This window comes from Geodermatophilus sp. SMS 5-13 (assembly GCF_059428245.1).
This window is the reverse complement of record NZ_CP165729.1, coordinates 1,016,323-1,072,440: the sequence shown is the minus strand read 5'-3', so window position 1 is coordinate 1,072,440 and position 56,118 is coordinate 1,016,323. Positions and strand designations below refer to the sequence as shown.

Genomic DNA, 56,118 nt, shown 5'->3' with positions numbered 1-56,118 from the left:
GCCCGGCGAGCAGGTAGAACGCCAGCAGCGTCCGGATCATGGTGACGACGCCGTAGCCGGTGCTCGCGGTGGTGTCGAGCAGCGAGAGGTCGAACACCGACCCGAGCCCCGACCCAGCGGCGTACGGACCCTGCAGCGCGAAGGTCGCCAGCGCACCGACGGCCACGGCGACCGCGCCGCCCTCGCTGAGCCGCCGCAGCCGCTCGGAGCGCCAGCCCGCCGGCCAGCACACCAGCAGCAGCACCGGGATGCCGATGGCCAGGGCGAGGCCGGCGAAGCCGAGCCAGCGGGCGATCGGCAGGGCGACGGCGATGCCCGGGTCGGTGGCGTCGCCGACGTCCCCCGCCCCCGCGCTGAGCAGCTCGCCCTCGCCGACGACGAACGAGTACGCACCGGCGACCGGGTGGGAGTCGGCCGAGATCACCCGGTAGGTGACCAGGTAGCCGCCGTCGGGCAGGTCGGCGCGCAGCGGGATGGTCAGGACGTCGCCGTCGACGGACGGCGCCCCGGTGTCGACCCGCGCCTGGCCGGAGTCGAGCACCCGCGCGTAGCCGGCGCCCAGCGAGACGCCCTCGGAGAACGTCAGCGTCACCTCGGCGGGCGCGGTGTCGAGCCGCGCGCCCGACTCCGGGCTGGTCGACTCCAGCTCCGCGTGCGCCGACGCCGGCCCCGCGACGACGACCCCGGTGAGCAGCCACCCGCCGAGCAGGGCGACGAGCAGCAGTGCCGCGCGGCGCCTCATGCCGCCACCCGGCCCCGGACGGGCGCGGTCGCCGCGCGCCGGCGCCTGCCGCGCCAGGCCATCCCCGCCACCAGCAGCACACCGACGACCAGCAGCAGGTGCAGCACGGCCCGGTCGGCGTGCACGTGGCCGGCGGCCAGGTCGCGCACCGTGACCACGGTGAGCAGCGTCGTGAACGTGCCGAGGAACGGCAGCGCCCCGGCGGCCAGCCGCGGCGCCGCGGCCACGGCGAGGAAGGCGGCGGCCAGCGCCAGGTTCCAGGCGCCGGTCTCGTGCGCCATGTGCACCGGCGCGCTCATCGCCCCGGATCCGGCGGCCAGCGCCGGCCAGGTGATGCCGGCCTGGGCCACCCCGACGGCCAGCAGCGCGAGCCGCAGCGCGGTCGTCACCAGCCTGGCCCGGGCGGCAGCGGCGGTGCCCGGCAGCTCGCGCGGCAGCGCGGCGAGCACCCGCGCGGTCAGGTCCGGGACCGGCGGGGCCGGCGCCAGCCGCGCCCGGCGGGTCACCGCCGCCGTGTCGTCGGCCCAGGCGGCGCACCGGGGGCAGCCGGCGAGGTGCTCGTCGAGCACCCGCTCGGGCATGCCCAGGACCTCTCCGTCGAGCCGGGCGGAGAGCGCCTCGCGGTAGACAGGACACTGCATGTGGGAATGGTCGCTCCCCAAAGCGCGGGAGTTCCCGTCCAATCGCCGTCCCTGTGACGAAGATGGGGACGTGGACGAACTCGAGCGGCTCGCGGCGGACACCGTCGACGGGGACCCGGTGGCCGCGGCCGCGCTGGTGCGCGCCACGCAGTCCGACGTCTGGCGGCTGTGCGCGGCGCTCGGCGACCGGCAGTCCGCCGACGACCTGACGCAGGAGACCTACCTGCGCGCCTTCGGCTCCCTGCACCGCTTCGAGGGCCGCTCCTCGCTGCGCACCTGGCTGCTGTCGATCGCCCGCCGGACCTGCGCCGACGCCGTCCGCTCGCGCCGCCGGCGGCGGCTCGTCCTGGTCCGGGAGGACGCCGACCTCGAGGCCCTGGCCGGCGGCCAGAGCGCCGACCGCGTGGGCGAGGGCGCCGTGGTCAGCGACCTGCTGACCCGGCTCGACGCCGACCGGCGCGAGGCCTTCGTCCTCACCCAGCTGCTCGGCCTGCCGTACGCGGAGGCGGCCGAGGTGGCCGGCTGCCCGGTGGGCACGATCCGCTCCCGCGTGGCCCGCGCCCGCGCCGACCTCGTGGACAGCCTGCGGGAGGAGGGTGACGCGGCCCACGGGTGAATGTCGGGCAGGTGAACAACGGGGGAAAGCTGGGCACCTATGCTCCCGACGGCCGCGTGACCGAAGGGTCGCCGACCGCATCTGCCCCCTTCTTCCGGAGCCACGCGTGCCCTTCAGCCTGTCGCCCAAGGACTCGAGCTTCTACCCGCTGTTCACCGCGTCGGCGGAGAACCTCGTCGCGGCGACCAACGTCCTCTCCGAGTTCATCCACGACCACGCCCGGCGCGAACAGCTCGCCAAGGAGCTGCGCGATCTCGAGCACGCCGGGGACCAGTCGACGCACGCGATCTTCCGGCAGCTGAACACCAGCTTCGTGACGCCGTTCGACCGCGAGGACATCTACAACCTGGCCAGCGATCTCGACGACGTCATGGACTTCGTCGAGGCCGCGGCCGACCTGGTGATCCTCACCGGCCTCGGCACCCTGCCGGCCGAGATGAGCCAGCAGACGGCGCTGCTGCAGCGGGCGGCGCAGACCACCGCGGAGGCGATGCCGAAGCTGCGGACGCTCAAGGACCTCTCCGACTACTGGATCGAGGTCAACCGCATCGAGAACGAGGCGGACAAGCTCTACCGGCGGCTGATCTCCCGGCTCTACAGCGGCGAGTTCGACGCGCTGGAGATCCTCAAGCTCAAGGAGGTGGCCGACCAGCTCGAGGAGGCCGCCGACGCGTTCGAGCACGTGGCCAACGTGGTCGAGACGATCGCGGTCAAGGAGTCCTGACCCCGCGATGGACCCGCTCCTGCTTGGGCTCATCGTCATCGTCGTCGTGGCGCTGGCGTTCGACTACACCAACGGCTTCCACGACGCGGCCAACGCGATCGCCGTCGCCGTCTCGACGAAGGCCCTGACCCCCAAGGTGGCCCTGGCCCTGGCCGCCGTGGCCAACCTGGTCGGCGCCGTGATCTCCACGAAGGTCGCGAAGACCGTCGGCGAGGGCATCATCGAGGCGCCCACGGGCAGCGAGGGCCTGCACATCGTCTTCGCCGCGCTGATCGGGGCGATCGCCTGGAACCTGATCACCTGGTACTTCGGGCTGCCCTCGTCGTCCTCGCACGCGCTGATCGGCGGGCTGGTCGGCGCGGCGCTGGCCGCGGCGCACACCGTGCTGTGGTCCGGGGTCTTCGACAAGGTCGTCGTCCCGATGGTGGTCTCGCCGCTGGTCGGCTTCGGCCTGGGGTACCTGTTCATGCTGGCGATCCTGTGGCTGTTCCGGCGCGCCAACGCCACCCGCGCGCACCGCAACTTCCGCTACGCGCAGATCGTCAGCTCGGCGACCATGGCGCTCGGTCACGGCATGCAGGACGCGCAGAAGACGATGGGCATCATCACCCTCGCCCTCGTCACCGCGGGCGTGATCAACGACTTCACCGTGCCGTTCTGGGTCATCGTCTCCGCGGCGCTGGCGATCAGCGCCGGCACCTACGCCGGCGGCTACCGGATCATGCGGACGCTGGGACGGCGGGTCATCCAGCTCACCCCGGCCGGCGGCTTCGCCGCGCAGACGGTGGCCTCCGGGGTCATGGTCGCGACCGCCACGGTGTTCGCCGTCCCGGTGTCGACCACGCACATCACGACCACGTCGATCATGGGCGTCGGCTCGACCCGGCGGCTCTCGGCGGTCCGCTGGGGCGTGGCCGGCAACATCGTGATCGCCTGGATCGTCACCCTGCCGGCCGCGGGGATCGTGGCCGCCGCCGTCTACTTCCTGACGAGCGCCCTGCTCGGCTGACACCATCAGCAGGGTGACCGGCAGCCAGCTCGAGCGGCCGGTGGCCCTGGGCACCGTGCGCGGCCGCTGGCTCATCGCCGTCACGGTGCTCGCCTCGGGGATGGCGTTCCTCGACGGCACCGCCGTGCAGGTCGCGCTGCCCTCGATCGGGCGCGACCTGGGCTCGACGCTGGCCGACCTGCAGTGGACGATCACCGGCTACACGCTGACCCTGGCGGCGCTGATCCTGCTGGGCGGCTCGCTGGGCGATCGGTACGGCCGGCGCCGGGTGTTCCTGCTCGGTGTCGCCTGGTTCGCCGCCGCCTCCCTGCTCTGCGGCCTGGCCCAGTCGCCCGGGCAGCTGGTCGCCGCCCGGGCGCTGCAGGGTGTGGGCGGCGCGCTGCTCACCCCGGGCAGCCTGTCGCTGATCCAGTCCTCGTTCCGGCACGGCGACCGCGGCAAGGCGATCGGCCTGTGGTCGTCGCTGGCCGGGATCGCCGGGCTGGTCGGCCCGTTCGTCGGCGGCGCGCTGGTCGATCTCGCCAGCTGGCGGCTGGTCTTCCTCGTCAACGTCCCGGTCGCGGTGGTGATCATCGTCATCGCGGGGCGGCACGTGCCCGAGAGCCGGGACAGCAGCCGCCACGGCCGCTTCGACGTCCTCGGGGCGGTGCTCGGCGCGCTCGGGCTCGGCGGGGTCACCTACGCGCTGATCGCCGCCGGTGAGGACCCGGGCCGGGTGGACGTCGTCGTCTCCGGTGCCCTCGGCGTGCTGGCCGGGATCGGCTTCGTCGTCCGCGAGCGGCGCGTCGCCGACCCGATGCTGCCGCCGCGGCTGTTCCGGGACCGGCAGTTCACCGGCGCCAACGCGTCCACCTTCGCCGTCTACGGGGCCCTGGGCGGCTTCTCCCTGTTCCTGGTCCTGCAACTGCAGGAGGTGCTGGGCTACAGCGCGACCGCGGCCGGCGCCGCGATGCTGCCGACCATCCTGCTGATCACCCTGCTCTCGCCGCAGGCCGGCGCGCTCGCCCAGCGGATCGGCCCGCGGCTGCCGATGACCGTGGGCCCGCTGGTCGCCGCGGCCGGCACGCTGTGGCTGACCGGCGTCGACGGCGGCCTGCCGTACTGGATCGAGGTGCTGCCCGGCTCGATCCTGCAGGGCCTGGGCATGGCGACGACGGTGGCGCCGCTGACGGCGACCGTGCTCGCCGCGGCGCCGGACACGATGGCCGGCGTGGCCAGCGGCGTGAACAACGCGGTCGCCCGGGCCGCCCAACTGCTCGCGGTGGCCGCGCTGCCGGTCGCCGTCGGGCTCTCGGGCACCGACTACGCGCGGCCCGACGCGTTCACCGGCGCGTTCCGCAGCGCGATGGTGATCTGCGCGGCGCTGTTCGCGGCCGGCGGGATCCTCGCGTGGCTCACCATCCGCAACGACGTCCTCGAGCCGGCCTGAGAGTTCCCGCTCACTGGGACGCAGGGGTGCGGCATTGTCGATCGGCCTGGTAGACATAGCCCGTGGCTTCGACGGCGGTGCTCCTGGTGGGGCGGATCCACGTCGACCTGCTGCGTGTCTGCACCGCGACCTGTCCGGGCTGCTGACTCCCCGCGCCTGACCGGCGCCCCGCCTTCCGCTCGCCCCGCGGCCGCTTGCGTCGCGCGCACCCCCGGAGCTCCAGCCTCGTGAAGTCCCTCGTCCTGATCGCCCTGGTCGGCCTGGGCGCCCAGCTCGTCGACGGCAGCCTCGGCATGGCCTACGGCGCCACCTCGACCACCCTGCTGCTCGCCCTCGCCGTCAACCCGGCGAGCGCCTCGGCCAGCGTGCACCTCGCCGAGATCGGCACCACGCTGGTCTCGGGGCTGTCGCACTGGAAGTTCGGCAACGTCGACTGGAAGGTCGTCGCGAAGGTCGGCGTCCCCGGTGCGGTCGGTGCGTTCGCCGGCGCCACGGTGCTGTCGCACCTCTCCACCGAGGTCGCCGCGCCGGTGATGTCGCTGATCCTGCTCGCGATCGGCGTCTACCTGCTCGTCCGGTTCACCCTGCGCGGCCTCGACCGGCGCAACCTGGGCAAGCCGGTGCGCAAGCGGTTCCTGGCCCCGCTGGGTCTGGTCGCCGGCTTCATCGACGCGACCGGCGGCGGTGGCTGGGGTCCGATCGGCACCCCCGCGCTGCTGGCCAGCGGGCGGATGGAGCCGCGGAAGGTGATCGGCTCGATCGACACCTCGGAGTTCCTCGTGGCGCTCGCCGCCAGCCTCGGCTTCCTGCTCTCGCTCGGCTCGCAGGGCATCGACCCGGTCTGGGTGCTGGGCCTGCTCGCCGGCGGCCTGGTCGCCGCCCCGATCGCCGCCTGGCTGGTGCGCCACCTGCCGCCGCGGCTGCTGGGTTCGCTGGTCGGCGGGATCATCGTGCTGACCAACACCCGCACGCTGCTGACCAGCGACTGGCTCGACGCGCCGGGCGGGGTCCGCGCCGTGGTCTACGCCGTCCTGGTCGCCGTCTGGGCCGCGGCGGTCGTCCACTCCTACCGGCAGTACCGGGCGGAGCGGGCCCTCGAGCTCGCCGAGGCGGTCGCTGTCGAGGAGAACGTGGCGGAGGAGCGGCCGGCCGAGGCCCCGCTGACCGCCGGGCGGCCGAGCGCGCCGCAGGACTGAGCGCGCGCGGCTCAGCGGTCGGCGAGCAGCTTCTCCTCGAGCTCCGGCGGCAGGCCGGGCAGCGAGCGGCCGGACGGCGGTTCCGGTCGCTCGCTGCGCTGCATCCAGGCCCAGCTGTCGGCGATCGACTCGCGCAGCGGCCGGCTGGGCAGGCCGAGCTCGCGGGCGCGCGCGGTGTCGACGTCCCACGCCGTGACCGCGACGTCGGCGGGCAGCCAGAAGGGCAGGTGCTGCCACGGCTCGACGCCGGCGGCCAGCAGGTCGGCCTCCGGCACACGCACCCACCGCGCGTCGCCGCCGGTGACCTCCCGGCAGAGCTCCAGCATCCCACCGACGGTGGTCATCCCGGCCGGGCCGGTGGCGTTCACCGCGCCGCCCTGCCCGCGCTCGGCCATCCGCACGAGCCAGCCGGCCAGGTCGCGGGCGTCGACGGCGGCCATCGGCTGGTCGAGGGTCTCGGGGACGACGACGCGCCCGCCGCGGGCGATGCGGTCCAGCCACCAGCCCAGCCGGTAGAGCGGGTCGTGCGGGCCGACGATCAGCCCGGCCCGGGCGGTGAGGAACCGCTCCCCCAGCGCCGCGCCGAGGATCCGCTCGGCCGCGGCCTTGTTCGCGCCGTACTCGTCCTCGTCGGTGTCCCAGGTGGGCTCGTCGTCCTCGGCGCCGATCGGGCCGGGGGGCCAGGTGCTGTAGGCGTTGAGGCTGCTCACGAACGCGTAGCCGCGGGCGTCGGCCAGGGCCGCGGCGGCGTTCTCGGCGGCGGCCCGGGTCTGGCACGAGGTGTCGACGACGAGCTCCGGCCGCCAGTCGCCGAGAGCGGCAGGCAGCGCGGCCGGGTCGCTCCGGTCGCCGTGAAGCGCCCGGGCGCCCTCGGGCGGCGCGCCGGACACCCCGCGGGTGAACGTCGCGACGTCGTGCCCGCGCTCGAGCGCCGCGGTCACGACGTGCCGGCCGAGGAAGTGGGTGCCGCCGAGGACGAGGAGCCGCATGCCCCCACCCCAGCCGAGCGGACGGCCCCCCGTCCAGCCGGTTCGCGGCCGGCATAACGGCCACCCTTCAGGGTCCCGCGCCGAGCTTGCGAGGCGTGGGGGGAAGGGTGGTCCTTCTATCAGCTCGCGGGCGTCAGCTCCGGCACCTGCGGGATCGGCGTGGCGCGGGCGGCGGCCAGCACCATCGACGGCGAGCGGGGCAGCCCGCGGCGGGTGCACAGCCGCAGCGCCCGGGCCCCGGTCACGACGTCGGTCTCCGGCGGGATGATGAGCAGGTCGGCCCGCCGCGCTCCGCCGTCCCAGCTGATGCAGACCACCTGCGCGTCCATGCTCTGGAAGCCGCCGGTGCGGATCACCCGGCCGAGCACGGCGATCTTGCGCGGGATCTGCGCCCAGGCCTGGAGCGAGTACGTGAACCGCTCGACGCGGACGCCGCGCCGGCCCAGCTCGGCGATCAGCTCGGGCAGCTCGACGGTGAGGTCGTGCCCGCGGGGCCACCAGGCGCCGTCGAACGCGGAGTCGCTCGCGACGCCGGCGTCGTGCCGGAGGCTCACCCGGACGTCGATACCGCCCCGGAAACCGTTCCTGCCCAGGGCCGTACGGGTGATGACCATGCGCGCTCGCGCCGCCTCTCGTGCTCTCTCGTCCGACCCGCGGGGAGACGGGTCCGATCAGAACGTAGGCGGGCAGAACCGCAGGTCAGCGGCAGGAAGCTGCGGGCGTGGCGGACCGGTCCGGCCGGTCGCCACGACCCGTGATCAACCCGCCACCGGCCCCGGACGCACGACCGCCGTGATCATCGGCAGGTGGCTGCTCGACACGCCGTCGAGGGCAGCCACCTGCCGATGATCACGGCGGACAGGGGGCCGGGCGTCAGGCCTTCGGCTTCCGGTTCTTCGCCTTGCCGCGCTCGTTCTGGTCGAGGATCACCTTGCGGATGCGCACCGTGGCCGGCGTGACCTCCACGCACTCGTCCTCGGCGCAGAACTCCAGGGCCTGCTCGAGGTTGAGGATCCGCGGCGGCACCAGGCGCTCGAGCTCCTCAGCGGTCGACGACCGCATGTTGGTGAGCTTCTTCTCCTTGGTGATGTTCACGTCCATGTCGTCGGGCCGGGAGTTCTCGCCGACGATCATGCCCTCGTAGACCTCGGTGCCCGGGGCGACCATGAGCGAGCCGCGCTCCTGCAGGGAGAACATCGCGTACGACGTCGCCACGCCGGTGCGGTCGGCGACCAGGGAGCCGGTGGGCCGGGCGCGCATGTCGCCCTGCCACGGCTCGTAGCCCTCGAGCACGTGGTGCAGGACGCCGGTGCCGCGGGTCTCGGTGAGGAACTCCGTCCGGAATCCGATCAGCCCCCGCGAAGGGACGACGTACTCCATCCGCGCCCAGCCGGTGTCGTGGTGGATCAGGTTCTCCATCCGCCCGCGGCGGGTGGCCAGCGCCTGGGTGAGGGTGCCGACGTAGTCGCCGGGGGTGTCGATGGTGACCCGCTCGACCGGCTCGTGCAGCTTGCCGTCGATCTCCTTGGTGACCACCTGCGGGCGGCCGACGGTGAGCTCGAACTCCTCGCGACGCAGCTGCTCTACGAGGATCGCCAGCGCCAGCTCGCCGCGGCCCTGCATCTCCCAGGTGTCCGGGCGCTCGGTGGGCAGCATCCGCACCGAGACGTTGCCGACCAGCTCCTGGTCGAGCCGGTTCTTGACCAGCCGGGCGGTGAGCTTCTTGCCCGAGCGGCCCGACAGCGGCGAGGTGTTGATGCCGATCGTGATCGAGATCGACGGCTCGTCGACGGTCAGTGGCGGCAGCGGGCGCGGGTCCTCGGGGTCGGCGAGGGTGTCGCCGATCATGATGTCCTCGATGCCGGCGACCGCCACGAGGTCGCCGGGGCCGGCGCTGTCGGCCGGCGTCCGGGTGAGCCCCTCGGTGACCAGCAGCTCGGTGATCTTGACCCGCGAAACGGTGCCGTCGGTCTTGCACCAGGCGACCTGCTGGCCGTTCTTGAGCGTGCCGGAGTGGATGCGCAGCAGCGCCAGCCGGCCGAGGTAGGGCGAGGCGTCGAGGTTGGTGACCTGCGCGCGCAGCGGCTCCTCGGCGTCGTAGACCGGCGCCGGGATCGTCTCCAGCAGCGTCTTCACCAGCGGCGCGAGGTCGGGGCTGTCCGGCGAGGTGCCGTCGGCGGGCCGGGTCAGCGAGGCCTGGCCGGTCTTGCCGTTCGAGTACACGATCGGGAACTCGAGCGCGTCCTCGCCCAGGCCGTTGTCCTCGAGCAGCTCCATGAACAGCTCGTAGGTCTCGTCGACGACCTCGGCGATGCGGGCGTCGGAGCGGTCGGTCTTGTTGACCACGAGGATCACCGGCTTGCGCTGGCCCAGGGCCTTGCGCAGCACGAAGCGGGTCTGCGGCAGCGGGCCCTCGGAGGCGTCCACCAGCAGGACGACGCCGTCCACCATCGACAGGCCGCGCTCGACCTCGCCGCCGAAGTCGGCGTGGCCGGGGGTGTCGACGATGTTCACCGTGACCGGGTTGCCCTCGTCGTCGGCCAGCCGGATGGCCGTGTTCTTGGCGAGGATGGTGATGCCGCGCTCGCGCTCGAGGTCCATCGAGTCCATGACGCGGTCCTGCGTCGTGTCGGCGTCGGTGCCCTCACCCTTGGCCCGGCCGAGCGCGCCGGCCTGGCGGAGGAGGGCGTCGACCAGGGTGGTCTTGCCGTGGTCGACGTGGGCGATGATCGCCACGTTGCGCAGGTCGTCGCGGGTGGGCATGCGGAGAGGCACCTCAGAGGAGTTCGGGGAGTCCGCGGCGTCCACGCGCGCGGCATCTCGTGCAACAGCCGCCGTGTCGGCGACCTTCCCAGGGTAGTCGCTCAGCGCGCGGAGATCTCCGTCTCGCCCCGGTCGGCCACCGCGTACGTCACCCCGGCGGCGACGATCGTGACCAACGCCACGGCCAGCCAGGAGTTCAGCCCCACCCCGAGGGCGAGCACGTGCGCCAGCACGAAGGCCGCCAGGTAGAGGACGCCGAGCCCGACCACCACCGCCCAGCCGCGGCGGCGCACCCACAGTGCGGCGGCGCCGACCCCGCAGGCGACCAGCAGCGCCCCGCCGAGCGCGCGCACGCCGGTGCCCTGAGCGACGCCGAACCCGGCGGCGAGCCCGACGGCGACGAGCAGGGACGACGGGAAGCGGGTGCGGGTCAGCGTCGAGGAGGCCATGCCGCCAGTCTCCCCCGGCCAAATCTCCCGGCGGCGCCCGCGGTCAGGAGGGCCGGGGGGCGAAGATCCGGAAGGTGTTGTCCTCCGGGTCGCGCAGCTCCACCCAGCGCGCGACGCCCGCCACCTCGTGCTCGGCGACCCGGCGGGCGCCGAGCTTCTCCACGCGGTCGGCCTGCTCTCGCCAGTCCTCGCCGCCACCCAGGTCGAGCATCAGCCGGTTCCGGCCGGTGCCCGGGTCGTCCGAGTGGACGAACATCCACGTCGGCCCGTCGCCGTCGAAGCCGATCGTGGCGTAGTCGCCGGTGGCGCCGCCGTCGACCGGGCGCTCGAGCACGCCGGACCAGAACCCGGCGAGCGCCGCGGCGTCGGCGCAGTCGAACGAGATCATCCCGACGGTCAGGCTCATGCAGGGTGGGACGGCGCGGGCCGGCCGGACTCATCGGTCCGGCCGGGCGTCAGCCGGCCTGCGCGGACTGCACCGCCGCGGTGACCCCGCTCGCGGTGAGGTCCTCGAGCTGGTGGCCGTCGACGAGGACGGTGGGCGTGCCGGTGACGCCGTCCTTCGACGCCTGGTCGGTGACCTGCTTGACCCAGTCGCCGTAGGCCAGGCCGCGGATCGCCTGCTCCACGGCCTCGCCGCTCGCGCCGGCCTGCTCGGCGTAGGAGACGAGCCGGTCGTCGGTCAGCCCGGAGCCGCCCTCGGCCGGCTGGTTGGCGTAGAGCAGGTCGTGGAACTTCTGGAAGGCGTCCGGGCCGGCGGCGTTCACCACCGCGGCGGCCGCGTTCAGCGCCCGAGTGGAGTACTCGTCGTTGGCGTTCGTGTCGAGGAACGCCATGCCGTGGTAGTGCAGCTGCACGGTGTGGTCGGCGACCAGCGAGGCGAGGGTGCTGCCGGCGGAGTCCTCGAAGGACTTGCAGATCGGGCACTGGAAGTCCTCGTAGAGGTCGATCGTCACGGGGGCGTCGGCCTGGCCCACGACGACCACCTGCCCGCTGTCGGCCGTGTTCGCCGGCTCCGCGGCGTTCGCCGCGGTCGCCGTCCGCGAGGTCTGGACGGCGATGACCACCACGACGGCCACCACCAGCAGCACCGCCGCCACCACGCCGCCGATCACGGCGCGCTGCCGGCGCTGCGCGCGGGCGCGGGCGGCGGCCTCGGCGGCGCGCTTCTCCTCGATCCGCGCGCGGGCGGCGCGACGCTTGGCGTTATCGGGCACGGGCCAGTTCCTCCTGGTGCAGCGGGCGGCCGCCCATTGCCAGCCGCGAGCGCGGCCAGCGGGCGAGGGCGAGCGCGACCATCAGCAGCGCGGTGTCGCGCAGGACCTCGGTGGGGTAGGCGGTGTCGGCCGCGGCGACCTGCCCGCCGCCGCCGAAGCAGCCGCAGTCGATCTGCAGCCCGCGGGCCCAGGCCGAGCCCACGCCGACGAGGAAGACGGCGAGCAGCACGGCGGAGGCGATCGCCGCCGTCCGGACGAAGACGCCGGCCAGCAGGACGAGCCCGACCGCGATCTCGACCACGGGCAGGCCGAAGGCGACCGGTGCGACCAGCGCCTCGGGCAGCAGCCGGTAGGCGCGCACCGCGCGGACCGCGGCCGCCGGGTCGGGCAGCTTCAGCGCGCCGGCGACGACGAACACGCCGCCCAGCACCAGCCGGGCCGCGGTGGCGAGCCAGGGCGCGGCGGTCCTCACCACCTCACGGTCCGCCGGCTTCCTGGGAGTTCGGTGCCGGTGGCCTGTGAGAACGCCGAAGGGCCCCGGGCGCAGCGCCCGGGGCCCTTCGAGGAGATGTGCTGCAGATCAGGCCTGGCGGAGCACGGCCTCGATCTCGAGCTCGACGGTGACCTTGTCACCGACGACGACGCCGCCGCCGTCCATCGGCATCTTGATGTCGACGCCGAAGTCGTTGCGGTTGATCTCGGTCTTGGCCGAGAAGCCGGCGCGGGTGCCGCCATAGGCGTCCGGCCCGAAGCCGTTGAGCTCGAGGGCCAGGGTGACCGGCTTGGTGTTGCCCTTGAGGGTCAGCTCGCCGTCGACGAACCAGTCGGCGCCGTCGGCGCGCACCGCGGTGGACCGGAAGGTCATCTGCGGGTGGTTGTCGGCGTCGAAGAAGTCGGCGGAGCGGATGTGCGCGTCGCGCTGCTCCTGGCGGGTGTCGATCGAGGCGAGGTCGATCGTGGCGGTGACGACGGACTGCTCCGGGTTCTCGGCGGTGACGAGCTCACCGGCGAACTCGCGGAAGTAGCCGCGGACCTTGCTCACCATCATGTGGCGGACCGAGAAGCCGACGGTCGAGTGCGACGCGTCGATGTCCCAGGTGCCGACGACGTAGCCGGGGATCTGGACGGCGGTGCTGCTGGTCATGCGGATTGCCTCCGAAGTAATTGAGCGTTTGACCTTCTGCTCGACCACAGCGTAGTTGAAGGCTTGACTATTCCGCTAGTACCCTGACGTGCATGACGTCACAGGCGCCCGTCGCCGAGGTGGCCGCACGACCCGCCGGGGAACCGCGCTGGCTCGACGCGGACGAGCAGCACGCCTGGCGGGCCTGGCTGTTCAGCTCGATGCTGCTGCAGGACCGGCTCGACCGCGAGCTCACCCGGGAGACCGGCATCTCCCACGCGTACTACGAGATCCTCGTCGCGCTCTCCGAGGCCCCGGACCGGATGCTGCGGATGAGCGAGCTGGCCGACCGCTGCCTCTCCTCGCGCAGCCGGCTCTCGCACGCGGTCTCCCGGCTCGAGGAGCGCGGCTGGGTGCGCCGGCAGGTCTGCCCCGACGACGGCCGCGGCCTGCTCGCCGTCCTCACCGACGAGGGGTTCGCCGCGCTGGAGGGCGCCGCCCCGGTGCACGTCGAGGGCGTGCGCAACCACCTGTTCGACCAGCTCTCCCCCGAGCAGGTCGCCGCGATGCGCGACATCGGCGAGACCCTGCTGCGCCACCTCGACCCGCCGACCGGCAGTTTCGCCACCTGACGGGCTTTGTCGCGATCAAGCACGCGTGCTTCATCGCGACAAAGCGCCCTCGCGGAAGTACTTGTCGGGGGTGATCGGCAGGTCGCGGACGCGCAGGCCGGTCGCGTGCCAGTAGCCGTTGGCGACGGCGGCCGCGGCGCCGGTGATGCCGATCTCGCCGATGCCCTTGAGGCCGAGCTCGTTGACCAGCGGGTCCTCCTCGTCGAGCCAGGAGATGTCCACCTCGCCGATGTCGGCGTTGGTCGCGACGTGGTACTCGGCCAGGTCGTGGTTGACGTAGTGGCCGAGCCGCGGGTCGGAGACCGTCTCCTCGTGCAGCGCCATCGAGACGCCCATGCAGAACCCGCCGAGGAACTGTGAGCGGGCGGTGCGGGCGTTCACGATCGTCCCGGCGGTGTAGACGCTGGTCGCCCGCGGCACGCGCACCTCGCCGGTGTCGGCGTCCACCCGCACCTCGACGAAGTGGGCGCCGAAGGCGTGCATCGAGTGCGTGTCGGCGGCCGGGGTCTTCCCGTCGAACCCGCCGTCCACGATGAGCCCCTCGGGCGGCGGCTCACCGGACAGCCGGCGACGCACGTCCCGGGCGGTGAGCACGATCGCCGAGCCCCAGGACGCCAGCCCGGTCGAGCCGCCCGCGCCGCCGGCCCGCGGCAGCGCGCTGTCGCCGATCCGCAGCTCCACCGAGCCGAGGTCGGTGCCCAGCGCGTCGGCGGCGATCTGGGTGAGCGCCGTCCACGCGCCGGTGCCGATGTCCGAGCCGTCGATCTCGACGACATAGTGCCCCGGGTAGGCGATGATCCGGCAGTCGGCCGCGCGCCGCCGGGTTGGGTAGGTGGCCGCGGCGACGCCGGTGCCGACGAGCCACCGGCCCTCCTGCCGATGCCGCGGGCGCGGGTCGCGGCCGGCCCAGCCGAACCGCTCGGCCCCGGTGCGCAGGCAGGCGACCAGGTTGCGGCTCGACCAGGGCACGTCCCGCTCGGGGTCGCGCTCGGGCTCGTTGCGGATGCGCAGCTCGACCGGGTCGAGGCCCAGCTCGGCGGCGAGCTCGTCCATCGCCGACTCCAGCGCGTACATGCCCGGGGTCTCCCCCGGCGCCCGCATGATCGTCGGCGGGGGGACGTCGAGGCGGGCCAGCCGGTGCGTCGTCCGCCGGTTCGGCGCGGCGTACAGCACGCGGGTCGGCGTCGCCGTCTGCTCGGCGAACTCGCTGATCCGCGAGGTGTGCTCGACCACCTCGTGGCTGATCGCGGTGAGCCGGCCGTCGGCGTCGGCACCCAGGCGCAGCCGCTGGATGGTCGGCGTCCGGTGCCCGACGAGGGAGAACATCTGCTGCCGCGACAGCTCGAAGACGACGGTCCGCCCGACCACCTTCGCGGCCATCGCGGCGAGGATCTGGTGGGGGTGGGTGAAGGCCTTGGAGCCGAACGCGCCTCCGACGTACGGCGAGATCACCCGCACCTGGCCGGGTTCCAGGTCGAACGCCGCCACCAGGTCGTTGACGATGGTGTGCGGGCCCTGGTTGGCGTCCCAGAGGGTGAGCGAGTCGCCGTCCCAGCGGGCCATCGTCGTGTGCATCTCGATCGGGTTGTTGTGCTGGGTGGGCGTCTCGTAGGTGGCGTCGATGCTGACGTGCGCGGTCGCCAGCGCGGCCTCGACGTCGCCGATCACCGAGTCGGTGTCGAACCCGGCCATCAGCTTCTCGGGCGCGTAGAGGTCCGGCCGGTCGGCGCGCACCACCACGTCCGGCTGCTCGGCCGCGTACTCGGCAACGACCGCACCGACGGCGGCCCTGGCGATCTCGGAGGTCTCCGCGACCACGGCGGCGACGATCTGCCCCTGGTAGTGGACGTCGAGGGACTGCAGCACCGGCAGGTCGGAGGCGAGGTCGCCGGACAGCCGCGGCGCGTTGGCCGGGGTGAGCACGGTGAGCACGCCGGGCATCGCCTCGGCGCGGGTGGGGTCGAGCCGGCTGACCCGGCCGCGGTTGACGGTGCTCTGCACGACGGCGACGTGCGCGACGGCCTCGCCGGGATCGTGCTCGTAGGCGTAGGGCGCGGTGCCGCGCACCTTGCGCGGCCCGTCGATGCGGGCGACGTCGGCGCCGACGACGCGGTCGAGGGCGGTCATCGGTCCCCCTCCGCCAGGTCGGCCAGGGTGCGGACGACGACGTTGCGGGCCAGCGGCACCTTGAAACCGTTGTCGCGCAGCGGGGTGGCCGCGTCGAGCTCGACGTGCGCCGCCGCCGCGAACGCCTCCTCGGTGGCCGGCTCCCCGCGCAGCGCGTCCTCCGCGGCGACCGCCCGCCACGGCTTGTGCGCCACACCGCCGAGCGCGAGCCGCACGTCGCGCACCACGCCGTCCGCCACCTCGAGCGCGGCGGCGACGCTGACCAGCGCGAAGGCGTAGGAAGCCCGGTCGCGGACCTTGCGGTAGCGCGAACGCGCCGCGATCGGCAGCGGCGGCAGGTCGACGGCGGTGATCAGCTCGCCGTGCCGCAGGGTGGTGTCGGCGGACGGGTCGTCCCAGGGCAACCGGTGCAGCTCGGCGATCGGGAGGCTGCGCTCGCCCGCCGGGCCCAGGACCTGCACGACCGCGTCCAGCGCGACCAGGGCGACCGCGAGGTCGGAGGGGTGGGTCGCCACGCAGGTGCCGGGGCCGTCGAGGGTCTGGCCGAGGATCGCGTGGTTGCGGTGCGCGCCCTCCAGCGCGCCGCAGCCGCTGCCGGGGCTGCGCTTGTTGCACGGCTTGGTGACGTCGGTGAAGTAGCCGCAGCGGGTGCGCTGCAGCAGGTTGCCGCCGGTGGTGGCGCGGTTGCGCAGCTGCCCGGAGGCGCCGGCCAGCAGCGCCTGAGCGAGCACGGGGTAGCGCGCGCGCACCCGCCGGTCGGCGGCGAGGTCGGCGTTCGGGACGGCGGCGCCGATGCGCAGGCCCCCGTCCGGGAGGTCGGTCACCTCGGCCGAGGTGAGCGTGCGGACGTCGACCAGCAGCTCCGGCGTGGCCACCCCGAGCTTCATCAGGTCGACCAGGTTGGTGCCGCCGCCGAGGAAGGCGCCCGCGGGTTCGGCGGCCACCAGCGCGACGGCGGACGCCGGATCGGCGGCGCGCTCGTACCGGAACTCCCTCACCGGACGCCCTCCGTCTCCGCCACCGCGGCGACCGCCGGGACGATGTGCGCGTAGGCGGCGCAGCGGCACAGGTTGCCGCTCATCCGCTCGCGGATCTCGGCGTCGGTGAGGGCGACCTCGTCGGCGGCGAGATCCGCGGTGACCGCGCTGGGCCAGCCGGCGCGGGCCTCGGCGAGCACGCCCGCGGCCGAGCAGATCTGCCCGGGGGTGCAGTAGCCGCACTGGAAGGCGTCGCAGTCGACGAACGAGCGGTGCAGCGGGTGCGGCTCGCCGTCCGCCGCCAGCCCGTCGGACGTCGTCACCTCGGCGTCCCCCACCGTGACGGCGAGGACCAGGCAGCTGTTCACGCGGCGGCCGTCGAGCAGCACCGTGCACGCCCCGCACTGGCCGTGGTCGCAGCCCTTCTTCGGGCTCGTGTGGCGCAGCCGCTCGCGCAGCGCGTCGAGCAGCGTGGTGCGGGTGTCGACGGTCAGCGGCCGCGCCGCCCCGTCGACCCGCAGCGTGATCTCGGTGTCCACGGGCGGCTCCTGCCCCGGCACCGGCGGGGCAAACGGATGAGTGATTTCCCGGCCGGCCCGGGATCGCGCCCCCTGCCTCCCGGGAGCGGAGGAGCGGCAGCGTCCACGGCGCCGGACACGTCCCATTCCCGAGGAGTCCCCGATGACCGCTCCAGCCACGAGGCACGCAGCGACGGCCGCGACCGTCGGCGCCGTCCTCTGGATCCTCGTCCCCGTCGCCTTCTCCACCATCGATCTGGAGGGAACCGACCGGGGCACGCTCTCCTTCGCCGCCTCCGTGACGGCGGCGTGGCTCTGCCTCGCCGTCGCCCCGCTGCTGCTCGTGGCCGGGCTGCCGCCGCTCCGGCAGGCGATCGCGCCGGGGGGCGGTCGCCTCGTCGCCGCCGGCGCCGTCGTCGCCGGCACCGGCTTCGCCGCCATGGGCCTGGGCAACGGGATCGAGCTCGCGTCGATCACCGCCGGGGGCGGCACCGTGGCCGCCGGCCACGCGATCTTCCTCGCCGGTTACCTGGTGTCGATCGTCGGCGGCGTGCTGCTGGGCATCGCCGTCCTGCGCCGGTGCCCCGACGTCCTGGGGCGCACCGCGGGCACGCTGCTGGCCCTCGCCTTCCCGATCGGTCTGGCCGTCGGGTTCGTCGGGACGTCGCTGAACCCCGACAACGACGCGTGGTTCTTCGCCGCGGTGACCGTCCCCACCGGCGTGGCCTGGCTGCTGCTGGGCCGCCGGCTGTCGGGCACGCGGACGGGTGTCCCGGCCTCGACCACCGTCTGACGCACGCACGCCGGGGACCGCCGCGGGGGGTCCCCGGCGTTGACGCGCGGAGCTCGGACGGTCATGGTGCCGACGACGAGGGGTGGCGAGGTGAGCGCGCAGCAGATCACCACGACCGGGCCGGTCCGGGTGGCCCGGACCGGAGCCGTCGTCCGAGTGGTGGCGTGGGCGATCGTGCCGCTGTACGCGGCGGGCATGATCACGTTCCTGGTGCTCAGCGGCCGGGTCGACGCGGCGCAGCAGCTGAACCCGGCCGAGGGGGTGCCGATCCTCGTCGGCTTCGGCCTGTCGGCCGGACTCGGTGCGCTGCTGGTCCACCGCCGGCCGGGCAACCCGCTCGGCTGGCTGCTGTCGGGGACCGCGCTGCTGATCTCGCTGGCGGTCGCCGGGGACGCCTGGGCCGAGTACGTCGTGACGACGACCGGCCGGGCCGACGCGCTGGCGACGTTCGGCGCGTGGCTGCAGAGCTGGTACTGGTTCGTCCTGCTCGGCCTCGTCGTCGTCGCCCTGCCGCTGTTGTTCCCTGACGGCCGGCTGCCCTCCCGGCGGTGGCGGCTGGTGACCGCCCTGCCCGTCGCCGGCGTGGGGACGGCGGCCGTGCTCGGCATGCTGTCGGAGACGATCAGCCCGCACGAGATCGACTTCCCGATCGAGAACCCGATCGGCGTCGCCGGCCTTCCGCCGGTCGAGGAGTCGCCGGTCTTCGGCGTGCTGAGCGCCCTGCTCGTGATCGGCATGGCGGAGGCAGTGGCGGCGGTCGTCGTGCGCTGGCGGCGCTCGCGCGGCGAGGAACGGCAGCAGATGAAGTGGTTCCTCTTCGCCGTCGCGCCGGTGGTGCTGCTCCCGCTGGACCAGCTGCCCTGGGTGGGTTCCGTGGCGTTCGCCTGGGCGCTGATCGCGCTGCCGGTCGCGGTGGCGGTCGCCGTGCTGCGCTACCGGCTCGACGGCATCGACGTCGTCATCAACCGGACGCTGGTCTACGCCGCGCTGACCGTGCTGGTCATCGGCGTCTACATCCTGGTGGTGGGCTGGCTCGGCGCCGCGCTGCGCCGGGACGACGACCTGCTGATCTCCCTGGTCGCGACCGGGCTGGTCGCGGTGCTGTTCGCCCCCGTGCGGGCGCGGCTGCAGAAGGCCGTCGACCGGCTGCTGTACGGCTCCCGGGCGGAGCCGTACGCCGCGCTGTCGCGGCTCGGGGAGCGGCTGGAGGACACGCTCGCGCCGGACGCCGTCCTGCCGACGATCGTCACCACCGTGCGGGAGGCGCTGCGGCTGCCGTACGCCGCCATCGTGCTCCCGGACGACGACCGCCCGGTCGCCGCCGCCGGCGCGCCGGTGCCCGAACCGGTGCGGCTGCCGCTGACCTACCAGAACGCCGAGGTCGGCGCGCTGCTGCTCGCGCCGCGGACCGGCGAGAGCGGGTTCTCCCCCGCCGACCGCCGGCTGCTCTCCGACCTGGCCCGGCAGGCCGGGGTCGCGGTCTCCGCCGTCCGGCTGACCGCGGACCTGCAGCGCTCCCGCGAGCTGCTGGTCGGCGCGCGCGAGGAGGAGCGGCGGCGGCTGCGCCGGGACCTGCACGACGGGCTCGGCGCGCAGCTGGCCGGCCTCACCGTGCAGGCCGGGGTGCTGCGGTCCCTGGTCGCCCGGGACCCGGCCGCGGCGCAGGAGCTGGCCGGCGAGCTGCGGCAGGAGCTGCGGACGGCGATCGCCGACATCCGCCGGCTGGTGCACGGACTGCGGCCGCCCGCGCTCGACGAACTGGGCCTGGCCGGGGCGCTGGAGCGGCTGGCCGAGCGCTCGACCGCCGACGACGGCCTGCGGGTCACCGTCGAGACGCCGGCGGCGCTGCCCGCACTGCCGGCCGCGGTGGAGGTGGCGGTGTACCGGATCGCGCAGGAGGCACTGGCCAACGTCGTCCGGCACGCGGCGGCGGCGCGGTGCGCGGTGCGGGTGGACGTCGATCCGGAGGAGGTGCGCGTGACGGTCACCGACGACGGCGCCGGGTTCGCCCCGGGGTCCCCCGGCGTCGGGCTTGCGTCGATGCGCGAGCGGGCGGAGGAGATGGGCGGCGTCTGCACGGTCGGGCCCGGTCCGGCCGGCGGCACCGTCGTCCGGGCCCGGCTGCCGCGGGGAGGCGGGCGATGAGGGTGCTGGTGGTCGAGGACCACCCGCTGTTCCGCAAGGGCGTGGTGGCCCTCCTCGACACCGTGCCGGACGTCGAGGTGGCCGGCACCGCCGCCTCGGGCGAGGAGGCGGTCGCCCGGGCCCGGGAGCTCTCCCCCGACCTCGTGCTCATGGACCTGCAGCTGCCCGGGATGAGCGGCATCGAGGCCACCCGCGCGATCGTCGCCGCCGACCCGGCCGTGCGGGTCCTCGTGCTCACCCTGTTCGAGGACGAGGACTCGGTGTTCCTCGCGCTGCGCGCCGGGGCCCGCGGCTACGTGCTCAAGGACGCCGACGAGGAGGAGCTGGTCGGCGCGATCCGGTCCGTGGCCCGCGGCGAGGCCGTGTTCGGCGAGGCCGTCGCCGGGCGGGTGCTGGCCTTCTTCGCCGCCCCGCGGCCGGCGCCCAAGGTGTTCCCGGCGCTGACCGACCGCGAGCGGGAGATCCTCGAGCTGATCGCCCGCGGCTCCCCGAACCCGTCGATCGCGCGCACGCTGTCGCTCTCGCCCAAGACCGTGGCCAACTACGTGTCGGCGATCTTCGCGAAGCTCCAGGTGGCCGACCGCGCGGAGGCGATGATCCGCGCCCGCGAGGCCGGCCTCGGCGGTTAGGGCCAAAGTGGCCATTTTGGCCCTCAGGCGGGGCTCACGTCGTCCGGGGGCGCGGGCCAGCGGGGGACGCCGGCGACGTCGGGCCCGTCGCCGAGCGGGGTGCTGAACTCGGGCGGCCGCTTCTCGAGGAACGAGGTCACGCCCTCCGCGGCGTCCGGGCCGCCGCCGAGCCGCATGAGCGCCTGCGACTCGAGCCGGTGCGAGTCCCACGGGGACGGCGCCCCGAGCATCGACCACAGCAGCCCGCGGGCCGCGGCGACGGCCACCGCGGAGGTGTTGTCGACGATCTCCGCGGCGAGCGCGCGGGCGGTGGGCAGCAGCTCGTCGTCCGGGACGACGCGGGAGACCAGCCCGCCGCGCAGCGCCTCCGCCGCGTCGAACACCCGCCCGGTGGCCACCCACTCCATCGCCTGGCTGATCCCGACCACCCGCGGCAGGAACCAGCCGGACGCGGCCTCGGTGACGATGCCGCGGCGGGCGAACGGGAAGCCGAACCGGGCGGACTCGGCGGCGATGCGCACGTCCATCGGCAGGGTCATCGTCGCCCCGACGCCGACCGCGACGCCGTTGACCGCGGCGATGACCGGCTTGCGCAGCGCGGCGAAGGCCAGCGAGACGACCCCGCCGCGGTCGCGGGGGACGCCACCGACCGTCTCGCTCATCGGCCCGGCCGGCCGGTTGGCCACCCGGTTCGCGTCGAAGGTGTCGCGGCCGCCGGAGAGGTCGGCGCCGACGCAGAACGCCGTCCCGGCGCCGGTCACCAGGACCACCCGGACCGACTCGTCGGCGTCGGCGGCCGCGGCGGCCTGCACCAGTTCGTCGGCCATCGTCCCGGTGAACGCGTTGCGCTTGTCCGGCCGGTGCAGCGTGATCGTCGCGACCCGGTCGGCGACGTCGTAGCGGATCTGGGCGTACTCCGTCACGCGAGCGCACCCGCGACGGCGAGGCGCGCGACGGTGTCGAGGTGCTCGGCCTCGTCGCCGAGCAGCAGCCGGTCCACCTTCGCCCGGCGCCAGTACAGGTGCGCGTCGTGCTCCCAGGTGAACCCGATGCCGCCGTGCACCTGGATCAGGGTCTCCGCGGCCCGCTCCAGCGTGCTCGCCGCCTGCGCCTTCGCGGCGGCCGCGGCCAGCGGCAGCTCGTCGGGCGCGGCGTCGGCCGCCCAGGCCGCCCACCACACCAGCGAGCGCAGCTGGTCCACCGCGACCCAGGCGTCGACCAGCATGTGCTTGACCGCCTGGTAGGAGCCGATCGTGCGGCCGAACGCCTGGCGCTCCTTCGCGTAGGCCACGCCGAGGGTGACCGCGCGGTCGGCGGCGCCGAGGTCCTCGGCGGCCAGGACGACGGCGCCGGCCTGCCGTGCCCGGGCCCAGAGCTCGGCGGCGTCCTCGACCAGGACGCGGCGGGAGGTCAGCCGCACCGACGCCAGCCCGCGGGTGGCGTCGAGCGGCTTGCCCGCGGTCGCCTCGCCCTCCCCCACGACCAGCGACCGGCCGTCCAGCGCGAGGAACGTGGTGGCGTCGGCGGCGTCGATCGACGGGTGCGAGCCCTCCGACGACCCGTCGACGACGGCGAACGCCACCGAACCGTCGGCCAGCTGCGCGGCCAGGTCGGGGACGTCGGCGAGCAGCACCGCCGCCCGCGCGGCGGTGACCAGCGACGGACCGGCCAGGACGGCGCCGCCCTGCTCGGCGACGACCGCGAGGTCGAGCAGCCCGCGGCCCGCGCCGCCGGCGGACTCCGGCACGGTGATGCCGAGGAAACCGATGTCGGCCAGCGCCTTGCGGCCCGGGCGGACCGGACCGGCGCCCTCCAGCGCCTGGCGGGCGGCACTCGGCGAGGCCTGCTCGCCGAAGAACTCCTTCGCCGCGGCGGCGGCGTCGCGCTGGTCCTGATCGAGGTCGAAGTTCACCGGGAGCCTCCCGAGAAGGGCGCGGTCTTGTCGGAGCGTGGTTCCGGCGGCAGCCCGAGCACGCGCTCGCCGAGGATGTTGCGCAGCACCTGGTCGGTGCCGCCGGCGATCGCCAGGCCGGGCAGGTAGGCCTGGGTCCGCTGCCAGGCGTCGTCGCCGTCGGCGTCGGTCCAGAAGACGGCGTCGTCGCCGAGCAGCCGCACACCGGCGTCGGCGACCAGCTTCGCGGCCGCCGTGCCGGCGAGCTTGCCGGCGCTCGACTCCGGCCCCGGGACGCCGCCCTGGCTGAGCACGGTGAACCGCCGGTAGCCGGTGTACCGGGTGGCCAGCGCGGCGACCACGGCGCGGCCGACCGCCTGCCGGGCGAGCACCTGCCGCTCCGCGTCGAGGCCGGGCAGCCGGTCGCGGGCGTGCGCGACGAGGGCCTCCACCGGCAGGCCGAGGTCGGTGCCGGCGCCGCCGATGGCGACCCGCTCGTTCATCAGCGTGGTCAGCGCGACCCGCCAGCCCTCGCCGGGCTCGCCGAGCCGCTCGGCGTCGGGGATGCGCACGTCGTCGAAGAAGACCTCGTTGAAGTTCGCGCTGCCGGCCATCTGGCGCAGCGGCCGCACGGTCACCCCGGGCGCGTGCATGTCGACGACGAACATGGTCAGCCCGGCGTGCTTGGGCCGGCTGGGGTCGGTGCGGGTCAGCAGGATGCCGTAGTCGGCGACGTGCGCCAGCGTCGTCCACACCTTCTGCCCGTTGACGACCCAGTCCTCGCCGTCGCGGACGGCGGTGGTGCGCAGCGCGGCCAGGTCGGAGCCGGACGCCGGCTCGCTGAACAGCTGGCACCAGACGTCGTCGGCGCGCAGCAGCCGGGCGAGGTAGCGCGACTGCTGGTCCTCGCTGCCGTGCCCGATGACCGTCGGCCCGCACATGCCGATGCCGATGTAGTTGATCAGCTGCGGGATCCGCGCGCGGGCCAGCTCCTGCGCCACGATCGCCTGCTGCACCAGCGTGCCGCCCCGCCCGCCGTGTGCCTTCGGCCAGGTGACGCCGACCAGGCCCGCCTCGGCGAGCACCCGCTGGGTCCGGCGCATCTCCGCCTCGTGCCGGCGCGCGTCCGGGGCCTCCTGCCCCGGTTCGACGTGCAGCAGCTCGCCCGCGTGCTCCTCGAGCGCCGACCGGACGTGCGCCCGGTACGCCGCCTCCTCGGGGGTGTCGTCGAAGTCCACGGCGCGCCTCTCGTCGTCGAGCGGGGGGAGGTCTGCGAGCCTCGCACCGCTGCGCGGTAACGGTCAACGGTGACCGGAAGGGGTCCGACGTCCTACGCTCGCGCGGTGGTCGCGCCGCCCTCCGCCCCCGCCGCCGACGGCGCGCGGGCCCGGCGCAGCGCCGACAGCCGGGCGCTGATCCTCGAGGCGGCGGTCGGCTGCCTGGTCGAGGACGGGTACGCCGGCGCCTCGACCCTCGCCGTCCAGGCGCGGGCGGGGGTGTCCCGCGGCCGGCTGCTGCACCACTTCCCCTCCCGGGCCGAGCTGCTGGTCGCCGCCGCCGACCACCTGGCCACCACCCGGCTGACCGAGCTCCGCGAGCGGGCCGCCGCCCTCATGGCCGACGAGCCCACCGGTCCGGCGCGGATCGACCGGGCCCTGGACCTCATGTGGGCGACGTTCCAGGAGCCGCCCTTCTGGGCGGCGATGGAGCTGTGGGTGGCCGCCCGCACCGACGGCGAGCTGCGCGGCTCGCTGCAGGCCCAGGAGCGGCGGCTGCGGGCGGCGATCCGGGCGGTCGCCGACGAGATCTGGGGCCCGGAGATCGCCGCCGCCTCGCTGTACGCCGAGCTGTGCGAGCTGCTGTTCACCAGCATGCGCGGGGTCGCGATGGTCTACGCCTTCGAAGAGCGCCCGGCCGCCACCGACCCCCACCTCGACCTCTGGAAGCGGCTCGCCCGACGACTGCTGTACGCCGATCCCGGTCAGGGTTGACTGCCGCGTCACCTCGCAGCGAGCATGGCGCGCATCACACCGACGCGAGGGAGCGTGCGATGAGCGTCCAGATCCCCGTCCTGCAGGGCCGGGGCATGACGATGAGCGACCAGCTGGCCCGCTGGGCGCGCAGAACGCCGGACGTCTCCGCGCTGCGCTTCGACGGCGGGGGTCTCACCTACGCGGAGCTCGACGAGCGGGTCACCCGGCTCGCCCGCGCCCTGGAGCAGCGCGGCGTCGGGGTCGGCGACCGCATCGCGGTGCTCGCGCTGAACGGGATGGAGGTCTGGGAGGCCTACCTGGCCGGGGTCCGGCTGGGCGCGATCGTCGTCCCGGTCAACTTCCGGCTGGTGGCCGACGAGATCGCCTACGTGCTGGCCGACAGCGGCGCGGTCGCGCTCGTCGTCGACACCCCGCTGGCCGAGGTGGCGGCCAAGGCCCGCGAGCAGGTGCCCGACGTGCGCACGACGCTCGTGGTGGGCGGCGGGAACGCCGGGCCGGGCGGCGAGGACTACGAGGCGGCGGTGCAGGCGGCCTCGGCCGAGCCGTTCGACCGGATCGTCGACGAGTCCGCGCCCGCGTTCATCATGTACACCTCCGGCACGACCGGCCGGCCCAAGGGCGCGGTGCTCACCCACCACAACCTGCTGATGCACGTCTTCAGCCAGGTGGCGACCTACGGCGTCGACCCCACCTCCGAGAAGGTCGGCGCGCCCGGCGCCCCGATGTTCCACATCGCCGGGCTCGCGGGCGGTCTGCCGCCGCTGCTGCTCGGCGGCACGCACGTGATCCTCCGGTCCGGCGGGTTCGACCCAGTGGCCACGCTCGACCTCATCGAGCGGGAGCGGATCAACAGCATCTTCCTGGTGCCGGCGATGTGGGCCGCTGTGGTCGCCGTCCCGGACATCGCCTCGCGCGACCTGTCCTGCCTGACGCGGATCTCCTGGGGCGCGGCGCCGGCGTCGACCACGCTGCTGCGCACGATGATCGACACCTTCCCGCAGGCCGAGGTGATGACGGCGTTCGGGCAGACCGAGTGCAGCCCGGTCACCACGCTGCTGCGCGGCGAGGACTCCGTGCGCAAGATCGGCTCGGTCGGCACCCCGATGCTCAACGTCGAGGTCCGCGTCGTCGACGAGCTGATGAACGACGTCCCCCGGGGCCAGGTGGGCGAGATCGTCTACCGCAGCCCGATGGTCATGAAGGAGTACTGGAACAAGCCGGAGGCGACGGCCGAGGCGTTCTTCGGCGGCTGGTTCCACTCCGGTGACCTCGTGCGCGAGGACGAGGACGGCTACTACTACGTGGTCGACCGCAAGAAGGACATGATCATCTCCGGCGGGGAGAACATCTACTGCGCCGAGGTCGAGGACGTGCTGGCCGGGCACCCCAAGGTCGGCGAGGTCGCGCTGATCGGCGTCGCCGACGAGAAGTACGGCGAGGCGCCGCTGGCGGTGATCAGCCCGCGCGACCCGGCCGACCCGCCGACGCCGGAGGAGCTGTCGGAGTTCTGCCGCGAGCGGCTGGCCCGGTACAAGAACCCGAGGCACTACTCGATCGGCGGGCCGCTGCCCCGCAACCCCAGCGGCAAGATCCTCAAGACCGAGCTGCGCACCCAGCACAAGGCCGGCTCGCTCGTCTCCGACCCCGCCGTCTGAGGTGGCGTGGATTCGGCGGGGTCACCCCGACGAATTCCACTCCGCTAGTGCCAGGCCTCGGCGACGCGGTCGCGCACCGACTTGGCCTGCGCCCGGCCGGCCCGCGCCGACGGCGCGCGGGCGGCCGGGTCGAGCACGTTGCGGCCGATCGCCGCGCGGCCGGCCTCGTCGGGCGTGACGACGGCGACCCGCGCGAGCAGCCCCTTCACCTGCGTGTCCACGCCGGGCAGCGGGCCGGCCCCGCGCGCGATCGGCGCCAGGACGACGACCCGGTCGTAACCGGCCGCGAGGTCGGCGTTGGCCGCCGAGCGCATGCCGCCGTCGACGTAGCGGCGGCCGCCGATGGTCACCGGCGGGTAGACGCCGGGCACCGCGCACGACGCCGCGACCGCCTGCAGCAGCGGCACGCCGGAGTCGCGGTCCAGCGGTCGGAACTCGCCGGTGGCCGCGTCGACGGCGGTGACCACGAGCCGGCGGTCGGGCCACGACGTGCTCAGCAGCCGGGAGCCGATGACGTCGAGTCGCTCCTGCTCGGTCGGCGTCAGCCCCGCCGCCTCCGCCTTGAGCGCGAGCGTGCCGACGCGGCGGCGGAACTCCATGTCGCGGCCGCGGCTGGTCAGCATCGCCCATGCGTAGCGCGCCAGGTTCGCCCGCGTCATCCGCGCGACGCGCTCGCTCGAGGGCGGCTCGAGCTGCCGCTCGAAGAGGAACTCGGGCGTGCCGCCGCAGGTCACCTGCGCGCCGACCACCGAGCCGGCCGAGGTGCCGACGACGAGATCGGCGGTGGTGAGGTCGACGCCGGCCTCGGCCAGGCCGGCCAGGACCCCGATCTCCCACGCGATGCCCGTGATGCCGCCGCCACCGAGGACGAGTGCTGTCCGCTCCACCACGCCATCGTGGCAGGCGCTGTCGGCTGTGACGTGAGCCACGCTAACGTTTTCGCACGGACCCGTACCGAGAGGACGCCGATGACCGCGCCGCACCCGACAGCCGACACCACCGCCGCCAGCTGGCCCCCGGGGCTGCCCCGCTCGCTGGACTACCCGCGGGTGCCGGTCGGCTCGATCCTGCGCGCGGCGGTGCGGCGCTGGGGCGACCGGACGGCGTTCCTGCACCACGACGTGCCGCTCACGTTCACCGAGCTGGGCCGGCGCGCGCACGCGGTGGCGAACTGGCTGGCCGACTCCGGCGTGGGCCCGGGCGACGTGGTCGCCGTCCACCTGCCCAACTGCCGGCAGTACCCGGCCGTCTACTACGGCGTGCAGCTCGCCGGGGCGACGTTCTCCCCCACCAACCCGCTGCTGACCCCGCCCGAGCTGGCCGCGCAGCTCGCCGACTCCGGCGCCCGGGTGCTGGTCACCTGGGAGCAGGTGCTGCCGGCGGTCCGCGCGGCGCTGCCCGCGACCAAGGTCGACACGGTCGTGGTCACCGGCCCCGCGCACGTCGCCGACTTCGCCGCCCGGCTGGACCTGGGCGAGGGCGAGACCGACCTCGCCGAGCTGTTCGCCGCCGACGCCACCGACCGGCACCTCGACGCCGGGCTCGACGTCGCCGGCGCCCTCGCGCACCTGGCCTACACCGGCGGCACGACCGGGGTCAGCAAGGGCGTGGAGCTGCCGCACCGCAACGTCGTCACCAACGTGCTGCAGTCGGCCTGCTGGACGTCGGGCTCGCTGCCCACCCTCGACGACGAGGGCGACGTGACCCTCGACCAGATCGGCGCCGAGGACGAGTTCCCCACCCGCCTCGGGACGGCGAGGATCATCAATCTCACGCCGTGGTTCCACGCGATGGGCGCGATCGGCTACCTCAACGGCATGGTCGTCTCCGGCACCACCGTGATCATCCACGACCGGTTCGACCCGGCCGCCTACGTCGCCGACGCCGCGAAGCACCGGGTCACCAGCATCGGCGGCGCGCCGCCGGTCTTCGTCGCGCTGCTGCAGGTGCCGGGCATCGCCGAGGCCGACCTCTCCAGCGTCCGGGGCGTCTCCAGCGGTGCCGCCCCGCTGCCGGTGCCGCTGATCGAGAAGCTCAAGGCGCTGCTGCCGGGCGCGGTCATCGGCGAGGGCTACGGCTTGACCGAGGTGACCATGCAGGCCACCGGCAACCCGTCGTTCCGGTCGGGCACCCGCAAGCCCGGCACCGTCGGTGTGCCCGTCTTCGACACCGAGATCAGCATCCAGCCGCTCGGCGGCGGCGCGCCCCTGCCCCCGGGCGAGCGCGGCGAGGTCTGCATCCGCGGCCCGCAGGTGATGCGCGGCTACGCGCACCGGCCGGAGGCCACGGCCGAGGCCATCGACGCCGACGGCTGGTTCCACTCCGGCGACGTCGGGATCCTCGACGAGGACGGCTACCTGTCGATCGTCGACCGCACCAAGGACATGCTGCTCTACAAGGGTTACAACGTGTTCCCGCGCGAGCTGGAGGAGATCCTGTTCGCCCTGCCCGGCGTGGCCGGCGCCGCGGTGGTCGGCCGGCCCGACGAGGAGGCCGGGGAGCTGCCGGTCGCCTACGTCGTCCGCCGGGCCGACGAGGCGGGCGGCGCGCTCACCGCCGACTCGGTGATGGCGGCGGTCAACGAGCGGGTCGTGCACTACAAGCGGCTGCGCGACGTGGTGTTCATCGACGCGATCCCGGTCTCGGCCGCCGGCAAGGTGCTCAAGCGGGAGCTGGCGGCGCGGGAGCGGGCGGCCGCGTCGTAGGCACGGGGCGGGCGCCGCCCCGACACGGCGCCCGCCCTCGTCCGGCCGCTCAGCGCGGCCGGACCTCCCGGATGCCGGACAGGCGCTCGGTTACCGTCCCCCCGTGGTCGACGGCGTGGAGGATCCGCACACCGGGGTGCACCTGGCACACGTGGAGGAGTCCCCGATGCGCCAGGTGGGCCGCCGCGTGATCCTCGCGCTGGCGGTCCTGGCCGTGACGGTGGGGATCATCTATCTCGACCGCGACGGCTACCGGGACGGCGACAGCGTCGGGCTCTCGCTGCTCGACTCGATCTACTACGCGACCGTCACGCTCTCCACGACCGGGTACGGCGACATCACGCCGCTGACGCCGGCCGCTCGCATCGTGAACATCCTCGTGATCACGCCGCTGCGGATCGCGTTCCTGCTCATCCTCATCGGGACGACCCTGGAGGCGCTCACCGCGCGCTCGCAGGAGGAGTTCCGCATCCGGCGCTGGAGGTCCCGCGTGCGCCATCACGTCGTCGTCTGCGGTTTCGGCACCAAGGGGCGCAGCGCGATCCGCTCCATCCAGGCCACCGGCACCCCGGTGGAGCAGATCGTCGTGGTCGACCCCGATCCGGCGGCGGTGGAGGAGGCGACGTCGAACGGGCTGACCGGGATCATCGGCGACGCCAGCCGCACCGAGGTCCTCACCCGCGCGGCGGTGCAGCGGGCGCGGGCGGTCATCGTCGCGGCCAACCGGGACGACGCGGCGGCGCTGATCACCCTGACCGTCCGGCAACTCAACCCCGGCGTGCCGATCACCACGAGCGTGCGCGAGGAGGAGAACGCCAAGCTGCTGCGCCAGTCCGGCGCGGACACGGTGATCACCACCTCGGCGACGTCCGGGCGGCTGATGGGCCTGTCGACGGCGTCCCCCGGCGTGGTCGCCGTCGTCGAGGACCTGCTCACCTCGGGCACCGGGCTCGACCTCACCCAGCGCCCGGTCGCCTCCAGCGAGGTGGGGCTGAGCCCGCGGCAGCTGCGTGACGTCGTCCTGTCGGTGACCCGCGGCGGCCAGACGCTGCGCTTCGACGACCCGCTGATCGGCACGCTGCAGTCCGGCGACGTGCTCGTGGTGGTCAAGTCGCACGGCCCCGCGGCGGCCGTCCTCTAGTCAGAGCCGGGACAACCCCTGGACGGAGCTCGCTTCCCCGTCCGGGTTGGGCCCGTAGATCGCCAGCATCCGGGCATGGGTGGGGGCGGAGTAGTGCCCGGTCGTCCCCGCCGGAACGCGCACGGCGCTGCCGGCCGGCACCTCGACGGACTGGCCGTCGCAGGAGACGACGAGCACTCCGTCGAGGACGTAGTTGTACTCGTCGTGCGGGTGTGCGTCCGACCAGGCCTCGCCGGTCAGCTCCCACTCCATCAGGGCGACCTGGGACCAGCCCTCGGGCCGGGGGGCGAGGAGGGCGTGCGAGCGCGGACGCCCGGGCCGGCCCGTCAGGGGGCCGCCCCGGTACAGCTCCGGGGGCATCGCTCCTCCTATCAGGTGGCCCGCCGCCAGGGGGCGAACGCATTGTCGACACCGCGCAGCGCCGGGCGCAGCTCCGGGAGGTGCCGGAGCAGCACGGTGCGCATGTCGTTGTCCCGGATCCAGGCCAGCCCGGCCGGGGAGTAGATCTCCGGACGGAAGTCGCGGGTGAAGAACCGGTCGCTGTTGAGCCGCCGGGAGGCCATGAGGATGAAGATGCGGAACGCGGTGTCGCTGAACGCGAACCCGGCCGGCCGCTTCTCGGCGAACAGGCCGACCATCAGGTCCACCCGCTCGACGTCCCCGTAGAGCTCCGCCATCTCCGCGGCGAGGTCGGCGTCGTCGGTCAGCTCGGCGAAGCTGCGCGGGGCGGCGAGGTGCAGCAGCCGGCGGAACTCGCAGTACCGCGGGACGCCGAGCTCGCGGATGCGCACGAGGTCGGTGGCGGCCAGGTCGACCACCTTGCCGTCGGGCCGCTCGTACTGCTGCAGGAACCGGGGGTAGTTGCGCAGCACGATCGCGCCCGGGTGCGCGATGCCGAAGGAGTAGAAGAGGTCGCCGAGCCCGAACCCCTGCAGGATCCCGCGGGAGTTCGGGCCGGCCAGCTCCGGGAAGGCGCAGGCGCGCAGCGCCCGGTCGTCCTCGGCCGCCCGCAGGTCGAACTCGTCCCTCATCAGCGGGTGCATCCGGTAGACGGCGGTGAACTCCTCGGTGAGCGAGAACGGCACCCCGTAGTGGTGGGTGTCCGCGCCGGGGATGCCGCTGATCAGCTCGCTGTCGCTGAGCCGGCCGAAGGTGCGGGCGATCCGCTCACCCGCGATGCCGAACCAGTTCGCCCGCAGCGCGGTGACCGTGGTGGGGTGGCTGATGATGGCGGGCGTCCACTCGACGGTGTGGATCTTGGCCAGCAGCGCCGCGACCACCAGCCGGGCGCGCTGGAACAGCTGCTCGTCGGACCACTGCGGGTACTCGGCGGCCAGCCGCGCGCAGACGGCGTTGTGCTCGCGGATGAACAGGCTGGCGAACATGCCGAGCCCGGTCCACCAGCCGGGGACCCGCGTGGGGTCGAGCGCCGGATCCTCGGGCAGCGGCAGCAGCCCGCCGTCCAGGTGCAGCGTGCCGCCCTGGCCGGTCCGGACCCGGCGCTGGTCCTCGGCCGTGGACCCGTAGATCGACGAGCCGTCCCACCAGTGCGTGACCTCGTTGACCGTGGTGACCGGGCCGTCGGCCCCGGGCGGCCGGGTGGGGTCGGTTGTGATGCGCGGGATGCGCATCGGGTCCTCCCACCACCGGTTCCCCGGCGCCAGCGGGATCTCCACGAGGCGCGACGTGTCGCCCTCGCCGTGGCTGAACCAGTCGCGGATCATGAACTGCAGCCACGCGGCCGCCAGCGTGTTCACGGTCTCCGCGGGCTGGAAGATCTCCCGGGTCAGCAGCCGGCGGCTCACCTCGCGGGGACTGGGCTCCAGCAGTTCCTCGGCGGTCACCGGGAGCACGCTGTCCAGCGGGATGTTGCGGCCGAAGCGGGCGCCCTTGCTGCCCATCGCCGGGTGGTCGAGGTCGTTGTACGTGCCGTCGACGCTGCGCTCGACGAGGTGCTGCGGGGTGCGGGGCGGCACCGGCGGCGCGCCGACGATCGGCACCCGCGCCGAGGGGTCGTGCAGGTTCTGCTGCCGCAGGATGTTGCGCACCCCGATGAGGACGGCGAGCCCCGGGATCCTCGGCAGCCGGTCCCAGCCGACGACCCGGTCGACCAGCTGCGCGACCTCGTCGTAGACGCGCCAGACGATCGACTGCTTGTAGTCCGCGCCGGGGACGGGCGGCTCCCCCGGCGGGGCGGCACCGCGCTCGTCGTCCGCGGCGGTCCGCGGCCGCGGCACATCGGGGCTCGTCGTCCGGGTGCCGGTCCTGCCGGGGGTGTCGGTGCTCATGGCGAACTCCTGGACGGTCGACCGGGACCCCTGCGCCCCAGGCCCGACCCAATCTCCTCCTGCCGAGGACGGGGCCACAAGGGCGAGGGCGCCTATTATCGGAATTGCCGAAGGGCGACAGAGAATGACGTCACGAGCGACGAATCCGGAGCCATTACCACGTCGCCGTTACCGCAGCGTCTCGACCGCGTCCCCCGACGATTCCTGGGCTCAGATCGCTTGACGGAAAAAGAGGGCGAGCGGATTCTGCTCTCCCAAACCGGCACGAATCGCCGGGCCGCCGGTGCACAGAAAGCGCGGGTCGCACGAACCGGTGAGCGGCTCGACGGCGCTGCCGATCCGAGGGGGGACGATGAGCGCTCTGGACGAGAGGAGTGACGTCGCGCCCGGCGCAGGGGACGACGCCACCGAGCCCGCTCCGCCGTTCCCCGAATCCCGCCCGGTGACCCGCGCCTGGCGCGAGGAATCGTTGACCCGGGCCGCGGAGATGGTGAACTTGTCGGCCTGGGTCACCCACCTGCCCTCCGACCGGCGGCCGCACCTCCACCCGGCTGCCGATCGCGCGCTCGACTGTGCGATCCGGGTTCACGCCGCCGAAGCGCGAGCGGCCGTCCTGGACGAGGCGCCCCCGTGGCGGACCGGTGCACGCCTGGCGAGGGCGGCCAGCAATCTCGACGCCGCCGAGGCCGACCTGTTGCGCCGCGTGCCTCTGGACTACCTCCGCGGGCAAGTTCCCGGCCTGTACGCGCACATCCGGCGGCATCTGCCCCGCGACGATCCCCGCCGTCTGGCCGTGAAGGGGCTGGTCAGCGACAAGAGGGGCAAGGAGCTCGACGAGCCGGATCGGGAGCACCTCATCGGCGCGGTGCGCGCCGCCAGCTCGGCCGCCGAGCGGGAACAGCAGCGCGTCCGGAGCTTCTGCGCCATCGTCCACGGCGCCGCGGGCGGGCTCACCGTCCTCGCCCTCGTGGTGGCGCTGCTCGGCGCGTTCATGCCGCAGAACGTCGCCTTGTGCTTCCAACCCCAGGCAGGACCCGACGTGCCCCCCATGCTCGTGTGCCCCACGGCGAGCAGCCCGCTCGCCGACGCCGACGGGAACCCGCGAGACGTGGACACCGTCGTGGCGTCGACTGCCGACCGCTGGGACGTGCCGCTGGTCGAGATCGTCGGGATGGTCGCGGCGGGCGTCACCGGGGCGGTCGCGCTGCGCCGCATCCGGGGCACGTCGACCCCCTTCGGCGTTCCGGTGGCCCTGTCCGTGCTCAAACTGCCCACCGGGGCCCTGACCGCCTTCCTGGGCCTGTTGCTCATGCGGGGTGGGTTCGTCCCCGGCCTGACCGCGCTGGACACGACCCCGCAGATCATCGCCTGGGCCGTCGTCTTCGGCGGAAGCCAGCAGCTCGTCACCGGCCTGGTGGACCGCCAGGCGCAGAACGTCCTGGACTCGGTCGGCAACAAGACCTACGCGCCCTCGGGCGGGTCCTGACCCGGCGGGTCAGTCGAGCCGGCGGACCCAGGTCCCGGTCGGCTCCCCGCGGCCGCGCAGCTCGACGTCGGCGTCGCGGACCCAGTGCGCGCGCTCCTCCGGAGACGCCGCGCGCACCGTGGGGTCGCTGGCCACCGCCCGCCCCGGGTGGTCCTTCGCCAGCTCGGTGAGCCGGGCGGCCTCGTTCACCGGGTCGCCGATCACCGTGTACTCGAGCCGGCTGGCCGCGCCGACCTGGCCGGCCCACACCCGCCCGCACGCCACGCCGACGCCGATGTCCAGCTCGCCGGCGGCGCGGACGGCGTCGCAGATCCGGCGGGCCGCGCGCAGCGCCGCGCCGGCCGGGTCGGGGTGCTCGGCCGGGGCGCCGAACACGCACAGCGCCGCGTCGCCCTCGAACTTGTCGACCAGCCCGCCCGCGTCCTCGACCGCGTCGACGACCACGGCGAAGAAGCGGTTGAGCAGGCCCACCATCTGCTCCGGCCCGGTGCGCCGGACCAGGGCGGTGGAGCCGACGACGTCGACGAACAGCGCCGCGGCCGTGCGCAGCTCGCCGCCGAGCTCGACGCCGGCGTCCAGCGCGCGCTGGGCGACCGTCGTCCCGACGTGCCGGCCGAACAGGTCGCGCAGCCGCTCCCGCTCCGCCAGACCCGCGGCCATGCTGTTGACGCCCTCCTGGAGCAGGCCGATCTCGCCGGCGTCGTCGACCACCACGCGCGCCGCGTAGTCCCCCTCCCCCACCCGCGCGACCGCGCGGCGCAGGTCGCGGAGCGGCTGGCCGACGTAGCGCGCGGTGAGCAGCGTGGCCAGGCCGCCGACCAGCAGGGCGACCACGGAGAGGAAGACGACGACGGCGCGGCCGGGGCCGTCGGGGTTCGACGGGTCGAGGACGAGCAGCACCAGTCCGAGCAGCGGCACGGCGCTGGTCAGCCCCCAGGTGAGCAGCAGCCGCGGGCGGACCCCGAGGGTCAGCCGGCCGGCGGGCGGGTGCGCGGCCAGCGCGCGGGCGGTGACCGCGCGGGCGGCGCGGGCGACGAGCAGGTAGGTGACGCCCGCGGTCACGACGCCGCCGAGCAGCGTCGCGATGCCGGTGCGGAACCCCACCCGCGGGTCGGGGAAGGCGGCCGCGGAGACGACGCCGACGAGCACCGCGGCGACCAGCCAGACCAGCGCGGCGACCAGCGCGGTGTCGACCGGCAGCCGCAGCGCGTGCGCGGCCTCCTCGCGGGTCGGGGCGCGGCCGGCCATGAGCCAGGCGTTCGTGACCCGCTGGCGGCGCATCCCGATCAGGGTGCCGACCGGCAGCGCGAACACCGTGTAGGCGATCGCCGTCCAGAGGACGGTCGGGCGGCCGGCGTCGTCGCTGCCGCCGGAGACGCCGACCAGCAGCAGGATGACCGTGGCGACGCCGACGAGGTTCGCGAGGTTGACCAGCAGCACGATCAGCGGGACGGCGCCCCGGCCGCTGGGCGCCCACGAGGCCCACGCGCCGCGCCGGTCACTGCTCACGACCGGGTCAACGAGCCCCGTCGCCGCCGGCAACGGCCCGCTCCCCGATCGTGATCATGCCGTCATGATCGCGGACGGGGCGGATCATCGCTGGTCGAGCAGGGTGCGGAGCCGGGCGAGGTCGGCGCGGTTGGCCCGGCGGACGGCGGTCGCCAGGAACGGGGTCGCCCAGCGGGCGAAGCCGCGCGGCCGGCCGCGGTTGCGCAGCGTCATCCGGGTGCCGTCGGCGTCCAGCGACTGCCAGGTGTAGGTGGTCTCCATGGGGAAGGGGCCCTGCGCCGTCCGCATGACCAGCCGCTCGCCGGGCACCAGGTCGGTGACCTCGTAGGTGTAGGCGAGGCGACGGCCGAGGAACCGGGCGACGAAGTCCATCCGCGAGCCCACGGCGAGCGGCGGCGCGGTCCGCCACTCGACCGAGTCGATGTTCGCGTACCACTCGGGGGCGTTCGCCGGGTCGCTCGCGTAGGCGGCGACCTCGGCGCGGGGACGGCGGATGACCGTCTCGGTCACCACGTCGATCTCGCTGCCCACGGCGCTACCCCAGCCCGTGCGGCGCCAGGACCATCTCGCACTTCGGGCAGCGCAGGTCGCGCGGGACGTCGACCCACGCCAGGTCGTCGATCCGGACGAGCTCGTCGGCGTCGACGAGGTCGCAGAACGACGCGCCGTCGCCGTCGACCGCGTGCATCGTGCCCGAGCGCGGGGGCGCCCCGGACGACGTGCCGGCGCCGGGGACGACCGCGTCGACCGTGCCGTCCGCCAGATCGGGCAGTCGGCCGCCGCGCAGCCGCACGGTGAAGCCCTCGGCGTGCGGGATGAGGGCGATGTCGACGCCGGGCAGCTGGTGGCACAGCCACAGCCCCAGTCCGGGACCGGCCGAGCCCTCCGGGGCGGGGATGAGCCCGGTGAGGGGATGTGCCGGGCCGGGGCCGGTGTCGTGGACGCTCAGCACGATCCGGTCGGTCGCGGTCCAGGCCCGGACCGTCGTGGGCGGCCGGCCGTGCAGCTCCGCGTTGACCACGGCCTCGGACAACGCGAAGAGCAGGTCGTCGAGTGCGGCGGGGCCGATCCGGCCCGTGGCGACGTCCGCGACGCGGCGCCGGATCTGCCTCAGCGAGGCGCCGGCCAGTTCGAGGGCCGGAGCGGTGGACTGCAGCGGATCGAACTCCGGCGGCAGGCTCTCGAACGCGTCGACGTCCTGGTAGCGGCGGCTGTCCACGGCATCGCCGTCGGGGGTGACCAGGCGGCGGTGCGTGCGTTCCACGACGTCGCGCACGTCCCCCGCCACGGTGGTGGCGTCGTACAGGCAGCGGCTCCACACGGGGTAGTCCTGCCAGACGGTGTTGACGGCGGACTCGTACCGGTCCCACCCCGCGAAGCGACCGCCGTTGCCCTCGTGCGGGACGTCCCCGGCGATCCGGATCTGGCCGGCACCGGACGACAGCTGCCGGTCGAACTCCCGGCGGTACGCCTCGATCGCCCGTGCGGGCGAGGCGTACAGGCTCGCGTCACGGATGAACGTGAGGCCGTCCGATCGGGGCAGCGCTCGCCGGATCAGGTCGCACTTGCGCTCGTCGTATCCGATCACGACCGGTTCGTCCGAGGCGACCCCGTCGGTCACGAAGGGCACGATCAGCGCCAGGAACTCGCTGTCGTCGACGTAGAACCCGCCCTCGTGGAAGTTCCCGACCCAACCGTGCGCCGCACCTGCCCTCATGGCTTCGCCCCCAGGACCGCAGCGATAACGCTACGCCGATCGCGGCGTCGCGGTCGGCGACGGGGCAATGCCGCCGGGGGCGTGCCGGCGGAGCGCCGCAGGCCTTCCCGGCCGTGACCGCGAGAAGGATCACAGCGCCGGATCGACCGTGTGACCGCCGGCACCCACGGCGGCTGACCTGCCGCGACACGCCGGGACCGGACGCCCTGCCTCGGCACAAGACGACAAGCATCACGTAATCCGACTGTGCGGGTTTGCGCTCCGAGCCCCTCGGGGATAACGCTAGGAGTAGTGGTTCGAGTGCGCTCCGTGTACGCCTCGGCCGCCCTGACCGTGGACAGCACGTCTCCCCGCACACCGAACGGAGGGCGCCCCTGCGCGGGCGCAGCACCACCTGTGACGATGACTTCTCCTGCACCAGCGGGTGCGCGCAACCGCGAGCTCGCCGCGGCGGCGCAGACCGACGAACACCCGGCCATCGCCGCGCCGCCGCCCCCCGTGGCGGACGAGAAGGGCTCGCTGGACCGCGTCGTGTTCGCCGTCTCCGCCGCCCTCGCCCTGGCCTTCGTCGCCTGGGGCTTCCTCAGCCCGAGCGGCCTGGGGTCGGCGAGCGGCTCCGCGCTCACCTGGATCGAGTCGAACCTCGGCTGGCTGTTCGTGACCCTGGCCTCGGCGTTCGTCGTCTACGTCCTGTGGCTCGCCGGCAGCAGGTACGGGCGCATCCCGCTGGGCCGCGACGACGAGGCGCCGGAGTTCCGGACCGTCTCGTGGATCGCCATGATGTTCAGCGCCGGCATGGGCATCGGCCTGATGTTCTACGGCGTCGCCGAGCCGCTGGCGCACTACGTCGCCCCGCCGCCGGGCACGGTCGACGCGGAGTCCGGCGAGGCGATCAAGACGGCCATGGCCACCACGCTGTTCCACTGGACGCTGCACCCGTGGGCGATCTACGCCGTCGTCGGTCTCGCGATCGCCTACGGCACCTTCCGCCGCGGCCGCAAGCAGCTGATCAGCGCGGCCTTCGAGCCGCTGTTCGGCAAGCGCCGCACCGAGGGGCCGGCCGGCAAGCTCATCGACGTCCTGGCCATCTTCGCCACGCTGTTCGGCTCGGCGGCCTCGCTGGGCCTCGGCGCGCTGCAGATCGGCAGCGGCGTGGAGATCCTCGGCTGGGCCGGCCACGTCGGCAACGGCGTCCTGGTGGGCATCATCGCGGTGCTGACCGCCGCCTTCATCGCCTCCGCGGTGTCCGGCGTCGGCAAGGGCATCCAGTGGCTGTCCAACATCAACATGGTGCTCGCCGTCGTCCTGGCCGTCTTCGTGTTCGTGGTCGGCCCGACGGTGCTGATCCTCAACCTGGTGCCCGAGGCGGTCGGCAGCTACTTCTCCGACCTCGCCGAGATGGCCGCCCGCACCGAGGCCACCGGCGGGGACGCGATGGCCGAGTGGCTGCGCGGCTGGACGGTCTTCTACTGGGCGTGGTGGGTCTCCTGGACGCCGTTCGTGGGGCTGTTCATCGCCCGGATCAGCCGCGGTCGCACGATCCGCCAGTTCGTCACCGGCGTGCTGCTGGTGCCCAGCGCGGTCACGCTGATGTGGTTCGCCGTCTTCGGCGGGGCCGGCATCTCCGTCCAGCAGTCCGGCGCGGACATCGCCGGGCAGGCCACCTCGGAGGGACAGCTGTTCGGCGTGCTCGAGCAGTACCCGATGGCCACCGTGATGACGGTGCTGGTGATGACGCTGGTGGCGATCTTCTTCGTCTCCGGCGCCGACGCCGCCTCGATCGTCATGGGCTCGCTGTCCGAGGGCGGCACCCTGTCGCCGAGCCGCCGGACGGTCGTCTTCTGGGGCGCCGTCATGGGCGCGGTCGCGGCGGTGATGCTGCTGGTCGGCGGCGACGAGGCCCTCACCGGGCTGCAGAACCTGACGATCATCGCGGCGCTGCCCTTCGCCCTGGTCATGGTCGGCCTGGCGATCTCGCTGGCCAAGGACGTGCGCTCGGACCCGCTGGTGCTGCGCCGCACCTACGCCACCGAGGCGGTCGAGCAGGCGGTGGTCGAGGGCATCACCAGGCACGGGGACGACTTCGTGCTGGTGGTGGAGGCAGCCGGGGACGACGTGGCGGCCGCCCCACCGGTGCAGTTCGCCGACAACCGGGCCGGCGTGGCGCCGGTGAGCGAGCAGACCCGTGCGGGTGCGGTCGGGGACTCCTCGGTGGTGGGCACGCCGGAGCCGGCCGGCCGGCGGCGCACGCGCGAATAGACGGCGGGTCCGTGGTCCGGACGAGGGAACTGCTGCGCGAACCCTGGGTGCAGCGTGGCCTGCGGGCGGCGCTGGCCGCGGCGCTGGCGTGGCAGGTGGCGGTCCTGCTGCCGCCGGCGATCGCCCAGTACGCCTACTACGCCCCGCTCGGCGCGGTCATCGCGGTGCACCCGACGGTGGCCGACTCCGCGGCGGCGGCGTGGCGGACGGTGCTCGCCATCCTGCTGGGCTTCGCGCTCGCGGTCGTCGTCCACCAGCTGACCGCCGCGATCCCGCATGCCGTCACCATCGCGCTGATCGTCGCGCTGGCGATCGGCATCGAGCAGTGGCGGCTCCTCCAGGAGCACGCGAGCTGGGTCAGTTTCGCCGCAGTCCTCATGCTCACCGTGGGGACGGCGGCGGACCCCGCGCGATACGCGCTCGCCTACGCCGGACTGACCCTGCTGGGCGCCTCGATCGGGGTCCTGGTGACCACGGTGCTGTTCCCGCCGATGCAGCTCACCACCGCGGTGCGCCGGATCGCGACCACCCGTGAGCTGCTCGCCCGGCACCTGGGGGACATCGCCGCCGGGCTGCGCCGCGGCGAGGTGCCGACGCCGGACGAGTGGGCGCTGCGCGGCGCGGAGCTGGAGACGGCGCTGGACCGGATGCGGGTGGCCGAGGGCGTGGTGGAACGGGCGCGGCGGGCCAACCCCCGCGCGCGGCGCTGGGGCGGCTCCGCGGCCGGCATCCGGGAGCAGTCCCGCGCGCTCGACCGGGTCGCCGTCCTCGTCGACGACCTCACGATGCTGGTCGTCGAGTTCCAGCCGCACCGCCACGGGATCGACCGGATGGACGGCCGGACCGGCTGGGTGCTCGCCGACGCGCTGGACAGCCTGGCCCTCGTCGTCTGCCTCCCCCACCGGACCGACGGCGCGGCGCGGGACACCGCGATCGCGGCGGCCGACGAGGGCCTGCAGCGGCTGACGACGCTGCTGCGCACCTCCGAGGTCACCGACGACGCGGGGTTCTTCGCCCTCGGCGCGGTCACCGTCGGCATGCACCGCTCGCTGGACACACTGCGCGACCGCGACCGCGACCCGCACCCGACCTGACCCGCCGCCGAAACCGGCCGTCCCCGGGGCATCGACCCCTCGTGCTCAGGTCTGCCGTAGCCTCGGTTCACCCCCAGGGACGCGGGGTGAGCCCGACGGAGCCGGGGTCGTGGTGAGCGAGACGCTCTCCCCGCTGGAGTCGGAGACGGCCGTGCGCCTGGCGGGGCGCGAGCAGCAGGTCGCCCTCTTCGACCGCGAGTGGTCCATCCGCTACGTCGACCGGGCCACGGCCGAGCTGCTCGGCCGGCCCGCGGCGGAGCTGATCGGCCGCAACATCTGGGTCGCGCTGCCCGAGCTGGGCGGCACGTTCTTCCACAGCTTCCTGCTGCGGGCACGCAGCACCGGCACACCGGTGACCTGGTCGGGGTTCTACCCGCCGACCGGCCGCTGGCTCGAGGCCACGGCGGTGGTCGTCGACGACCTGCTGCAGGTGTCGGCGCGGGTGATCGACGGCCGGTCCGCCGAGCACCGGGCCGGTGGCTCCATCGGGTCCGACGAGGGCGCCGCCCGGCTGCGCTTCCTGGCGGAGGTCAGCGAGACCCTGATCGCGACCCTGGACAGCGGGGAGACCGCCGCCCGGCTGGTCGAGCTGGTGGTGAGCCGGCTGTGCGACTGGGCGTTCGTCACGCTGCGCGGCGACGACGGCCGCTTCGGCGAGGACGCGTGGACCCACCGCGACCCGGCCCGCCGCGCCGACCTGACCACGTACCTGACCGGGCGGCTGCGGGACGCGGGCGACGCCGTCCTGCACGAGGCGCTGCTCTCCGGCGCCCCGGTGCAGCTGGTGACTCTCGATCAGGCGCGGGTCGCACCGACGCTGCCCACGGAGGAGGTGCGCGGGGCCTGGCGGCGACTGGACACGACGTCGTGCCTCATCGTGCCGCTGCGCGCCCGCGGGGAGACCTTCGGCGCACTGGCCCTGCTCAACTCCCGGGACCGTCCACCGCACACCGAGATGCAGATCGCCACCGCCGTCGAGGTGGCCCGGCGCGGTGCGCTCGCCCTGGACAACGCCCGCCTCTACGGCCGGCAGCTCACCGTCGCCGAGACCCTGCAGCAGAGCCTGCTCACGCCGCCGCCACCGGTGACGGGCCTCCAGATCGCGGTCCGCTACCGGCCGGCGACGGCCTACCAGCAGGTCGGCGGCGACTGGTACGACGCCTTCGCCGAGCCCGGCGGGGCCACGCTGCTGGTCATCGGAGACGTCGTCGGGCACAACGTGGCGGCCGCGGCGGCGATGGGACAGGTCCGCAGCATGCTGCGGGCGATCGCCTACGACCGGGCCGAGAGCCCCGCCCGGGTGCTGACCCGGGTCGACCGGGTCCTCGCCGGCCTGCACGTCGACACGCTGACCACCACCCTCGTCGCCTGCATCGAGCCGGCCGCCACGGGACCGTGCACCCTGCGCTGGTCCTCGGCCGGGCATCTCCCGCCGCTGCTCGCGGGGCCGGACGGCGGCGTGCGGGTGCTGGACAGCGCTCCGGAGCGGCTGCTCGGCACCGACACCGCCGCGCCCCGGACCGACCACGAGGCACAGGTGCGGCCGTCCGACACCCTGCTGCTCTACACCGACGGCCTGGTCGAGCACGGCCGCCGGATCATCGACGACGGCATCGCGGAGCTGCGCGCCGTCCTCGGGGAGCTGGTGACGCTCCCCCTGGACCGGCTCTGCGACCGGCTCCTCGACCGCCTCGTCACCGGCCGCACCGACGACGACATCGCCCTGATCGCCGTCCGCTGCGGCCCGCGGGACGACACCCCGCCCGTCTGACCGTGCCGGTCAGGCGTTGGCCGCGTGGGCCTGCGCGAGCAGGTCCACCACCTCCTCGTCGACGTCGGCCAGGACGCCGAGGCCGACCCGCACGGTGCAGCTGCCGTTGCCGACGCTCGGGGCGGCCAGCAGCCGGCCGCCCGGCTCGCGCGCGGGCAGCCGCAGTCCCAGGTCCACCCGGCGGTGCGTCGTCGCCTGGACGACGGCGAACGTGCGCCGCGGGCCGACCAGGGACACGTAGCCCTTGCGGGCCTGCACGTGCACCTCCCCCACGCCGAGGCCGGCGGTGACCACGGCGTCGTACACCGGCCGCTTGACCTCGCCCTTCGTCAAGGCCGATGCTCCCGACGTGGTCGAGCTCGGCGCCCTGGTGCTCGACGGGAGCACGCCCCGGGCGGCGGTCGACGCGCTCCTCGAGCCGGCGTTGGCGCGCGGCGACGACGACGTCTCCGTCGGGGTCGCCGATGTGTGCGCCTGACCTGCGCCGCCCCTCAGCTGCCACTGGCGAAGCGGGCCCACCGCCCCTCGACCGGGGGGCCCATCACTTCGGGATCCATCGCGGCCTCGTACGGACGGGTCACCTGCCGACCGAGGACGACGATGACCGACGTCTCGACGACGAGGCCGACGATGCTCAGGAGGATCCAGATCACGTCACTCCCCTCGCCACAGGGGACGGGCTTCCCGCGTCGCGGCGCCCACCGGTCACCGTGGACCGGGGCCGCCCCGTCCGGCCTCACCCCCTTCGGGCGAGCCGCTCGGAGTCGATGAGCGTCCGCACGCCCGGCAGCAAGTGGACCGGAGCTATGCTCCGGCGCACCACGGCGGCGAGGTGAACCATGCGGGAATTCAGCACTGTCCTGGACGGCCTGTCCTACCTGGAGTGCCCGCGCTGGCACGAGGACCGGATCTGGGTGTCGGACTTCTACACCCACCAGGTGCTCTCGGCCCGTGAGGACGGCAGCGATCGCCGGGTCGAGGCGGAGGTGCCGGGCCAGCCGTCCGGACTCGGATGGCTGCCCGACGGCCGGCTGCTGATCATCTCCCAGCACGACAACCGGCTGCTCCGCCGCGAGGCCGACGGGTCCCTCGTCACGCACGCGGACCTGTCGGCGCACGTCACCGGCGAGCCCAACGACATGGTGGTCGACGGGCAGGGCCGTGCCTTCGTCGGCAACTTCGGCTTCGACCTGATGGCCGGCGCCCCGGTCGCGCCGACCGTTCTGCTGCGGGTCGACCCCGACGGCGCGGTGACCGAGGTCGCCGACGACATGTGGTTTCCCAACGGGAGCGTGATCACCGAGGACGGCGTCCTGCTGGTGGACGAGACGTTCGGCAACCGGATCACCGCGTTCGACATCGGCGCCGACGGCGCGTTGACGAACCGGCGGGTGTGGGCGTCGTTCGGTGAGCTGCCCAGCGACCGCGACCTGCAGGCGGCGCTCGGGCAGCTGAAGGTCGCGCCGGACGGGTGCGGCCTGGACGCCGAGGGCGCTCTGTGGGTCGCCGATGCGCTCGCCGGCCGGGTGCTGCGCCTGCGCGAAGGCGGCGAGGTCCTGGAGGAGCTGCCCGTCGGCACCGGCGTGTTCGCCTGCATGCTCGGCGGCGCCGACGGTCGCACGCTGTTCCTCTGCGCCGCGCCGGACTTCGATCGCGCCGCGCGGAGCGCCGCGCGCGAGGCCCGCCTGCTCTCCTGCCGGGTCGACGTGCCGCACGGCGGCCGCCCCTAGGTCCGCAGCGGCTTTGCCTGGAGGGTTCGCGACACCGACGGCACACAGGAGGAGCGCATGCAGATCTCGGTCGCCTTTCCGACCGCGCTGGACTCGCACGAGAACATCGCGCTCGCGGAGGAGCTCGGGTACGAGCGGGCGTGGCTCTACGACACCCCGCAGAACAGTCCCGACGTGTGGATGGCCCTGGCACTCGCCGCCGAGCGCACCACCCGCATCGGTCTCGGGCCGGGCGTCCTCGTGCCCTCGCTGCGGCACCCGATGGTCAACGCCGCCGCGACGGCGGCGCTGGTGGCGCTGGCCCCCGGCCGCGTCGAGGTCGCCTTCGGCACGGGCTTCTCCGGACGGCGGGCCATGGGCTATCGAGGCATCCCGTGGTCGTTCATGGCGGACTACATCCGGGCTTACCGAGGGCTGCTGCGCGGTGAGGTCGTCGAGTGGGAGGGCGCCCGGATGCAGATGCTGCACCCGGCCGGTCACGCGCCGGCCCGGCCGATCGACGTCCCGATCCTGATCAGCGCCCTGGGCCCGAAGGGCGCCGCGGTCACCCGCGAGCTGGCCGACGGGCTCTACGCGACGCTCCAGCTGCCCGACTTCGCCAAGGAGTTCTCGCGCGTCTCCTACCTGGCGTGGGGCACCGTCCTGGACGAGGGCGAGGACCCGGCCTCCGAGCGGGTCCGCCTGGCCGGCGGCCCCGGCACCGCCCTCGCATGGCACGGCGCGTACGAGTTCGGCGGCGAGGAAGCGGTGGCCGGACTGGCCGGTGGGGACGCCTGGAACGACGTGGTGAACCGGACGCCCGAGGAGCTCCGGCACATCGCGGTGCACACGGGTCACTGCGTCGAGCTGAACGAGGCCGACCGGGCCGCGTGGGACGCGGGCGGTTCCACGCTGCTCGAACCGACCACGCTCAGCGGAACGGCCGAGCAGGTCCGCGCCAAGCTCGACGGACTGGCCGACGCCGGCGTCACCGAGATCGTCTTCCAGCCGTGCGGACCCGACGTCCGCCGAGAGCTCGAGCGGTTCCTCGAGGCCGCGAGTCGCTCGGCCGCCGCCGCCCGGAGCTGACCGACCGGCGTGCCGGCGGAGGTCAGGGGCGGGCCTCGAGCACGAGGTTGAAGGGGGTCTCGGCGGCGCGCCGGATCCTGGTGAACCCGGCGTCGTGCAGGAGTTCGGCCAGCCGGCCCTCGCCGGCCTGGGCACCGAGCGCGGTCCGCGGCTCCGCCGACATGGAGTGCGCCACGCAGATGACCGTGGACGCCCCGTAGTAGAGCCGTCCTACCGGATTGAGGTTGTCCTCGATCCGGTCACCGGCCATCGGCTCCACGAGCAGGAGCGTCCCGTCCTCCTTCAGCACCTGGCGGATGTGCTTGGCCGCACCCAGGGGGTCGGGCATGTCGTGGAGGGCGTCGAAGATCGTGACCAGGTCGTAGTCCGCGCCGGGGAAGTCCGAGGCGGACGCGACCTCGAAGGAGACCCGGTCCGAGAGCCCGGCATCGACGGCCCGTTTGCGGGCGAGGTCGACCGACGCGGGGTGGTAGTCGAAGCCGACGATCTCCGAGGCGGGGAAAGCCTCGGCCATCAGGAGGGTCGAGGACCCGTGACCGCAGCCGACGTCGGCCACGCGGGCCCCCGCCGTCAGCGTGGCCTCGACGCCGTCGAGGGCCGGGATCCACGACGACACGAGGTTCATCACGTAGCCCGGACGGAAGAACCGCTCGGTGCCCTCGAACAGCGCGGGGTCGTGGTCGTGCCACGGGAAGCCGCCACCGCTCCGGACCGCCTCGGTGATCTGTTCGATGTTCTTGGCCACCGCGACCGGGATGTGGAAGGCGCTGGCCGCCTGCATCCCGTCCGTGTACGCGAGGAGGAACGCCTGCTCCTCGGTCAGTGAGTACCGGCCGCTGGTCGGGTCGTAGGTGACGTAGCCACCGGCGGCCTGGCCGGCCAGCCACTCGCGCACGTAGCGTTCCGCGACCCGCGCCTCGGCCGCCACCTCCTCGGGGGTGGCCGGCATGGTCATGTTCAGCGCCCGGTACAGCCCCAGCCGGTCACCGAGGACGGCGCTCAGGGCCTGGAACGCGCCGCCCACGTCGGTGACGAAGCGGCCGAGCAGTTCGTTGAGCTTGCTCTCGTCGAGGGTCATGACAGGACCTCCTCGTGGCAGCCCGCGGGGGGCCGGCACCCCGGTGCTGCCGCTGCGACGCCCGGGGAAGCGAGGTGGACGGACGCCTCCCTCGGGTCGGGCAGCGCCTCGGGCCGCCCCGTCGGGGGTGCAGGAACTGTTCCGCCGGCTGCCCACGGCAGTCAAGAGGACGACGACACCCGCCGGGCGCTGGATCACCGACCGTGCGGCACGCCCCGGACCATGCGGATCTCCCGCACCCCACACTCGACCTGCGCCGACCCGTCGGCCACGAAGCCGTGCTCGCGGTAGAGCGCCTGCGCACGGGGATCCGGGTCGGCCACCCACAGCGCCGCCGACTCCCCCGGATCGACGACCGCCGCCAGCGGCGCCGGCCCGGCACCGGCGCCGTGGTCGGCCTCGTGCACGTAGAGCACCTACAGCTGCCTCGCCTACGCCGCCTCGCGCACGCCTGCGCCAAGCTCGGCATCTCCGGTCGTCCCGAGCTGCCCGACGCGCTCGCCGAGCCGACGCCCCGGGTGCCCGCCGGCTGATCCCAGGGTGCTCACCCCGTCGCCCGGCACGAGCCAGGCGGCCACCGTCGAGGGCGCCGGCGCGCGACCCGCGCGCCCCGACCGAGGGGACCGGGTCACGACCCTCACCGGCCTCGGCCTCACCAGCGCGGCGCTGAACCGGCGCGGCTACGACGCCTTAGCCGCGGGCGACGTCCCCACGGTCCTCGAGATCCTCCACCCCGACATCGCCTGGCACGTCCCCGGCCGCAGTCCCCTGTCCGGCGACTACCGCGGCCACCCCGGCGTCCTCGACTTCTTCGGCCGCTGCCGGCAGCTGTCCGGTGGAACGCTGCGCGTCGTACCCGGACACATCGTTGCCGATGGCGCCCGGGTCTTCGCGCTCACCACCGTCTCCGCCGAGCGACACGGTCGTGCGTCGTCCTCCCCGGAGATGCACCTGTGGCGGGTCGCCGACGGCCGGGCGGTCGAGTTCGTCGAGTTCCAGGGCGACCAGCAGGCGGAGGGCGAGTTCTGGCTGGGCTGAGCAGGTGCCCCCGAGGGCACCCGCGGTCGCCTTCGTCGCAGCCGCCGGGGTGCGGCCGGCGGGACTCACGACCGGCGACGGAAGACGTTTCTCCGGGCCTTCGTCGGCTCCCGCTGCCGGGTGGTGTCGATCCAGTCGTCGATGGTCTCCCACCACCGGTAGAGCCAGTCGGTGAGCTCGGCGTCGTCGGGCGGCACCTCGGCCGCCGGTACGAACCACCACCGCAGGCGCAGGGTCTTGTCCATGGGCAGGCCGCGCCACATGTCACGGACGGTGCTGAGGTGTTCCAGGCCGGTGTGCGCGACGAAGACGACGTCGGCGTGCGGGGCGGCCCGCAGCGCCGCGGTGACCCCACCCGGGCGTGGCGGCAGCACGTACGTCATGGCCTCGGCCCGGCGGGTCGCCTTCACCAGCCCGCGCTGGCGCAGTCGCTGGATGGCCCGGAACCGCCGCTTCGGGGTGAAGTTGGCGCCCTCGGGGAAGATCAGCAGCGCATCCTCGTCGCCCATGTCGCGCGCCAGGTCGGCGATCGCCTCCTCCGAACTGGCCGTGCCCGGTGTCACGAAGTAGTTCGGCAGCCGGTTGAGGTAGACGTCGATCAGCGGGTCCAGCTGCAGCATGTCCTTGAGCACGACCCGCGGCTGCCGCAGGTGGTCTCGGTTCATGAGCGTGTGCACCAGCAGGAACGAGTCCCCGGGACCGGCGTGCCGGCACATCACCACCATGGCGTTCTCCGAGCCGGGGACGCCGTCGTCCAGCGGTGACCAGGACGTCCCGTCGGTGACCAGCGTCAGCGCGAAGAGCCGCGCGGCCGAGCGCATGAGCACGTCGAGCAGCAGCCGCAGCACGGTGTAGTGCGCCGACCGGAACGCCGGGCTGTCCAGCCGCCGGCCGAAGCCGCTCGCCACCCAGAGCGCCGCCGCGACCGCGAGCCCGGCCACCTCGAGCGCCAGGTAGACCAGACCGAAGGCCAGCAGCCGCAGTGCGTATAGGCGTCCCGGCAACCACACCGAGACGACGATGGCGAGGACCACCAGGACCGGGAGCGAGATCACCCCTGCCGCCAGCGCGGCGACGAGCAGCGGACCGGAGACGCGGCGCACCGGGCGAGGCGGCAGCACGTCAGGCCGCCCCGTCCTCTGAGGTGCCCGACCGGTCGAGGTAACCGCAGGCCGCGAGATAGGCCTGGTCGATCCGCTCGGGCACCTGGGAGAAGTTGCGGTAGCGCAGGTTGGCCGCCGACGGCGGCGTCTCGTCGCCGGCCGGCAGCACGTGCAGCGTGACATCGGGCGGCAGCGCGGCCAGGTCGCCGACGAACCGGTGTCGCCGGGCGATCTCGAAGGAGACCTGCGCGACCTCCCAGGGGGTGGCCGGTGGGCGCAGCGGGCGATCGATCCGGCCGACGTGCAGCACGTAGATGGTGTCGGCGCCGAGGGCGACCGCCCGGCCGACGGGGATGCTGTGCACGAGTCCGCCGTCCAGGAAGTGCTCACCGTCCAGCTCGACGGGCGCCAGCAGGCCGGGAACCGCGCACGAGGCGAGCACCGCGTCGATCAGCGGACCGTCGGTGAACCAGTGCTCGGCGGCGCGCTCGATGCTCGCTGCCACGCACTGGAACGGGACGGCGAGCTCGGCGAAGGTGTCCACCGGCAGATGAGCGGCGAGCAGGTCCCGGAGCGGCTCACGGGGGTGCAGGTGCGTCCGGGTGCGCACGAGGGTCCCCACCCGGGCGAGCACGGACCCGGCGAAGATCCGCTGGGCCGCCATGTCCTCCCATACCCGGCGCAACCGGTCCACCGCGCCCGGCGTCGGGTCGGCGGCGACGAGCGCGCCGTTGATCGCGCCCACCGACGTGCCCACGATCAGGTCGGGACGGATCCCGCGCTCGAACAAAGCGCGCAGCATCCCGACCTCGGCCGCACCCAGCACGCCCCCGCCGCCGAGGACGAAGGCCGTGCCGCCGGTCGGCGCGGGTGTCGAGGGCATGCTCGCATCGTGCGCCATCGGCGGTGCCCGCGCCCCGCAAACGCACGTAGGGCCCGGTCGCGAGCGCAGCGGCAGAGCGATCTGCTTGGTGACCCTCGGCGGCGACCGTCGGCGTGCACCGCTCGCTGGACACCCTGCGCGACGGTCCGCGGGGGCGCGGGCCGGTTGACGCATGTGTCATGGTGACCGGGTGGCGACGGTGCCGGACGGCCTGGTGGCGGTCGTCAAGCGCGACTGCCCCACCTGCACGCTCATCGAGCCGGTGCTGGGGCAGCTCGCCCCCGCCGTCCCGCTCACCGTCTACAGCCAGGACGACCCCGCCTTCCCGAAGGGGCTGCCGGTCGTGGACGACCGCGAACTGGAGATCAGCTGGCGGCTGGGCATCGAGACGGTGCCCACGCTGCTGCGCGTGACCGGCGGCCGGGAGACCGGCCGGGTGGTCGGCTGGCTGCGGTCGGAGTGGGAGGACTTCTCCGGCGTGCCGAACCTCGGTCCGGGCCTGCCCGACCACCGGCCCGGCTGCGGCTCCCGCAGCGTCGAGATCGAGGACGAGCTTGCGCGCAGGTACGGCGGTCGCGTGCTGTCCAGCCGGCGAGTGGAACTCGCCGACCTCGAGGACGACGTCGAGGCGATGTACGACCGCGGCTGGACCGACGGGTTGCCCACCGTCCCGCCCACCGAGGAGCGGGTGGTGCGGATGCTCGCCGGCACCTCCCGCGCGCCGGACGAGGTGGTCGCCGTCGTCCCACCCGACCTGGTCGAGTGCACCGTCGAGAAGGTGGCGGTCAACGCCGTCCTCGCCGGGTGCCTGCCCGAGCACCTGCCGGTGGTACTTGCCGCGGTCGAGGCCGCCTGCCGCGATGAGTTCGCCCTGCATGGCGTGCTCGCGACGACGTACTTCGCCGGGCCGGTGCTGGTCGTCAACGGTCCGGTCACCCAGCGGCTGCGGATGAACTCCGGCATCAACGCCCTCGGCCAGGGCAACCGGGCCAACGCCACCATCGGCCGGGCGCTGCAGCTGGTGGTACGCAACGTCGGCGGCGGCCGGCCCGGTGAGGTGGACCGGGCGACGCTGGGCACCCCCGGCAAGTTCACGTTCTGCTTCGCCGAGGCCGAGGACGAGCTGTCGCCGTTCGAGCCGCTCGCCGCCTCCCGCGGGGTCTCGGGATCGGCGGTCACCGTGTTCGCGGGGTCGGGGCTGATCCCGGTCATGGACCAGGCCAGCCGGACGCCGGAGTCGCTGGCCCGCACCTACGCGCTCGTGCTGCGCACGGTCGGTCACCCCAAAGCGGCCGTGGGCATGGACGCGCTGCTGATCGTCAGCCCCGAGCACGGCCGGGTGTTCCGCGAGGGCGGCTGGGACCGCGCCCGCCTGCTCGCCGAGCTCGAGCCGCTGCTGGTGATGCAGCCCGACGAGCTCCGCCGCGGGGCGCTGGGCATCGCCGAGGGCATGCCTCCGGGGCTCGACGACCGTCCGCTGCCGAAGTTCCGCGCCGGCGGCCTGCTGGTGGCCTACACCGGCGGCCCGGCCGGCATGTTCTCGGCCGTCGTCGGCGGCTGGGCCAGCGGAGCCACCGGCAGCTCGCCGGTCACCGTCCCGATCGAGGAGGCCGCATGGCCCGCGTCCTGATCGACCCCACCTCGGAGCGCCGGCCGGCGTCGCGGCAGGTGAACCCGCGGCCCCCCTCGCTGGACGGCCGCACCGTCGGGCTGCTCGACATCTCCAAGAGCCGCGGCGACGTGCTGATCGACGAGCTGGAACGGCTGCTCGCCGCCGACGGTGTGCGCACTGTCCGGTACCGCAAGCCCACCTTCGCCCGGCCGGCACCGGTGGACCTGCGGCACGAGATCGCCACCCACTGCGAGGTGGTCATCGAAGCCCTGGCCGATTAGGGCTCCTGCACGTCGTGCAGTGTGCACGACATCGCAGACCTCGAGGGCCGAGGCGTCGTGGGGGTCTTCCTGGCCTCCGCCGAGTTCGCCGACGCCGCCGTAGCGCAGTCGGCCGCGCTGGGCGTGGCGGTTCCGCACGTCCTCGTACCCCACCCGATCCAGGACCGCACGGACGACGAGCTGCGGCAACTGGCCCGCGCCGCCTACCCGGCGGTGCTGGCCGCGGTGACCGGCGGCTGAGCGGCGGGGAGCGGCCTCGGCGACCGTTCTCCCGCGGACAACGCACAGCCGGGGCCACCGCTGTTCGCGGTGGCCCCGGCTGTGTCCCAACTGTGGGCCTGGCATGTCGCCAGAACCCCGAGGTGGGTGGGTGGGATCTTGGCGAAATGCAAACCAGCAGGTGAACCGCCCTGTTTTCGAGCCCCTGCGCCTGGCTTGCACACGAATCGCTCTACGGTTGCACACGCCGCGGCCGCGGAGGCAGCACGGGGTTCCACAGGCGACCTCCGAGCCCTCGAGCCCATCCCCCGGATGCCCAGGCACGAAGGGTCGATGGCACCTACGTGACTACAGGACCTCCTGGGAGGCAGCGACGTGCTTCTGGGGGATGGGGTGAGACGAAGTGCTCAGCAGCGAACGCTGAGGCAGGGGACCGTGCCCGCGAGTAGGGCGAGCGAAGGATGGTCGGGCGCGGGGCGCGCAGTCATGCCTGCTGCGGCGTGCGGAGGGGCTCGCTGTCGCGGCTGGCTGCCAGGGTCGCCGGTGATTCGGTACGGCGTGGCCAGGTCCAGGCGGAGCGCAGGATGAAGGCCAGGAGCAGCACCTCGAGTCCGATGGAGAGGCCGTAGAAGTACGAGTAGGTCCAGGACTCCCCTACCGCGTTGTAGATCGAGACGGGGAGGTAGAGGGTTGCCACGACGAGGTTGATGGTGCGGTTGACACGGGCGGGCAGTGTCGTGGACAGCAGGATCATGAGGATCGGGATGGCCACGAGCGTGAGCGAAAGGCCGACAAACGTTGGGCCGGTGTCGAACTCGTGGACGATGCCGGCCCGGATGTCGTCGACGAAGCCAGGCTTGTACAGGGCGAGGTAGTCGACGTAGATGTAGAGGAACATGAAGCTGGTCCATGCTGCTGCGATTTTGGCCCGCACCGGCATACGCACATGTTCCAACGTGCTCTGAGCCGGCGGATTCTCCAGTGCGGTGTGGGATTGAGGCGTTCTCATCACAAGGCTCCCAGGCTTGATCGGGTGGGTGCTTCCACCGTCACGGTTGCCGGCTGTGGGCACATCAGCCCCGAAGCCTGATCCGACCTGGCCGTTGGCACAGCCGAGCACTTGTACTTTCGGCGGATACACCGAGCACGCGGACTGCCTAGCCTGATCAGATGGCCATCAGCGCACTTCGCTCGCTGTGGGCCGAACCTCGACCCACGAATGCCCCGGACCGGGGGCCGCGGGACTGGGCCTTGGTCGCAGCACTGGTCGGCTGGTCCCTGGTGGAAGTGGTGCTCCGCCAGGACCTGGCGCCACGACCGCTGCTGCTGCTCTACACGCTCGCGGTCCTCGGCCCGCTGCTGTGGCGACGCACGCACCCGCTCGTCGCGGTTGCGGTCTGCTTCGGCACGTTGACGATCCTCGACATCGTCAGAGTCCTCACCGGGTCGCAAGGCGCCCCGCTGAACAGCATCTCCGCGGCCCTGATCCTGGCCTACGCCCTGTTCCGGTGGGGCTCCGGCCGGGAAGCCGCAATCGGCCTCGGCGTCATCCTGCTCTGGCTGCCCATCACCACCGTCGCCGACCCCACCAGCCTGGCGGACAAGGTCGGCGCATACGGGTTCTTCCTGTTCGCCGCCGCGCTGGGCGCCGCGATCCGCTATCGGACGAAGAGCCGCATCCGCGACATCGACCAGGCCAAGGCCCGCGAACGCGAACAGCTGGCTCGCGAGCTCCACGACACCGTGGCCCACCACGTGTCGGGCATCGCCATCCAGGCCCAAGCAGGACGTGCCATCGCGGCCTCCCGCCCCGAGCGTGCCATCGAGGCCCTGGCCGTCATCGAGGCCGCAGCGACCCGCACCCTCACCGAGCTGCGCGCCATCGTCGGCGTGCTCCGCGCCTCGCAGGACACCGAGTTCGCGCCGCAGCCCGGCGTGGCCGAGGTCGAGCAGCTCGCCACCGATGGCCAGGCGCGTCCCTGCGTCGAGGTGGCGCTATTCGGCGAGTTCGACGACCTCAGCCCGGCGGTCGGGGCCGCGATCTACCGCCTGGCCCAGGAGTCCATCACCAACGCTCGACGGCATGCCCGCGACGCGACCCAGGTCACCGTCGCCGTCACAGGCGACGCGGACGAGGTACGGCTGACCATCGACGACGACGGCTCCGCCGCTGGCGGCCGCACCCCAGCAGGCTACGGCCTGGTGGGCATGCGGGAACGCGCCTCACTGCTCGGCGGCACCTTCCACGCAGGCCCCGCCGTCGAGCGGGGCTGGCGAGTAGAGGCGGTTCTGCCCCGAACCGCGCCGCCACGATGAGCATCAGAGTCCTCATCGCCGACGACCAGCCCATCGTGCGCACCGGGCTGACAATGCTGCTCGACGCCCAACCCGACATCGAAGTGGTCGGCGCGGCCGCCGACGGACGCGAGGCAGTCCGCCTGGCGCTCCAGCTGCGCCCCGACGTCGGCCTGTTCGACATCCGAATGCCGCTGATGGACGGCATCGAAGCCACCCGACGCCTCGCCGGCCCGGACGTCACCGACCCGTTGCCGATCGTGGTCATCACCACCTTCGACCTCGACGAGTACGTCCACGGGGCGCTCAAAGCCGGCGCCCGCGGGTTCCTGCTCAAGGACGCCGGACCCGCCCTGCTGACCCAGGCCATCCACGCTGCCGCCGACGGAGACGCACTGATCACACCCAGCGTGACTGTTCGACTACTCAAAGCGTTCGCCCACGCGCAGACCTCACCACCGAGGCAGCCGATAGAACCGCTCACCGCCCGCGAGGAGGAAGTCCTCGTACCTGTAGCCCAAGGCCGCACCAACGATGAGATCGCCAGCGAGCTCTACATCACCCCAAGCACCGTCAAAGCCCACCTCGCCAGCCTCATGCGAAAGCTCGGCGCCCGAAACCGCGTCGAGGTCGCCATGTGGGCCCACGAGACCGGCCGCATCTGACGCCGCAAAGGCTCCCGCCGCCGTTTGCCGCAACCCCCCACAGCGTCACAGTGCTTCGCGGACGATGGCTACCAGCTGGTCGCCATCCCCGGGCCAGTCGTGGCTGAGCCGTCCACCAGCTCGAGCGCCCGCGGGTCACCGGCAAAGGTGGCCTGGGCGTGCCGGTACGCGCTGGGCGCCAGGCATACCGCCGGGTGCTGCCCCCATGGCACCGGTGCACAACGAAAAGCCGGGGGCCACCGCTGTCTGCGGTGGCCCCCGGCTTTTCGCCAACAGTGGGCCTGGCATTTCGCCAGGACCCCCGGGTGGGTGGGGTTTTCCCCGAAAGGCGTCTCCGCAGGTCAATGGGTTGTAGTTGATCTCCGTCAGGCCATCATCACAACAAGATCCCGGTTTGCTCACACGCGGCCGGCGGACGCCGAGAGATCCCCGGTTGAGCTCAACAAGACCCGTCCCCCGCCAGAATGTCTGTCATGGGAGCTGACGGGCCGGCGATCTTCTCGGACGACTTCGCCTGCGATGTGCGTGACGACTACCGGGCGCTGCTCGAAGACCAGGTCCCGGACGCCGAAGCGACACAGCAGATCATCGCCGCGAACCCCGACCTCGATGTGGACGAGGAACCGGTGTTCTGGTTGGCCCTCGCCGCGACGCAGTGGCGCGTCGGTCGCCTCGAGGACGAGGTCCGGGCCCGAGCTCTCGAGGTGATCGACTCCGGCCGGGACCTGACCCGCTGGGAGGAGGCCGGCCCGCGCGCCGTGGCGAAGCGGGCTGCTGCCCTGACCGCTCTGCGTGAACAGCTGACCAGCCCGCAGCCGGCGCGAAAGACGATCCGCCGCCCCTGGCGCTACGTGACCGACCTCGATGCGGGAGCCGTGCTGGCGTACCAGACGAGCGGGCCGCTGGTGCTGCTCCGGGTCGCCCGCATCCTGGACGACGGGATGGGGACGGTGCCGGTGATCGAGCGCCTCTCGTGGGAATCGGAGTCCGCGCCGACGGCTGAGCAGCTCACCGATCTGGCGGCCATGCGGGACGCGGGCCTGCAGGGCCCGAGCACCCTCATGCGGCTCACCAAGCACCGACGTCGTGACCCCGACTGGTCGGACGTCGGCTTCCGGCTCGTCGGCAAGGCCCCGCCACGGCCGGAGGACGCCGACGTCCTGCCGATCCTCTACACCTCCTGGGATCGGCTGCCGGAGACCCTCGAGCGAGACGTGACGGAGCGCCTCCCGAGACGTTGAGTTCGATGTCGACCACCGCGCCCTCGCCGGGGTGCCATCCGTTGTGGCCGGGCAGTGCTGCCGATCAGCGGTTCGCGCCGGTGCCGAGAATGCGCTCCCGCACTTCGGGATCGAAGTCTGCCGGCAAGTTCTCACTGATGAACTCGCGGACATCGACCGCGTCGATACCGTGGAATCCTCCGAAGACCCCCGCTTCGCGGGAGGCAGTGAATGCGATCAACTCCAGTACCGCGGCCAGGTCCTGATCCGAAAGGTCTCCGGCGATCGCTCGCCGAACGGCCGGATCCCGGACGAGGACTTCGAACGCCGGTGATGTGCGGTTCGTCCTGTAGGGCGCGAAGTTCGGGTAGTAGGACGATGAGTTGATCTTGTGGCGTGCGGCGGCAACGGCAACCGCCGCAAGGAGATCGAACTGGCACAGGCTGGCCAGTACGCGGTCGTCGTCCTCGACGGCGTCCGGGCGCAGGATGGCGAGCCGTCTCACCTCGTTGTGCGCGCGGGCGATGACCCCCGACTGCTCGTCGAGGATGCGGCTGCGCGACGCCTGCACCTGGGCGTGGCGGAGCCACGACTGCCAGTAAGTGTCGAAGTCGCGCGTAGCCGGCGTGGGGGTCGCGAGAAGAGGGACTGCCCACCAAGCTCGGAGGCGCACCGCGAGGGCGCCGATGCCGTAGGC

57 protein-coding genes and 1 pseudogene (2 of these 58 cut by a window edge) are annotated in these 56,118 nt (G+C 73.8%); 27 read left to right on the top strand and 31 right to left on the bottom strand.

Features of this window, described 5'->3' with window-relative positions:
- Nucleotides 1–742, bottom strand: the beginning of a protein-coding gene (locus AB3388_RS05300) for a copper resistance CopC/CopD family protein (RefSeq protein ID WP_495409713.1). It extends 1,019 nt beyond the left edge of the window; only the first 742 of its 1,761 coding nucleotides appear in the window; its start codon is at nt 740–742; the stop codon falls past the left edge of the window.
- The gene (locus AB3388_RS05295) at nt 739–1,383 is read right to left on the bottom strand and encodes a zf-HC2 domain-containing protein (RefSeq protein ID WP_495409712.1); all 645 of its coding nucleotides are present in this window, start codon (nt 1,381–1,383) and stop codon (nt 739–741) included. The genes AB3388_RS05300 and AB3388_RS05295 overlap by 4 nt, the downstream gene beginning before the upstream one ends.
- A gap of 70 nt (nt 1,384–1,453) precedes the next feature.
- Here AB3388_RS05295 and AB3388_RS05290 point away from each other — a divergent pair, with 70 nt between their 5' ends.
- The 6 genes from AB3388_RS05290 (at nt 1,454) to AB3388_RS05265 (ending at nt 6,357) form a co-directional block, all read left to right on the top strand.
- Complete coding sequence (locus AB3388_RS05290) at nt 1,454–1,999, top strand: sigma-70 family RNA polymerase sigma factor (RefSeq protein ID WP_495409711.1); 546 nt, start codon at nt 1,454–1,456, stop codon at nt 1,997–1,999.
- 106 nt (nt 2,000–2,105) lie between these two features.
- Nucleotides 2,106–2,723: a DUF47 domain-containing protein gene (locus tag AB3388_RS05285; RefSeq protein ID WP_495409710.1), complete on the top strand. Its 618-nt coding sequence runs from the start codon at nt 2,106–2,108 to the stop codon at nt 2,721–2,723.
- A gap of 7 nt (nt 2,724–2,730) precedes the next feature.
- On the top strand, nt 2,731–3,732 hold the full coding sequence (locus AB3388_RS05280) for an inorganic phosphate transporter (RefSeq protein ID WP_495409709.1): 1,002 nt from the start codon (nt 2,731–2,733) through the stop codon (nt 3,730–3,732).
- Nucleotides 3,733–3,745: 13 nt separating this feature from the next.
- Nucleotides 3,746–5,161 carry an MFS transporter gene (locus AB3388_RS05275; RefSeq protein WP_495409708.1) on the top strand — a complete coding sequence of 472 codons (1,416 nt, stop codon included), beginning with the start codon at nt 3,746–3,748 and terminating at the stop codon, nt 5,159–5,161.
- A 62-nt stretch (nt 5,162–5,223) separates the two neighbouring features.
- The gene (locus tag AB3388_RS05270; RefSeq protein WP_495411438.1) at nt 5,224–5,307 is read left to right on the top strand and encodes a putative leader peptide; all 84 of its coding nucleotides are present in this window, start codon (nt 5,224–5,226) and stop codon (nt 5,305–5,307) included.
- 81 nt (nt 5,308–5,388) lie between these two features.
- Complete coding sequence (locus AB3388_RS05265; protein ID WP_495409707.1) at nt 5,389–6,357, top strand: sulfite exporter TauE/SafE family protein; 969 nt, start codon at nt 5,389–5,391, stop codon at nt 6,355–6,357.
- Between the two features lie 11 nt (nt 6,358–6,368).
- Here AB3388_RS05265 and AB3388_RS05260 read toward each other — a convergent pair whose 3' ends face one another.
- The 8 genes from AB3388_RS05260 to AB3388_RS05225 all read right to left on the bottom strand — a co-directional run bounded on the left by AB3388_RS05260 (nt 6,369) and on the right by AB3388_RS05225 (nt 12,919).
- Nucleotides 6,369–7,346, bottom strand: a complete 978-nt coding sequence (locus tag AB3388_RS05260; protein WP_495409706.1) for an NAD-dependent epimerase/dehydratase family protein — start codon at nt 7,344–7,346, stop codon at nt 6,369–6,371.
- 119 nt (nt 7,347–7,465) lie between these two features.
- Nucleotides 7,466–7,900 carry a DUF5994 family protein gene (locus AB3388_RS05255; RefSeq protein WP_495409705.1) on the bottom strand — a complete coding sequence of 145 codons (435 nt, stop codon included), beginning with the start codon at nt 7,898–7,900 and terminating at the stop codon, nt 7,466–7,468.
- Between the two features lie 319 nt (nt 7,901–8,219).
- Nucleotides 8,220–10,109, bottom strand: coding sequence for a translational GTPase TypA (gene typA, locus AB3388_RS05250; protein WP_495409704.1), 1,890 nt, complete (start codon nt 10,107–10,109; stop codon nt 8,220–8,222).
- A gap of 101 nt (nt 10,110–10,210) precedes the next feature.
- Nucleotides 10,211–10,558, bottom strand: coding sequence for a hypothetical protein (locus AB3388_RS05245; RefSeq protein ID WP_495409703.1), 348 nt, complete (start codon nt 10,556–10,558; stop codon nt 10,211–10,213).
- 43 nt (nt 10,559–10,601) lie between these two features.
- Nucleotides 10,602–10,964, bottom strand: coding sequence for a VOC family protein (locus AB3388_RS05240; protein WP_495409702.1), 363 nt, complete (start codon nt 10,962–10,964; stop codon nt 10,602–10,604).
- 49 nt (nt 10,965–11,013) lie between these two features.
- The gene (locus tag AB3388_RS05235; protein WP_495409701.1) at nt 11,014–11,775 is read right to left on the bottom strand and encodes a DsbA family protein; all 762 of its coding nucleotides are present in this window, start codon (nt 11,773–11,775) and stop codon (nt 11,014–11,016) included.
- On the bottom strand, nt 11,765–12,247 hold the full coding sequence (locus AB3388_RS05230; RefSeq protein ID WP_495409700.1) for a MauE/DoxX family redox-associated membrane protein: 483 nt from the start codon (nt 12,245–12,247) through the stop codon (nt 11,765–11,767). Before AB3388_RS05230 ends, AB3388_RS05235 begins: the two co-directional genes overlap by 11 nt.
- Nucleotides 12,248–12,355: 108 nt before the next feature.
- Nucleotides 12,356–12,919, bottom strand: coding sequence for a YceI family protein (locus tag AB3388_RS05225; RefSeq protein WP_495409699.1), 564 nt, complete (start codon nt 12,917–12,919; stop codon nt 12,356–12,358).
- 92 nt (nt 12,920–13,011) lie between these two features.
- Here AB3388_RS05225 and AB3388_RS05220 point away from each other — a divergent pair, with 92 nt between their 5' ends.
- Nucleotides 13,012–13,530 (top strand): MarR family winged helix-turn-helix transcriptional regulator, encoded by a 519-nt coding sequence (locus AB3388_RS05220; protein ID WP_495409698.1) that lies wholly within the window; start codon nt 13,012–13,014, stop codon nt 13,528–13,530.
- Nucleotides 13,531–13,560: 30 nt separating this feature from the next.
- Here AB3388_RS05220 and AB3388_RS05215 read toward each other — a convergent pair whose 3' ends face one another.
- Genes AB3388_RS05215 through AB3388_RS05205 form a run of 3 tightly spaced genes read right to left on the bottom strand, consistent with a single transcriptional unit; the run spans nt 13,561 to nt 17,173 of the window.
- Complete coding sequence (locus tag AB3388_RS05215; RefSeq protein ID WP_495409697.1) at nt 13,561–15,657, bottom strand: xanthine dehydrogenase family protein molybdopterin-binding subunit; 2,097 nt, start codon at nt 15,655–15,657, stop codon at nt 13,561–13,563.
- Nucleotides 15,654–16,655, bottom strand: coding sequence for an FAD binding domain-containing protein (locus AB3388_RS05210; RefSeq protein ID WP_495409696.1), 1,002 nt, complete (start codon nt 16,653–16,655; stop codon nt 15,654–15,656). Before AB3388_RS05210 ends, AB3388_RS05215 begins: the two co-directional genes overlap by 4 nt.
- The gene (locus AB3388_RS05205) at nt 16,652–17,173 is read right to left on the bottom strand and encodes a (2Fe-2S)-binding protein (RefSeq protein WP_495409695.1); all 522 of its coding nucleotides are present in this window, start codon (nt 17,171–17,173) and stop codon (nt 16,652–16,654) included. The genes AB3388_RS05210 and AB3388_RS05205 overlap by 4 nt, the downstream gene beginning before the upstream one ends.
- Nucleotides 17,174–17,315: 142 nt before the next feature.
- On the opposite strand from AB3388_RS05205, the gene AB3388_RS05200 reads away from it, so the two are divergent.
- From AB3388_RS05200 to AB3388_RS05190, 3 genes are all read left to right on the top strand, one after another.
- Nucleotides 17,316–17,945, top strand: a complete 630-nt coding sequence (locus AB3388_RS05200; RefSeq protein WP_495409694.1) for a hypothetical protein — start codon at nt 17,316–17,318, stop codon at nt 17,943–17,945.
- A 90-nt stretch (nt 17,946–18,035) separates the two neighbouring features.
- On the top strand, nt 18,036–20,090 hold the full coding sequence (locus AB3388_RS05195) for a sensor histidine kinase (RefSeq protein WP_495409693.1): 2,055 nt from the start codon (nt 18,036–18,038) through the stop codon (nt 20,088–20,090).
- A complete protein-coding gene (locus AB3388_RS05190) occupies nt 20,087–20,719 on the top strand; it encodes a response regulator (RefSeq protein ID WP_495409692.1) in 633 nt (210 codons plus the stop codon). Before AB3388_RS05195 ends, AB3388_RS05190 begins: the two co-directional genes overlap by 4 nt.
- Before the next feature lie 23 nt (nt 20,720–20,742).
- Here AB3388_RS05190 and AB3388_RS05185 read toward each other — a convergent pair whose 3' ends face one another.
- Genes AB3388_RS05185 through AB3388_RS05175 form a run of 3 tightly spaced genes read right to left on the bottom strand, consistent with a single transcriptional unit; the run spans nt 20,743 to nt 23,848 of the window.
- On the bottom strand, nt 20,743–21,642 hold the full coding sequence (locus tag AB3388_RS05185) for an enoyl-CoA hydratase-related protein (RefSeq protein WP_495409691.1): 900 nt from the start codon (nt 21,640–21,642) through the stop codon (nt 20,743–20,745).
- Nucleotides 21,639–22,631 (bottom strand): acyl-CoA dehydrogenase family protein, encoded by a 993-nt coding sequence (locus AB3388_RS05180; protein ID WP_495409690.1) that lies wholly within the window; start codon nt 22,629–22,631, stop codon nt 21,639–21,641. The genes AB3388_RS05185 and AB3388_RS05180 overlap by 4 nt, the downstream gene beginning before the upstream one ends.
- Nucleotides 22,628–23,848 carry an acyl-CoA dehydrogenase family protein gene (locus AB3388_RS05175; RefSeq protein WP_495409689.1) on the bottom strand — a complete coding sequence of 407 codons (1,221 nt, stop codon included), beginning with the start codon at nt 23,846–23,848 and terminating at the stop codon, nt 22,628–22,630. Before AB3388_RS05175 ends, AB3388_RS05180 begins: the two co-directional genes overlap by 4 nt.
- 105 nt (nt 23,849–23,953) lie before the next feature.
- On the opposite strand from AB3388_RS05175, the gene AB3388_RS05170 reads away from it, so the two are divergent.
- The gene (locus tag AB3388_RS05170) at nt 23,954–24,601 is read left to right on the top strand and encodes a TetR/AcrR family transcriptional regulator (protein ID WP_495409688.1); all 648 of its coding nucleotides are present in this window, start codon (nt 23,954–23,956) and stop codon (nt 24,599–24,601) included.
- 59 nt (nt 24,602–24,660) lie between these two features.
- Nucleotides 24,661–26,259 carry a long-chain-fatty-acid--CoA ligase gene (locus AB3388_RS05165; RefSeq protein ID WP_495409687.1) on the top strand — a complete coding sequence of 533 codons (1,599 nt, stop codon included), beginning with the start codon at nt 24,661–24,663 and terminating at the stop codon, nt 26,257–26,259.
- A 44-nt stretch (nt 26,260–26,303) separates the two neighbouring features.
- Here the strand turns inward: AB3388_RS05165 and AB3388_RS05160 are convergent, their stop codons facing one another.
- A complete protein-coding gene (locus AB3388_RS05160; RefSeq protein ID WP_495409686.1) occupies nt 26,304–27,146 on the bottom strand; it encodes a patatin-like phospholipase family protein in 843 nt (280 codons plus the stop codon).
- 81 nt (nt 27,147–27,227) lie between these two features.
- On the opposite strand from AB3388_RS05160, the gene AB3388_RS05155 reads away from it, so the two are divergent.
- The gene (locus tag AB3388_RS05155; RefSeq protein WP_495409685.1) at nt 27,228–28,964 is read left to right on the top strand and encodes a class I adenylate-forming enzyme family protein; all 1,737 of its coding nucleotides are present in this window, start codon (nt 27,228–27,230) and stop codon (nt 28,962–28,964) included.
- A 103-nt stretch (nt 28,965–29,067) separates the two neighbouring features.
- Entirely contained in the window at nt 29,068–30,105 is a 1,038-nt protein-coding gene (locus AB3388_RS05150) for a potassium channel family protein (RefSeq protein WP_495409684.1), read from the top strand.
- On the opposite strand, the gene AB3388_RS05145 is transcribed toward AB3388_RS05150, so the two are convergent.
- The 3 genes from AB3388_RS05145 to AB3388_RS05135 form a co-directional block, all read right to left on the bottom strand.
- Nucleotides 30,106–30,465: a cupin domain-containing protein gene (locus tag AB3388_RS05145; protein WP_495409683.1), complete on the bottom strand. Its 360-nt coding sequence runs from the start codon at nt 30,463–30,465 to the stop codon at nt 30,106–30,108.
- An 11-nt stretch (nt 30,466–30,476) separates the two neighbouring features.
- A complete protein-coding gene (locus AB3388_RS05140) occupies nt 30,477–32,393 on the bottom strand; it encodes a peroxidase family protein (RefSeq protein WP_495409682.1) in 1,917 nt (638 codons plus the stop codon).
- Between the two features lie 210 nt (nt 32,394–32,603).
- A complete protein-coding gene (locus tag AB3388_RS05135; RefSeq protein WP_495409681.1) occupies nt 32,604–32,906 on the bottom strand; it encodes a hypothetical protein in 303 nt (100 codons plus the stop codon).
- Nucleotides 32,907–33,096: 190 nt separating this feature from the next.
- On the opposite strand from AB3388_RS05135, the gene AB3388_RS05130 reads away from it, so the two are divergent.
- Nucleotides 33,097–33,879 (top strand): hypothetical protein, encoded by a 783-nt coding sequence (locus tag AB3388_RS05130; protein WP_495409680.1) that lies wholly within the window; start codon nt 33,097–33,099, stop codon nt 33,877–33,879.
- Between the two features lie 9 nt (nt 33,880–33,888).
- Here AB3388_RS05130 and AB3388_RS05125 read toward each other — a convergent pair whose 3' ends face one another.
- From AB3388_RS05125 to AB3388_RS05115, 3 genes are all read right to left on the bottom strand, one after another.
- On the bottom strand, nt 33,889–35,388 hold the full coding sequence (locus AB3388_RS05125) for an adenylate/guanylate cyclase domain-containing protein (protein WP_495409679.1): 1,500 nt from the start codon (nt 35,386–35,388) through the stop codon (nt 33,889–33,891).
- Between the two features lie 84 nt (nt 35,389–35,472).
- Nucleotides 35,473–35,919, bottom strand: a complete 447-nt coding sequence (locus AB3388_RS05120) for an SRPBCC family protein (RefSeq protein WP_495409678.1) — start codon at nt 35,917–35,919, stop codon at nt 35,473–35,475.
- Between the two features lie 4 nt (nt 35,920–35,923).
- The gene (locus AB3388_RS05115) at nt 35,924–37,105 is read right to left on the bottom strand and encodes an anti-sigma factor RsbA family regulatory protein (RefSeq protein ID WP_495409677.1); all 1,182 of its coding nucleotides are present in this window, start codon (nt 37,103–37,105) and stop codon (nt 35,924–35,926) included.
- Between the two features lie 402 nt (nt 37,106–37,507).
- On the opposite strand from AB3388_RS05115, the gene AB3388_RS05110 reads away from it, so the two are divergent.
- The 3 genes from AB3388_RS05110 (at nt 37,508) to AB3388_RS05100 (ending at nt 42,229) form a co-directional block, all read left to right on the top strand.
- Nucleotides 37,508–39,364, top strand: a complete 1,857-nt coding sequence (locus AB3388_RS05110; protein WP_495409676.1) for a BCCT family transporter — start codon at nt 37,508–37,510, stop codon at nt 39,362–39,364.
- Nucleotides 39,365–39,375: 11 nt separating this feature from the next.
- Nucleotides 39,376–40,458, top strand: coding sequence for an FUSC family protein (locus tag AB3388_RS05105; protein ID WP_495409675.1), 1,083 nt, complete (start codon nt 39,376–39,378; stop codon nt 40,456–40,458).
- A gap of 112 nt (nt 40,459–40,570) precedes the next feature.
- Nucleotides 40,571–42,229, top strand: coding sequence for a PP2C family protein-serine/threonine phosphatase (locus AB3388_RS05100; RefSeq protein WP_495409674.1), 1,659 nt, complete (start codon nt 40,571–40,573; stop codon nt 42,227–42,229).
- A 9-nt stretch (nt 42,230–42,238) separates the two neighbouring features.
- Here AB3388_RS05100 and AB3388_RS05095 read toward each other — a convergent pair whose 3' ends face one another.
- Nucleotides 42,239–42,562, bottom strand: a complete 324-nt coding sequence (locus tag AB3388_RS05095) for a DUF5655 domain-containing protein (RefSeq protein WP_495409673.1) — start codon at nt 42,560–42,562, stop codon at nt 42,239–42,241.
- Here AB3388_RS05095 and AB3388_RS05090 point away from each other — a divergent pair.
- Nucleotides 42,543–42,707 carry a hypothetical protein gene (locus AB3388_RS05090; RefSeq protein WP_495409672.1) on the top strand — a complete coding sequence of 55 codons (165 nt, stop codon included), beginning with the start codon at nt 42,543–42,545 and terminating at the stop codon, nt 42,705–42,707. The two genes, AB3388_RS05095 and AB3388_RS05090, sit on opposite strands and share 20 nt — an antisense overlap.
- A gap of 13 nt (nt 42,708–42,720) precedes the next feature.
- Here the strand turns inward: AB3388_RS05090 and AB3388_RS05085 are convergent, their stop codons facing one another.
- Nucleotides 42,721–42,882, bottom strand: a complete 162-nt coding sequence (locus AB3388_RS05085; RefSeq protein WP_495409671.1) for a hypothetical protein — start codon at nt 42,880–42,882, stop codon at nt 42,721–42,723.
- A gap of 186 nt (nt 42,883–43,068) precedes the next feature.
- Here AB3388_RS05085 and AB3388_RS05080 point away from each other — a divergent pair, with 186 nt between their 5' ends.
- Nucleotides 43,069–43,959, top strand: a complete 891-nt coding sequence (locus AB3388_RS05080) for an SMP-30/gluconolactonase/LRE family protein (protein ID WP_495409670.1) — start codon at nt 43,069–43,071, stop codon at nt 43,957–43,959.
- A 57-nt stretch (nt 43,960–44,016) separates the two neighbouring features.
- Nucleotides 44,017–45,027: an LLM class flavin-dependent oxidoreductase gene (locus AB3388_RS05075; RefSeq protein ID WP_495409669.1), complete on the top strand. Its 1,011-nt coding sequence runs from the start codon at nt 44,017–44,019 to the stop codon at nt 45,025–45,027.
- 22 nt (nt 45,028–45,049) lie between these two features.
- Here AB3388_RS05075 and AB3388_RS05070 read toward each other — a convergent pair whose 3' ends face one another.
- On the bottom strand, nt 45,050–46,105 hold the full coding sequence (locus AB3388_RS05070; RefSeq protein ID WP_495409668.1) for a methyltransferase domain-containing protein: 1,056 nt from the start codon (nt 46,103–46,105) through the stop codon (nt 45,050–45,052).
- A 194-nt stretch (nt 46,106–46,299) separates the two neighbouring features.
- Complete coding sequence (locus AB3388_RS05065; RefSeq protein ID WP_495409667.1) at nt 46,300–46,521, bottom strand: N-acetyltransferase; 222 nt, start codon at nt 46,519–46,521, stop codon at nt 46,300–46,302.
- 124 nt (nt 46,522–46,645) lie between these two features.
- Here AB3388_RS05065 and AB3388_RS05060 point away from each other — a divergent pair, with 124 nt between their 5' ends.
- Complete coding sequence (locus AB3388_RS05060; RefSeq protein ID WP_495409666.1) at nt 46,646–47,143, top strand: nuclear transport factor 2 family protein; 498 nt, start codon at nt 46,646–46,648, stop codon at nt 47,141–47,143.
- Between the two features lie 65 nt (nt 47,144–47,208).
- Here AB3388_RS05060 and AB3388_RS05055 read toward each other — a convergent pair whose 3' ends face one another.
- The gene (locus AB3388_RS05055) at nt 47,209–48,264 is read right to left on the bottom strand and encodes a lysophospholipid acyltransferase family protein (protein WP_495409665.1); all 1,056 of its coding nucleotides are present in this window, start codon (nt 48,262–48,264) and stop codon (nt 47,209–47,211) included.
- Between the two features lies 1 nt (nt 48,265).
- Entirely contained in the window at nt 48,266–49,129 is an 864-nt protein-coding gene (locus AB3388_RS05050) for a patatin-like phospholipase family protein (RefSeq protein WP_495409664.1), read from the bottom strand.
- Nucleotides 49,130–49,319: 190 nt separating this feature from the next.
- On the opposite strand from AB3388_RS05050, the gene AB3388_RS05045 reads away from it, so the two are divergent.
- Both AB3388_RS05045 and AB3388_RS05040 read left to right on the top strand, forming a co-directional pair.
- Nucleotides 49,320–50,759, top strand: coding sequence for a thioredoxin family protein (locus tag AB3388_RS05045; protein ID WP_495409663.1), 1,440 nt, complete (start codon nt 49,320–49,322; stop codon nt 50,757–50,759).
- Nucleotides 50,744–51,262, top strand: a pseudogene (locus AB3388_RS05040) (UGSC family (seleno)protein). The gene AB3388_RS05045 and the pseudogene AB3388_RS05040 overlap by 16 nt, the downstream one beginning before the upstream one ends.
- A 463-nt stretch (nt 51,263–51,725) precedes the next feature.
- Here AB3388_RS05040 and AB3388_RS05035 read toward each other — a convergent pair.
- Complete coding sequence (locus AB3388_RS05035; protein ID WP_495409662.1) at nt 51,726–52,181, bottom strand: DUF6326 family protein; 456 nt, start codon at nt 52,179–52,181, stop codon at nt 51,726–51,728.
- A gap of 230 nt (nt 52,182–52,411) precedes the next feature.
- Between AB3388_RS05035 and AB3388_RS05030 the strand changes: the two genes are divergently transcribed.
- The 3 genes from AB3388_RS05030 to AB3388_RS05020 all read left to right on the top strand — a co-directional run bounded on the left by AB3388_RS05030 (nt 52,412) and on the right by AB3388_RS05020 (nt 55,442).
- A complete protein-coding gene (locus AB3388_RS05030; protein ID WP_495409661.1) occupies nt 52,412–53,557 on the top strand; it encodes a sensor histidine kinase in 1,146 nt (381 codons plus the stop codon).
- Nucleotides 53,554–54,201: a response regulator gene (locus AB3388_RS05025; protein ID WP_495409660.1), complete on the top strand. Its 648-nt coding sequence runs from the start codon at nt 53,554–53,556 to the stop codon at nt 54,199–54,201. Before AB3388_RS05030 ends, AB3388_RS05025 begins: the two co-directional genes overlap by 4 nt.
- A gap of 473 nt (nt 54,202–54,674) precedes the next feature.
- Entirely contained in the window at nt 54,675–55,442 is a 768-nt protein-coding gene (locus AB3388_RS05020) for a hypothetical protein (RefSeq protein WP_495409659.1), read from the top strand.
- A gap of 64 nt (nt 55,443–55,506) precedes the next feature.
- Here AB3388_RS05020 and AB3388_RS05015 read toward each other — a convergent pair whose 3' ends face one another.
- A protein-coding gene (locus tag AB3388_RS05015) for an AlbA family DNA-binding domain-containing protein (protein WP_495409658.1) crosses the window boundary here: on the bottom strand, nt 55,507–56,118 show its final stretch. It continues 993 nt past the right edge of the window; 612 of the gene's 1,605 nt are visible here — the last part of the coding sequence; its start codon lies beyond the right edge, outside the window; its stop codon occupies nt 55,507–55,509.

Coding starts and splice junctions, on each gene's coding strand:
- AB3388_RS05295 (WP_495409712.1), bottom strand. CDS start 1,383: ATGCAGTGTCCTGTCTACCGCGAGGCGCTCTCCGCCCGGCTCGACGGA.
- AB3388_RS05280 (WP_495409709.1), top strand. CDS start 2,731: ATGGACCCGCTCCTGCTTGGGCTCATCGTCATCGTCGTCGTGGCGCTG.
- AB3388_RS05260 (WP_495409706.1), bottom strand. CDS start 7,346: ATGCGGCTCCTCGTCCTCGGCGGCACCCACTTCCTCGGCCGGCACGTC.
- typA (WP_495409704.1), bottom strand. CDS start 10,109: ATGCCCACCCGCGACGACCTGCGCAACGTGGCGATCATCGCCCACGTC.
- AB3388_RS05245 (WP_495409703.1), bottom strand. CDS start 10,558: ATGGCCTCCTCGACGCTGACCCGCACCCGCTTCCCGTCGTCCCTGCTC.
- AB3388_RS05240 (WP_495409702.1), bottom strand. CDS start 10,964: ATGAGCCTGACCGTCGGGATGATCTCGTTCGACTGCGCCGACGCCGCG.
- AB3388_RS05225 (WP_495409699.1), bottom strand. CDS start 12,919: ATGACCAGCAGCACCGCCGTCCAGATCCCCGGCTACGTCGTCGGCACC.
- AB3388_RS05220 (WP_495409698.1), top strand. CDS start 13,012: ATGACGTCACAGGCGCCCGTCGCCGAGGTGGCCGCACGACCCGCCGGG.
- AB3388_RS05215 (WP_495409697.1), bottom strand. CDS start 15,657: ATGACCGCCCTCGACCGCGTCGTCGGCGCCGACGTCGCCCGCATCGAC.
- AB3388_RS05200 (WP_495409694.1), top strand. CDS start 17,316: ATGACCGCTCCAGCCACGAGGCACGCAGCGACGGCCGCGACCGTCGGC.
- AB3388_RS05190 (WP_495409692.1), top strand. CDS start 20,087: ATGAGGGTGCTGGTGGTCGAGGACCACCCGCTGTTCCGCAAGGGCGTG.
- AB3388_RS05165 (WP_495409687.1), top strand. CDS start 24,661: ATGAGCGTCCAGATCCCCGTCCTGCAGGGCCGGGGCATGACGATGAGC.
- AB3388_RS05155 (WP_495409685.1), top strand. CDS start 27,228: ATGACCGCGCCGCACCCGACAGCCGACACCACCGCCGCCAGCTGGCCC.
- AB3388_RS05145 (WP_495409683.1), bottom strand. CDS start 30,465: ATGCCCCCGGAGCTGTACCGGGGCGGCCCCCTGACGGGCCGGCCCGGG.
- AB3388_RS05140 (WP_495409682.1), bottom strand. CDS start 32,393: ATGAGCACCGACACCCCCGGCAGGACCGGCACCCGGACGACGAGCCCC.
- AB3388_RS05115 (WP_495409677.1), bottom strand. CDS start 37,105: ATGAGGGCAGGTGCGGCGCACGGTTGGGTCGGGAACTTCCACGAGGGC.
- AB3388_RS05110 (WP_495409676.1), top strand. CDS start 37,508: ATGACTTCTCCTGCACCAGCGGGTGCGCGCAACCGCGAGCTCGCCGCG.
- AB3388_RS05080 (WP_495409670.1), top strand. CDS start 43,069: ATGCGGGAATTCAGCACTGTCCTGGACGGCCTGTCCTACCTGGAGTGC.
- AB3388_RS05075 (WP_495409669.1), top strand. CDS start 44,017: ATGCAGATCTCGGTCGCCTTTCCGACCGCGCTGGACTCGCACGAGAAC.
- AB3388_RS05070 (WP_495409668.1), bottom strand. CDS start 46,105: ATGACCCTCGACGAGAGCAAGCTCAACGAACTGCTCGGCCGCTTCGTC.
- AB3388_RS05050 (WP_495409664.1), bottom strand. CDS start 49,129: ATGCCCTCGACACCCGCGCCGACCGGCGGCACGGCCTTCGTCCTCGGC.
- AB3388_RS05035 (WP_495409662.1), bottom strand. CDS start 52,181: ATGCCGGTGCGGGCCAAAATCGCAGCAGCATGGACCAGCTTCATGTTC.
- AB3388_RS05030 (WP_495409661.1), top strand. CDS start 52,412: ATGGCCATCAGCGCACTTCGCTCGCTGTGGGCCGAACCTCGACCCACG.
- AB3388_RS05025 (WP_495409660.1), top strand. CDS start 53,554: ATGAGCATCAGAGTCCTCATCGCCGACGACCAGCCCATCGTGCGCACC.
- AB3388_RS05020 (WP_495409659.1), top strand. CDS start 54,675: ATGGGAGCTGACGGGCCGGCGATCTTCTCGGACGACTTCGCCTGCGAT.